The organism is Pedobacter glucosidilyticus DSM 23534 (assembly GCF_000425145.1).
Lineage (GTDB): Bacteria > Bacteroidota > Bacteroidia > Sphingobacteriales > Sphingobacteriaceae > Pseudopedobacter > Pseudopedobacter glucosidilyticus.
Genome location: NZ_AULF01000023.1, coordinates 1 through 57,671 on the forward strand (window position 1 = coordinate 1; position 57,671 = coordinate 57,671).

54 protein-coding genes and 1 tRNA gene (1 of these 55 running past the window's edge) are annotated in these 57,671 nt (G+C 33.4%); 31 read left to right on the plus strand and 24 right to left on the minus strand.

Going from position 1 to position 57,671, the window contains the following annotated elements; translation table 11 throughout:
- The 7 genes from H510_RS18560 to H510_RS0108935 form a co-directional block, all read left to right on the plus strand.
- A partial coding sequence (locus H510_RS18560) for a transposase (protein ID WP_036692408.1) occupies positions 1 to 451 on the plus strand: 451 nt, incomplete at its 5' end.
- 163 nt (positions 452 to 614) lie between these two features.
- Positions 615 to 1,694 carry a DUF6688 domain-containing protein gene (locus H510_RS0108905; RefSeq protein WP_051291127.1) on the plus strand — a complete coding sequence of 360 codons (1,080 nt, stop codon included), beginning with the start codon at positions 615 to 617 and terminating at the stop codon, positions 1,692 to 1,694.
- Positions 1,695 to 1,927: 233 nt separating this feature from the next.
- Positions 1,928 to 2,584, plus strand: a complete 657-nt coding sequence (locus H510_RS0108910) for a hypothetical protein (protein WP_026904008.1) — start codon at positions 1,928 to 1,930, stop codon at positions 2,582 to 2,584.
- Positions 2,585 to 2,889: 305 nt separating this feature from the next.
- The gene (locus H510_RS0108915; RefSeq protein ID WP_036692412.1) at positions 2,890 to 3,615 is read left to right on the plus strand and encodes a DUF6088 family protein; all 726 of its coding nucleotides are present in this window, start codon (positions 2,890 to 2,892) and stop codon (positions 3,613 to 3,615) included.
- Positions 3,616 to 3,671: 56 nt separating this feature from the next.
- A complete protein-coding gene (locus H510_RS0108920; protein ID WP_211226561.1) occupies positions 3,672 to 4,601 on the plus strand; it encodes a nucleotidyl transferase AbiEii/AbiGii toxin family protein in 930 nt (309 codons plus the stop codon).
- 398 nt (positions 4,602 to 4,999) lie between these two features.
- Positions 5,000 to 5,221: a hypothetical protein gene (locus H510_RS0108925; protein WP_026904011.1), complete on the plus strand. Its 222-nt coding sequence runs from the start codon at positions 5,000 to 5,002 to the stop codon at positions 5,219 to 5,221.
- A gap of 612 nt (positions 5,222 to 5,833) precedes the next feature.
- Positions 5,834 to 8,344 (plus strand): cation-translocating P-type ATPase, encoded by a 2,511-nt coding sequence (locus H510_RS0108935; protein ID WP_026904012.1) that lies wholly within the window; start codon positions 5,834 to 5,836, stop codon positions 8,342 to 8,344.
- Between the two features lie 231 nt (positions 8,345 to 8,575).
- Here H510_RS0108935 and H510_RS18570 read toward each other — a convergent pair whose 3' ends face one another.
- The 4 genes from H510_RS18570 to H510_RS20545 all read right to left on the minus strand — a co-directional run bounded on the left by H510_RS18570 (position 8,576) and on the right by H510_RS20545 (position 9,709).
- The gene (locus tag H510_RS18570; RefSeq protein WP_211226562.1) at positions 8,576 to 8,908 is read right to left on the minus strand and encodes a phosphoribosylpyrophosphate synthetase; all 333 of its coding nucleotides are present in this window, start codon (positions 8,906 to 8,908) and stop codon (positions 8,576 to 8,578) included.
- A gap of 17 nt (positions 8,909 to 8,925) precedes the next feature.
- The gene (locus tag H510_RS20315; RefSeq protein ID WP_168199417.1) at positions 8,926 to 9,084 is read right to left on the minus strand and encodes a DUF5670 family protein; all 159 of its coding nucleotides are present in this window, start codon (positions 9,082 to 9,084) and stop codon (positions 8,926 to 8,928) included.
- 325 nt (positions 9,085 to 9,409) lie between these two features.
- Positions 9,410 to 9,483: transfer RNA gene (locus tag H510_RS0108950), tRNA-Ala, on the minus strand.
- A 100-nt stretch (positions 9,484 to 9,583) separates the two neighbouring features.
- A complete protein-coding gene (locus tag H510_RS20545; protein ID WP_281168245.1) occupies positions 9,584 to 9,709 on the minus strand; it encodes a hypothetical protein in 126 nt (41 codons plus the stop codon).
- A 212-nt stretch (positions 9,710 to 9,921) separates the two neighbouring features.
- On the opposite strand from H510_RS20545, the gene H510_RS0108960 reads away from it, so the two are divergent.
- The 8 genes from H510_RS0108960 (at position 9,922) to H510_RS0109000 (ending at position 22,066) form a co-directional block, all read left to right on the plus strand.
- Positions 9,922 to 11,319 (plus strand): DUF4403 family protein, encoded by a 1,398-nt coding sequence (locus H510_RS0108960; protein WP_026904014.1) that lies wholly within the window; start codon positions 9,922 to 9,924, stop codon positions 11,317 to 11,319.
- Complete coding sequence (locus H510_RS0108965; protein WP_026904015.1) at positions 11,320 to 12,000, plus strand: TatD family hydrolase; 681 nt, start codon at positions 11,320 to 11,322, stop codon at positions 11,998 to 12,000.
- 8 nt (positions 12,001 to 12,008) lie between these two features.
- Positions 12,009 to 12,740, plus strand: coding sequence for a tRNA threonylcarbamoyladenosine dehydratase (locus tag H510_RS0108970; RefSeq protein ID WP_155977906.1), 732 nt, complete (start codon positions 12,009 to 12,011; stop codon positions 12,738 to 12,740).
- A gap of 166 nt (positions 12,741 to 12,906) precedes the next feature.
- Entirely contained in the window at positions 12,907 to 14,832 is a 1,926-nt protein-coding gene (locus H510_RS0108975; RefSeq protein ID WP_026904017.1) for a DNA topoisomerase IV subunit B, read from the plus strand.
- A complete protein-coding gene (locus H510_RS0108980; protein WP_026904018.1) occupies positions 14,832 to 15,323 on the plus strand; it encodes a cytidine deaminase in 492 nt (163 codons plus the stop codon). Before H510_RS0108975 ends, H510_RS0108980 begins: the two co-directional genes overlap by 1 nt.
- A gap of 477 nt (positions 15,324 to 15,800) precedes the next feature.
- Positions 15,801 to 16,184 (plus strand): GxxExxY protein, encoded by a 384-nt coding sequence (locus H510_RS0108985; RefSeq protein ID WP_026904019.1) that lies wholly within the window; start codon positions 15,801 to 15,803, stop codon positions 16,182 to 16,184.
- A gap of 54 nt (positions 16,185 to 16,238) precedes the next feature.
- Positions 16,239 to 18,947, plus strand: a complete 2,709-nt coding sequence (locus H510_RS0108990; protein ID WP_026904020.1) for a DNA gyrase/topoisomerase IV subunit A — start codon at positions 16,239 to 16,241, stop codon at positions 18,945 to 18,947.
- 590 nt (positions 18,948 to 19,537) lie between these two features.
- The gene (locus H510_RS0109000; RefSeq protein ID WP_026904021.1) at positions 19,538 to 22,066 is read left to right on the plus strand and encodes an ATP-binding response regulator; all 2,529 of its coding nucleotides are present in this window, start codon (positions 19,538 to 19,540) and stop codon (positions 22,064 to 22,066) included.
- Here H510_RS0109000 and H510_RS0109005 read toward each other — a convergent pair.
- From H510_RS0109005 to rpoN, 3 genes are all read right to left on the minus strand, one after another.
- Complete coding sequence (locus tag H510_RS0109005) at positions 22,063 to 23,526, minus strand: cellulose synthase family protein (protein WP_026904022.1); 1,464 nt, start codon at positions 23,524 to 23,526, stop codon at positions 22,063 to 22,065. The genes H510_RS0109000 and H510_RS0109005 overlap by 4 nt on opposite strands.
- 6 nt (positions 23,527 to 23,532) lie before the next feature.
- Positions 23,533 to 24,246 (minus strand): glycosyltransferase family 2 protein, encoded by a 714-nt coding sequence (locus H510_RS0109010; RefSeq protein WP_026904023.1) that lies wholly within the window; start codon positions 24,244 to 24,246, stop codon positions 23,533 to 23,535.
- A 294-nt stretch (positions 24,247 to 24,540) separates the two neighbouring features.
- Complete coding sequence (gene rpoN, locus H510_RS0109015) at positions 24,541 to 26,013, minus strand: RNA polymerase factor sigma-54 (protein ID WP_026904024.1); 1,473 nt, start codon at positions 26,011 to 26,013, stop codon at positions 24,541 to 24,543.
- 152 nt (positions 26,014 to 26,165) lie between these two features.
- Here rpoN and mscL point away from each other — a divergent pair, with 152 nt between their 5' ends.
- The 5 genes from mscL (at position 26,166) to tsaB (ending at position 28,211) form a co-directional block, all read left to right on the plus strand.
- Positions 26,166 to 26,555, plus strand: a complete 390-nt coding sequence (mscL, locus tag H510_RS0109020; RefSeq protein ID WP_026904025.1) for a large-conductance mechanosensitive channel protein MscL — start codon at positions 26,166 to 26,168, stop codon at positions 26,553 to 26,555.
- 106 nt (positions 26,556 to 26,661) lie between these two features.
- On the plus strand, positions 26,662 to 26,820 hold the full coding sequence (gene rpmH / locus H510_RS0109025) for a 50S ribosomal protein L34 (RefSeq protein ID WP_017258626.1): 159 nt from the start codon (positions 26,662 to 26,664) through the stop codon (positions 26,818 to 26,820).
- A gap of 76 nt (positions 26,821 to 26,896) precedes the next feature.
- Positions 26,897 to 27,286 carry a ribonuclease P protein component gene (locus H510_RS0109030; RefSeq protein ID WP_026904026.1) on the plus strand — a complete coding sequence of 130 codons (390 nt, stop codon included), beginning with the start codon at positions 26,897 to 26,899 and terminating at the stop codon, positions 27,284 to 27,286.
- Entirely contained in the window at positions 27,286 to 27,516 is a 231-nt protein-coding gene (gene yidD / locus H510_RS0109035) for a membrane protein insertion efficiency factor YidD (protein WP_026904027.1), read from the plus strand. Before H510_RS0109030 ends, yidD begins: the two co-directional genes overlap by 1 nt.
- 5 nt (positions 27,517 to 27,521) lie before the next feature.
- Positions 27,522 to 28,211, plus strand: coding sequence for a tRNA (adenosine(37)-N6)-threonylcarbamoyltransferase complex dimerization subunit type 1 TsaB (gene tsaB, locus H510_RS0109040; protein WP_026904028.1), 690 nt, complete (start codon positions 27,522 to 27,524; stop codon positions 28,209 to 28,211).
- On the opposite strand, the gene H510_RS0109045 is transcribed toward tsaB, so the two are convergent.
- Together H510_RS0109045 and H510_RS0109050 are read right to left on the minus strand one after the other, a co-directional pair.
- The gene (locus tag H510_RS0109045) at positions 28,208 to 29,656 is read right to left on the minus strand and encodes a DUF5723 family protein (protein ID WP_026904029.1); all 1,449 of its coding nucleotides are present in this window, start codon (positions 29,654 to 29,656) and stop codon (positions 28,208 to 28,210) included. The two genes, tsaB and H510_RS0109045, sit on opposite strands and share 4 nt — an antisense overlap.
- Positions 29,657 to 29,692: 36 nt before the next feature.
- Positions 29,693 to 31,309, minus strand: a complete 1,617-nt coding sequence (locus H510_RS0109050) for a hypothetical protein (RefSeq protein ID WP_026904030.1) — start codon at positions 31,307 to 31,309, stop codon at positions 29,693 to 29,695.
- A 93-nt stretch (positions 31,310 to 31,402) separates the two neighbouring features.
- Between H510_RS0109050 and H510_RS0109055 the strand changes: the two genes are divergently transcribed.
- Positions 31,403 to 31,789 carry a DUF423 domain-containing protein gene (locus H510_RS0109055; protein WP_026904031.1) on the plus strand — a complete coding sequence of 129 codons (387 nt, stop codon included), beginning with the start codon at positions 31,403 to 31,405 and terminating at the stop codon, positions 31,787 to 31,789.
- On the plus strand, positions 31,786 to 34,266 hold the full coding sequence (gene priA / locus H510_RS0109060; protein WP_026904032.1) for a replication restart helicase PriA: 2,481 nt from the start codon (positions 31,786 to 31,788) through the stop codon (positions 34,264 to 34,266). The genes H510_RS0109055 and priA overlap by 4 nt, the downstream gene beginning before the upstream one ends.
- Here the strand turns inward: priA and H510_RS18580 are convergent.
- On the minus strand, positions 34,260 to 34,943 hold the full coding sequence (locus H510_RS18580; protein WP_155977909.1) for a hypothetical protein: 684 nt from the start codon (positions 34,941 to 34,943) through the stop codon (positions 34,260 to 34,262). The two genes, priA and H510_RS18580, sit on opposite strands and share 7 nt — an antisense overlap.
- Positions 34,944 to 34,977: 34 nt before the next feature.
- A complete protein-coding gene (locus H510_RS18585; RefSeq protein ID WP_081659242.1) occupies positions 34,978 to 36,348 on the minus strand; it encodes an exopolysaccharide biosynthesis polyprenyl glycosylphosphotransferase in 1,371 nt (456 codons plus the stop codon).
- Between the two features lie 66 nt (positions 36,349 to 36,414).
- On the opposite strand from H510_RS18585, the gene H510_RS0109075 reads away from it, so the two are divergent.
- Positions 36,415 to 37,071: a protein-L-isoaspartate(D-aspartate) O-methyltransferase gene (locus H510_RS0109075; protein ID WP_026904033.1), complete on the plus strand. Its 657-nt coding sequence runs from the start codon at positions 36,415 to 36,417 to the stop codon at positions 37,069 to 37,071.
- Between the two features lie 85 nt (positions 37,072 to 37,156).
- Here H510_RS0109075 and smpB read toward each other — a convergent pair whose 3' ends face one another.
- The 5 genes from smpB to H510_RS0109100 are packed head-to-tail and all read right to left on the minus strand — an operon-like array spanning position 37,157 to position 43,006.
- A complete protein-coding gene (smpB, locus tag H510_RS0109080) occupies positions 37,157 to 37,624 on the minus strand; it encodes an SsrA-binding protein SmpB (RefSeq protein ID WP_036692420.1) in 468 nt (155 codons plus the stop codon).
- 53 nt (positions 37,625 to 37,677) lie between these two features.
- Positions 37,678 to 38,127, minus strand: a complete 450-nt coding sequence (locus H510_RS0109085) for a thioredoxin fold domain-containing protein (RefSeq protein ID WP_026904035.1) — start codon at positions 38,125 to 38,127, stop codon at positions 37,678 to 37,680.
- Between the two features lies 1 nt (position 38,128).
- A complete protein-coding gene (locus H510_RS0109090; protein ID WP_026904036.1) occupies positions 38,129 to 40,477 on the minus strand; it encodes a TonB-dependent receptor in 2,349 nt (782 codons plus the stop codon).
- A gap of 1 nt (position 40,478) precedes the next feature.
- Positions 40,479 to 42,353 carry an Nramp family divalent metal transporter gene (locus H510_RS0109095; protein ID WP_026904037.1) on the minus strand — a complete coding sequence of 625 codons (1,875 nt, stop codon included), beginning with the start codon at positions 42,351 to 42,353 and terminating at the stop codon, positions 40,479 to 40,481.
- Positions 42,350 to 43,006: a metal-dependent transcriptional regulator gene (locus H510_RS0109100; protein ID WP_342662623.1), complete on the minus strand. Its 657-nt coding sequence runs from the start codon at positions 43,004 to 43,006 to the stop codon at positions 42,350 to 42,352. The genes H510_RS0109095 and H510_RS0109100 overlap by 4 nt, the downstream gene beginning before the upstream one ends.
- A 151-nt stretch (positions 43,007 to 43,157) precedes the next feature.
- Here H510_RS0109100 and H510_RS0109105 point away from each other — a divergent pair, with 151 nt between their 5' ends.
- The gene (locus H510_RS0109105; protein WP_026904039.1) at positions 43,158 to 43,622 is read left to right on the plus strand and encodes an Lrp/AsnC family transcriptional regulator; all 465 of its coding nucleotides are present in this window, start codon (positions 43,158 to 43,160) and stop codon (positions 43,620 to 43,622) included.
- Here H510_RS0109105 and H510_RS18590 read toward each other — a convergent pair.
- Together H510_RS18590 and ung are read right to left on the minus strand one after the other, a co-directional pair.
- Positions 43,603 to 45,489: a sensor histidine kinase gene (locus H510_RS18590; protein WP_051291131.1), complete on the minus strand. Its 1,887-nt coding sequence runs from the start codon at positions 45,487 to 45,489 to the stop codon at positions 43,603 to 43,605. The two genes, H510_RS0109105 and H510_RS18590, sit on opposite strands and share 20 nt — an antisense overlap.
- A gap of 77 nt (positions 45,490 to 45,566) precedes the next feature.
- On the minus strand, positions 45,567 to 46,244 hold the full coding sequence (gene ung, locus H510_RS0109115) for a uracil-DNA glycosylase (RefSeq protein ID WP_026904040.1): 678 nt from the start codon (positions 46,242 to 46,244) through the stop codon (positions 45,567 to 45,569).
- 78 nt (positions 46,245 to 46,322) lie between these two features.
- Here ung and H510_RS0109120 point away from each other — a divergent pair, with 78 nt between their 5' ends.
- Entirely contained in the window at positions 46,323 to 46,889 is a 567-nt protein-coding gene (locus tag H510_RS0109120) for a membrane protein (RefSeq protein ID WP_026904041.1), read from the plus strand.
- A 50-nt stretch (positions 46,890 to 46,939) separates the two neighbouring features.
- Here H510_RS0109120 and H510_RS0109125 read toward each other — a convergent pair whose 3' ends face one another.
- The 5 genes from H510_RS0109125 to H510_RS0109145 all read right to left on the minus strand — a co-directional run bounded on the left by H510_RS0109125 (position 46,940) and on the right by H510_RS0109145 (position 51,067).
- Positions 46,940 to 47,443, minus strand: coding sequence for a GtrA family protein (locus H510_RS0109125; RefSeq protein WP_026904042.1), 504 nt, complete (start codon positions 47,441 to 47,443; stop codon positions 46,940 to 46,942).
- A gap of 20 nt (positions 47,444 to 47,463) precedes the next feature.
- Positions 47,464 to 48,684 (minus strand): TCR/Tet family MFS transporter, encoded by a 1,221-nt coding sequence (locus H510_RS0109130; protein ID WP_026904043.1) that lies wholly within the window; start codon positions 48,682 to 48,684, stop codon positions 47,464 to 47,466.
- A gap of 77 nt (positions 48,685 to 48,761) precedes the next feature.
- Positions 48,762 to 49,397 (minus strand): uridine kinase family protein, encoded by a 636-nt coding sequence (locus H510_RS0109135; RefSeq protein ID WP_026904044.1) that lies wholly within the window; start codon positions 49,395 to 49,397, stop codon positions 48,762 to 48,764.
- Entirely contained in the window at positions 49,387 to 50,292 is a 906-nt protein-coding gene (locus H510_RS0109140) for a DPBB and LysM peptidoglycan-binding domain-containing protein (protein ID WP_026904045.1), read from the minus strand. Before H510_RS0109140 ends, H510_RS0109135 begins: the two co-directional genes overlap by 11 nt.
- Before the next feature lie 31 nt (positions 50,293 to 50,323).
- Positions 50,324 to 51,067, minus strand: a complete 744-nt coding sequence (locus H510_RS0109145) for a DUF4905 domain-containing protein (RefSeq protein WP_036692424.1) — start codon at positions 51,065 to 51,067, stop codon at positions 50,324 to 50,326.
- Between the two features lie 26 nt (positions 51,068 to 51,093).
- On the opposite strand from H510_RS0109145, the gene H510_RS0109150 reads away from it, so the two are divergent.
- The 6 genes from H510_RS0109150 (at position 51,094) to H510_RS0109175 (ending at position 57,349) form a co-directional block, all read left to right on the plus strand.
- On the plus strand, positions 51,094 to 52,425 hold the full coding sequence (locus tag H510_RS0109150) for an NfeD family protein (protein ID WP_036692426.1): 1,332 nt from the start codon (positions 51,094 to 51,096) through the stop codon (positions 52,423 to 52,425).
- 28 nt (positions 52,426 to 52,453) lie between these two features.
- Positions 52,454 to 52,936, plus strand: coding sequence for a Dps family protein (locus tag H510_RS0109155; RefSeq protein ID WP_026904048.1), 483 nt, complete (start codon positions 52,454 to 52,456; stop codon positions 52,934 to 52,936).
- Positions 52,937 to 53,216: 280 nt separating this feature from the next.
- Positions 53,217 to 55,739 carry a fibronectin type III domain-containing protein gene (locus H510_RS19590; protein WP_051291132.1) on the plus strand — a complete coding sequence of 841 codons (2,523 nt, stop codon included), beginning with the start codon at positions 53,217 to 53,219 and terminating at the stop codon, positions 55,737 to 55,739.
- An 18-nt stretch (positions 55,740 to 55,757) separates the two neighbouring features.
- The gene (locus H510_RS0109165; RefSeq protein WP_026904049.1) at positions 55,758 to 56,732 is read left to right on the plus strand and encodes a hypothetical protein; all 975 of its coding nucleotides are present in this window, start codon (positions 55,758 to 55,760) and stop codon (positions 56,730 to 56,732) included.
- A 120-nt stretch (positions 56,733 to 56,852) separates the two neighbouring features.
- Entirely contained in the window at positions 56,853 to 57,077 is a 225-nt protein-coding gene (locus tag H510_RS18600) for a DUF2683 family protein (RefSeq protein ID WP_036692429.1), read from the plus strand.
- Complete coding sequence (locus tag H510_RS0109175; protein ID WP_026904050.1) at positions 57,074 to 57,349, plus strand: Txe/YoeB family addiction module toxin; 276 nt, start codon at positions 57,074 to 57,076, stop codon at positions 57,347 to 57,349. The genes H510_RS18600 and H510_RS0109175 overlap by 4 nt, the downstream gene beginning before the upstream one ends.
- Before the next feature lie 108 nt (positions 57,350 to 57,457).
- Here the strand turns inward: H510_RS0109175 and H510_RS0109180 are convergent, their stop codons facing one another.
- Positions 57,458 to 57,671: the 3' portion of an OmpP1/FadL family transporter gene (locus H510_RS0109180; protein ID WP_026904051.1), read on the minus strand. 1,256 nt of this gene lie beyond the right edge of the window; only the last 214 of its 1,470 coding nucleotides appear in the window; its start codon lies off the right edge, out of view; it ends in the stop codon at positions 57,458 to 57,460.

Genomic DNA, 57,671 nt, shown 5'->3' on the forward strand with positions numbered 1-57,671 from the left:
GAGCTGCACCAAGAACAAAGCAGGCAGATTGATAGAGCGAACTGAACATGCAGAGGTCATTGAAGCCAATAAACAACGAATCGAGCTTAACAAAGAAATTTACCGGAAGCGGCAGGCAATAGTAGAGCATCCCTTCGGGATCATCAAAAGGCAGTGGGATTTCTATTATATCATGACAAAGAAAACCATTAACCACGCATCAGCTGATGTAGGGCTTATCTTTACCGCCTTTAACCTGCGAAGGATATTCAATATTATTGATAAAAACCTACTGAAAGAGTACCTCAAAGTACTTGCCTTGATTTTGCTGCTACAGAAGGCTTATTTTAAGCACTTATCAGCAACAATTATTTCTTATAGCATGAAAGCAAAAGTGAAAACTACAGATTTTTTAATGCGCTATAATCGCTTATATTTAACTCCTGATAAGCTCGACTTTAACCTATTTTAGGTTTTTAGACGGACTGATGTTATAAGCCATTTAATCAGAATGAAGGATAATCAAAAATCAGCCTGAGTTCTCTATTTTCTCACTCCAATATGTTTATTTGGTTAAATCAAACAAATTAATCAACAATGGTGGAACAGGACGATATGTCTAAATAGATATTTATATGATTCTTAGCATTTTAATTTTTATTGGAATAATTTTAAAACTTTTGAATGGAAAGGCAACCTTTATAGAAATCTTACTAATTATTATTTATATAGTTAGCTCCCTTATATTTTATATTGATTTGACGACCACTCATCATTATCAGTATAATTCACCTATTGTTTATGGAGGAATTAACGGAACAGGTTGTTATAGTCCATTTGCTGAACAACATAGCTTAACATTAACTTGGTTTTTATATGCCTCTTACGCTAGTATGTTGGTGGTATGGGCTTGCAAGAGATTTATTTCCCCTATTTTATTAACATTGTCGTTAATCTTTATATTAATTGGAATATTAATTAATATTTTCATTTTCTTACAGCTATCACAGCATGATATAGGGATTTTGAGTTTTTATAATAAAGATCATATCGGTTTATCTCCTATAGATTCACTTTTTGCCATTATAATAGGTCTATTACTTATCTATAAATCAATTACGCAAGAAGTTAACAAAACTTTTAATCGGCGATATAATAATAAGTTTCTAAATTATCTAAATACTTTTTTGGCTAAAAGAGGAAGAAATCCTATATGGTTACTTATATTCAGTGTGCCAGTTTTTTTCATTGTTACACTTATCTTAATTTTATTTGGACAGGAAACAAATTCTATAGTCAAAGTATTTACTGAAACGGCAACTTGGAGATTTTCACAACATTCTTTTCCGCATCCAATTCCTGATAATAGCAGTGGGGGACATTACTTATGTACTGTTGCAATAGCGGGAGACCCTAAACTTGTAAAGCCATTAAGATTGGGAAAGCGACACGGTAAAATCATTGTGGTTAATAGACAATTATTAATTGCAAATGCTTTTGAAGAATTAATACAGGATTTTTCACCCAAACTTCATTTTATCATTCGAAAAAACTATGATAAATATGGTTTTAATATTTCAAAAAAGATAAATTCCGTATTTTGGTCAAATACTGTTTATCTCTTAATGAAGCCTTTAGAATGGATTTTTCTAATAACCTTATATTTATTTTGTACTAAACCAGAAGAAAAAATTAATGCTCAATATGCTTTATGAAAGGGCTAATAAAAATGAAGAGCGGAATGAAGTTATCGGACTAGGAAAATGGAAAAAATAAACGGCTTATAACCACAAATTTGTATTATAATGGTTGAACTACTTTACTTTATTTCATCGCAATTAACTAAGTTTATACGGGCAGACAAGTTTTTGCTTTCTAAGCCATTACAACACAAATTCGCCAATCGTTAAGCGATAGCAAAACGCAGACTCAAACATCTAAACCAATTATGAGAGAAAAACTAATTTTATTGACAATCATCGGACTATTATTTTCATGCAATCAAAATGAAAATAAAAGCGTGACTGACCAAGAAGGAGTTAATTCAAAACAACTGAATAACAAAATAATAAGTAAAACTGAACGACAAATAATAATAGAAGAACTACAACGTCTTCAATCAATTATTGCGTCCAACAACAAGGAAAAAATTTCTGATGTTTTTAGATTCCCTATTAATAACGAGACCATCGGTATTTATGTTGACAACAAAGACTTTAATGAACAGCTGGACAAAAACGGTGACAAAGTAACCAAAAACATGTTCATTAGTTTTTATAACGATATTTCTGAGAGTATCCAGACTGAACAAATAAACCAACTATTTAAAAAACTAGATATCAACAAACTTTTAAATAAGGACAACTTAGAATATACTGAAAGAATTAAAACAGAGCCCTGCCATCATTTTTATGGTGTGAAAATAGAAAATAAACTTGTAACTCTTACCATAGGGACAAACTCAAATGTGGACTATAAAAGTAAATCGACTTCTGAAGACGAAATACAAGAAAATGACAGTTCAATGTGTGAGCATGTAATGTGGTGGGTGTTTACTTTTGACGGAAAGAAACTACTATTTAAAGAAATTACAGGTGCGGGATAAAATTTGCCATCGCTTAACACGGGTAACTGTTGCACAACTCACTAAATAGTTATATAAAATCATTTTATTAAGTAAAGAAGCGTTATTTAAAGCTGATATAAGCGAGGCTCATTTTTTTTGGTGTTTTATTGTTTGTAAAAAAAGCGAGTCTTTAAAAGGCTTATTTTAGTTCAGCTATAAAGGGTTTAAGAAATTAAGTTTGATATGCTGATTTAGCTTTAGTATACTTTATCAAATTTTAAAATGTCCAGTTTTTTTGCTAATAAACTGGACAAATCAATTATCTTTGTACTACAATAGAGAGAATGAAAATAGCTGAATACATAGCATTTACCATAGACAGGCTGTCCAAAGGCTATGTGTTCACCTATGCCGATTTTACTACAGAGGTGAGCCAAAAAGAAGCGGTGATAAAAGCCCTGAACCGTATGGTAGCTTCGGGCAAAATTGCCAAACTATCCAAAGGCAAATACTACAAACCCGAAAACACCCCTTTTGGTAATCTTCAACCCAATCAGGCACAAGTAGTAAAAGATTTATTGGAAGAAAACGGAAAAATAACAGGTTATCTCACGGGTTATAGCACTTACAATCAGTTGGGCTTAACCACACAAGTAAGCAATACCATACAAATCGGGAAAAATCAAATTCGCCCCAATTTTAAAAGAGAACGCTATACGATTGCTTTTGTAAAGCAAAAAAATACCATCACCAAAGAGAATATTCCTTTGTTGCAGCTATTGGATGCCATCCGATACATCAAAAAAATACCTGATGCCAGTATAGAAGCATCCTGCAAACGGTTTTTAGCCATAATAAAAAACTTTACAGACAAAGAAACAAATACCTTGGCCCGCTTGGCATTAAAATATCCACCTGCTACAAGAGCTTTACTAGGTGCGTTGCTAGAACAATTACAACAGGGCAAAACGGCTGAACCACTTTTTAAATCATTGAATCCCATTAGTAAGTATAAACTAACAGGTGCAGCGAAAGCAATATCCAATACTGAAAAATGGAATATTGTATGAACCTACACGAGAATACAACCTTATTCAGACAAGCTGTTCAGTTTACGGCTGACCAAATGAAAATACCTACTATTTATGTAGAAAAAGACTATTGGGTTACCTATGCTTTGTTTACAATTTTCAATAATGATATTGGCAAAGACACTGTGTTTAAGGGCGGAACAGCACTATCCAAGTGTTACCATATGATTGAACGATTTTCGGAAGATATTGACTTGGTAATATTAAGGCGAGAAGGAGAAACAGACAGCAAGTTAAAATCAAAATTAAAAGCAGTAAGCACAGTTGTAGAAACCGTATTGCCCGAAGTAACTATTGAAGGTATTACCCATAAAATGGGAATGAACCGAAAAACGGCACACGCTTACAACAAAGAATTTAAAGGTGATTACGAACAAGTAAGAGATGTGATAGTATTGGAATCAACATGGTTGGGATACTACGAACCATATACTACCAAAAGCATTGTTTCATTTGTTGGTCAAATGATGTTGGATAATAAGCAGTCTGATATTGCAAAAGTAAATGGGCTGCTTCCTTTTGAGCTATTGGCATTAGAACCCATAAGAACCATTTGTGAAAAGATAATGAGTTTGGTTCGCTTTTCTTATGGAGAAAATCCGATAGATGATTTAAGGAAAAAGATACGACACACCTACGACTTACACCAATTACTCAAACAAGAAGAATTTGTAAGTTTTTTCCATTCCAAAAACTTTGATGATATGTTGCTAAAGGTTGCAAATGATGATGTAGCAAGTTTTAGAAACAATAATAAATGGCTGAATCATCATCCTAATGAAGCTCTATTTTTTAAAAATCTAGAAGCAGTTTGGAATCAACTTAAATCAATTTATAGCGGTGATTTTAAAAATTTGGTGTATGGAGAATTACCAAAAGAAGAAGCTGTTTTGGAAACTTTAAAAATGATTGAAGAAAGATTGAAATCTGTTTCTTGGACAATAAAAATTGAAACCAAGGAATAAAATTTATCAAAGAAAAATTAGAAAAGGCATTTACTGAGTTGTTAAGACAAGAAGGATTTCGCAGGACAGCCAAGGCATTTAGCAGAATATTTACAATTTTTTGCCGAAACACAAAGCGAGTCTTTAAAAGGCTCATTTTAGTTCAGATATAAATGTATCAAAAAATTAAGTTTGATATGCTGATTTAGCTTTAATACATTCACACTTAGGGTGTGATATTTAATTTTAGGACGAGAGAATTTCATCAGTTTTTTCAGATTATAAGCCAAGCTTGTTGATAGTTTTTATACTCCGAAAACCCGCCCGAACGCAAAGCCCCAAACCGTTGTAAAGCATGGTGGGTACTAATTATCAAACTCTTAATTAAAATTCATAAATTTGTACAAAAGACTAGAATTATGAATATTCAGGCAGAGAAAATAGAGATAATGAAGTTGATTTTGGAAACTGATAATCCAGACATTCTGGAATCAATAAAAACACTTTTTAATCGAAATAAAACCTTGGATTTTTGGGGAACTCTTTCTCAAGACCAAAAGAATGATATCTTGCAAGGTATCGATGAAATAGAAAATGGTGAAATTGTAGATTACGAGGATTTTATGAAGAATCACCGATAATGAGGACTATAAAATTATCTAAGAGGGCTTCCAAAAATCTTGATAAGTTGCTTGAATATCTTGAAAACGAATGGTCCTTAAAGGTAAAATCAGATTTTTTAAAAAACTTGATAAATCACTAAAACAAATTCAAAAATATCCTGACAGTTGTCAACAAACGGATTTTGTTAAGGGACTTCACATGCTTGTAGTTACAAAACAAACTTCTTTATTTTATCGGTTTGATTCTAAGACAATTTCAGTTGTGACTATTTCTGACAATAGAATGAATCCAGAAAAACTAAAGGAAGAAACTAAATAAACCACGCTTTACAACACAGTATATAAAATATGCGTGATAGTAGTAAATTCAAGGGTTATAGCCCACTTCAAATTTGTAGTTGTTTGATAAGTTTGAAGCCCGCAACCGTCTACTTCGCATTTCCTCAGCGTTAAAAGGCTCATTTTAGTTCAATTATAAATGTATCAAAAAATTAAGTTTGATATGCTGATTTAGCTTTAATACATCCAAACTTAGGGTGTGATTTTGATTTTTTGTAACTAAAATGGATTTGCAATGACTATATTTAATCATCACAACCAAAACATTAGAGATACTCATATTCACCCCTCATGACTCCCAATAACCCTTTTCAAATCTCAGGTTTAAGTACAGCAGAGGTACTGCAATCAAGATTGAGCCATGGTGATAACAAGGTAGTTTACAAAAAGCAAAATAGTTTTGTATCCTCAATAGCCGGCTTGGTAAAAGAACCCATGGTGATTTTACTTTTTGCAGCTTCTCTTATTTACTTTATCAGTGGAGAGCCCGAGGACGCCTTATTTCTTGCCGTAGCTATCGTACTGGTTGCTACCATTTCTATTTATCAGGATTATAGAAGCAAAACGGCCTTAGAAAAACTTAAAGAATTTACACAGCCTGTTTGCAAAGTTATCAGAGATGGTGAAATTATCGCCATAAAAACCGAAGATTTGGTTGTTGGGGATTTTTTAATTGCCGAGGAAGGCACCACCATTACCGCAGATGGTATGATGGTGAAAGGGAATGATTTTTCTGTGAATGAAGCGGTGCTTACCGGAGAGTCTTTTGCCGTTTTTAAAAATCATAAAGACAATAACGAGGTTTATCAAGGTTCGCAAGTGGCAAGCGGTATGGCTTTAATACAAGTTACTGCCATTGGCAAAGCAACAAAATTGGGTAAAATAGGAAAAAGCCTTGGCGATATAGAAGAAGAAAAAACGCCTCTAGAAATACAGATTGGCTATTTTGTTAAGAGGATGGTGATGATAGGCGCCCTAGTATTTGTTATTGTTTGGGTTTTAAATTATCTGAAATCTTACAACCTGCCAGATAGCTTATTGAAAGCTTTAACCCTGGCCATGAGTATTTTGCCAGAAGAAATACCGGTAGCATTTGTGACTTTTATGGCTCTGGGTGCTTGGCGATTGATGAAAATGGGGATTGTGGTAAAGCAAATGAAAACCGTAGAAACTTTGGGTAGCGCAACGGTGATTTGTACAGATAAAACAGGTACACTTACCGAAAATAAAATGGCTTTAGCCCGATTATTTTTGTTGAGCGTTAATCAGGTAAGTACTTTTCAGGAGGATGTTATGCCTGAGGAAAAAAATCTGATAGAAATAGCGATGTGGGCTAGCGAGCCTCATCCCTTCGACCCGATGGAGATTGCCCTTCATCAAGCTTATCAAAAAGCGACGGATAGTGATAAACGACCCGATTTTCAGATGTATCATGAGTATCCGCTAGGGGGGAAGCCACCTATGATGACGCATATTTTTCAAAATCAACAAAAAGAAAGAATAATTGCTGCAAAAGGCGCTCCGGAAGCTATTATAGCTGTTTGTCGGCTTACCGAGGATGAAAAGAATAATATCCAGAAAGCTATAGCAGAAATGGCTTTTGAAGGTTTTAGGGTATTAGGTGTAGCAAAGTCTGATTTTACTGGCGATAATTTTCCTCAACAACAGCAAGACCTTCCTTTTCAGTTTATAGGTTTGGTTGCCTTTTATGATCCACCAAAAAACAATATCTCTGAAGTACTAAATGGTTTCTACCAGGCAGGTATAAAAGTGAAAATTGTAACTGGTGATAATGCTTTAACAACTAAAGCCATAGCCAAAGAAATTAATTTTAAAGGTTATGATAAAGGTATAAGTGGCGATGAATTGATGCAGTTAAACGACCAAGAACTCGCAAAAGCTGTACAAGAAAATGCAGTTTTTACCAGGATGTTTCCAGAGGCTAAACTCAAAATTATTAATGCATTAAAAAGTAATCAGGAAATTGTAGCCATGACAGGCGATGGCGTTAACGATGGTCCGGCTTTAAAAGCTTCGCATATTGGTATCGCCATGGGTAAAAAAGGAACTGAAATAGCTAAACAGGCCGCTTCTTTAATTTTAGTTGAAGATGATTTATCTAAAATGTTAGATGCCATAGCCATGGGCAGAAGAATTTATACCAATTTAAAAAAGGCTATTCAGTATATTATTTCCATACATATTCCTATCATATTAACAGTATTTATTCCTTTAGCTTTGGGATGGTTATACCCCAATATATTTTCTCCTATTCATGTTATTTTTCTTGAGCTCATTATGGGGCCAACTTGTTCTATCATTTATGAAAATGAACCTATAGAGCAAAACAGTATGCTGCAAGCACCAAGACCGTTCACAGTAAGTTTTTTTAGTGGTAAAGAGTTATTTACCAGTATAATACAAGGCTTGGCTATTACAGTCGGAACTTTGTTTGTTTATCAATACGCCATTTATCAACAATTATCAGAAGAGCTTTGTAGAACAATGGTTTTTACAACCCTTATATTTGCCAATATCTTCTTAACCTTAATTAATCGTTCTTTTTACTACAGCATCTTTACCACATTGTTTTATAAGAATTCATTAGTTACCATCATCATTCTTATAACCCTCATCATCTTGGCTTCTTTACTTTATATTCCTATTTGTACTAGCTTTTTTGAATTTGAGAGGCTTGATTCATTTCAATTAAGCTTAACCTTAGGAGTAGCTTTTTTGAGTGTAATTTGGTTTGAGCTGGTTAAATGGCAAAAAAGACTACATCCAAAAAAGACGATGTGATAAGTTATCTGTTATTTAAATTAGGCGGGTAGTATGAGATGAAATTCCTAAAGACTTATCATGGGATAACCCACCTTTAGAAGATCAGAAATTAAATAGATGATAGGAGTGATTAATGTTAAACAAGCTTTAAGTAATCATCCTCAGCATCTACCATTATGATAGTTGCTGAGGACAATTTCAAGTTTTGATTTGAAAAATCTTCAAGTACAAAAAATTCTTATTTTTGGTTTAATGCTGATGTTCGATTTCTAGTTTTTTGATGAGCTCAGAAGATGCATCGTCAGCATACACGCCGTAGGCATTAACCAATACGCCCTTAAAATCTCCTTCAATAGATTCTATAGCATACACTACCGCATTATCTGCTGGGTCTGTAATACCTTCAAAGCGGTATGATTCTACAACCTTGAAATTTTCAGGATATAAAATCAGTTGCTTTTCTGTTTCTTCTAAAAAATTGGCTCTAAGCTTCAAATTTCCAGAGTAACCTCTGCTATTTAAGTTATTTAAAGCTTCAACCATAGTATCAAAATCTTTTCGATGTTGGCTTACGTTTTCCATATAGATGTTTGTTTATTTTATCCTGTAGATTCTTCTTCGCTTAACAAATTAATAATCATGGTAAATACGCCTAATACTAATAAAATATGAATCAGTATACCGGCGGTAAAAACAAATACTCCTAAGCCCCATCCCAATACAAACAGCATTGCTAAAATATTCAATAATGTTTTCATAATATCAGGTCCATTTTCCCATAAGTTGTTTCGCAAACTATATGCCATTTATTACAAAGACGAAGTAGTGGTAAAGACAACGTACTGTTTTTGTTTTAAATATATAGGTAACTAACATAATTATAACAAGTAGCTAACACGTACATCACTCGTAAATTAACCTGTTATGACCCTGTTAATACCCTGTTACCACCCTGTTAGTACCCTGTTATGTACATATTTCCCCGTACTGAAAATAAGATATACCATAGCATGATTTTTAGAGGGAAACTTTAAAATGAAAAAATCCCCTTTAATTTTCTTAAAGAGGATTTTTTATATAGTGTGGAGATTACCGGATTCGAACCGGTCACCTCTTGCCTGCCAGGCAAGCGCTCTAGCCAAATGAGCTAAACCCCCGTTTTTTTAAGGTCAGCAAATATGTAAAAACTTAAGAGTATTTACAATAAAAGCAGTAACAATTATAAAAATTATTACAAACGGAAGCTTAATATGCTTATTAGGCAGTTTTTAGCTTTAAAGACTTGATATCTTCCATCAATAATGCTGCTAATTGCTGATCAAATTTTTTGATAAGATTTTTTACTTTAGAGCTTGTATTTTTAGTAGTTCTTGCAGTTTTCATATATGTTTAGTTTTTGATAATATAAATATGGTTTTAAAATACGTTACGAAAAACAATGCCAAAATGGTTTTTAAAATTCTAAATTTTTTATAATCATCTGATTATAAAGGTAATTAATTTTTCTTTTCTGGTGTTTTATTCTTAAAAAAATATGATTTAATCTTGTTTTTTTACACCAATTATGAATTATCTTTGTGAAATTTTTTAAAAACATGAAAACCATATTATCGATATGCTTTGCTACGGCTTTATTTGTGATAGCTGGCTGTAGCACCAGTAAACAAGTAACAGCCTTAAAACCCCTTCCAGACTATTCTTCAACCACAGTTGTGTATGATAAGCAGCTTTCGTTTATCAATATGCCGGTAGAAGTTAGCGTTGCCGATTTACAAAACCAAACCAATAAGTATTTGGTAGGTATCATTTATGATGATAAATCTTTAGATGGTGATAATGTGATGATGAAAGTTACTAAAGAAGCACCTATTACCATTAGAGAGCAAAACGGAAGGATTTATATAGACCTTCCATTACGTATCAACGGAAAAGTTAAGTATGGTTTCGAGAGTTTAGGTGTTTCTATGTACGATACTCGTGATTTTTATTTAAATGGCGTGGTAAAGCTAAACTCTTTAGTGGCTTTAAAAGATTGGAAAATTAATACCAATACAGTTATTCAGGAAATTGTTTGGAAAGAAAGTCCTAGCATAAGTATAGCAGGCAAAAATGTGCCTATTACCTATTTAATTAACCCTGCAATTAGCGTTTTTAAAGGTAGATTATCTAAAATGGTAGATGATGCCATAGCACAATCTTTAGATATTAAACCTTATGTATTAGATGCTTTGCAAGCTATAGCATCTCCTATACAAGTTGATGAGCAATACAATACTTGGTTTGCTATGCAGCCCGTAGAGATGTATGCTACTAAAGCTGTAGCGGCTAATAAAAAAATAACGGCTACTTTAGGCTTAAAGACTTATTTAGAAACTTCTGTAGGTAGAAAACCATCGCTTACTTTTAATAAAAATGCCATTGCTTTAAAAGCAGTAGATAAAATACCTAACGAGTTTAAAGTTAATGTGGCTGCTTTTGCACCTTATACTTATGCGTCAGAAATTATACAGAAAAATTTTGCTGGTCAGAAGTTCGAGTCTGGAAAGAAATCGGTAACGGTTAACAAAGTAGAACTTTGGGGTAAAGAAGGTAAAATGATTGTTGCTGTAAACATGAGTGGTGCTGTAAATGGAGATTTTTACCTTTCCGGAGTGCCTTTATATGATGCTGCTACCAAAGAAGTATATCTAGACCAAATAGATTATGTTTTAGATTCAAAAAGTAAACTCCTTAAAGCCGGAAGCTGGTTAGCTCATGGTATTATCCTCAATAAAATAAAACAAAACTGCCGCTTTTCTATAGCTGCGCAGTTAGCAGAGGGAGAAAAATCAATGAAAGGCTATTTAACCAATTATCAACCTGTTAAAGGTGTAAAGGTTAATGGTACTTTAAATCAGTTTACGCCAGATAAAATTATCTTAACGCCAAATGCTATTGTAGCCATGATGACTGCAAACGGAAAAGTTGCTGTAACCATAGATGGCTTAGAATAAATGATATTTCCTACAAAAGAGCATTTCATCAATATCCATACCCATAAAAAGGCATCTAGCCCGAAGGAGTGGATTTTGAGGAATGCTTTTTTTGTTTTACCACCTCAGACTTTGCATGATTTGGATTATGCTATTTCTGTTGGCTTACATCCTTGGTTTGCTACTGAGGCTCAAGATATATCCCAAAATTTAGCTGCTTATCTAGAACTAGAAAATGTATTGGCCATAGGTGAAATTGGCCTAGACCGAGTAAATGGACCTAATTTAGAACTGCAAAAGCAAGTTTTTCAAAAGCAATTAGCCATTGCAGAAGCCCATCAAAAGCCGGTTATTATTCATGCTGTTAAGGCTTACGCCGATGTAATACCTTATTTAAAGCAGTTTAAGATGCCGTTTATATTACATGGTTTTAATGGTAATTTGCAACAGTTAAAGCAGCTTATTAGCTATCCTCAAGTATATTTTTCTTTTGGGAAAGATTTATTAAAGCCAGATTGTAAAGCTTATCAAGCTTTTCAGGAAGTTCCGGCAAACCGTTTCTTTTTAGAAACAGATATAGCTCATTTGCAGATTGATGACCTTTATCAGCAAGCAGCAAAAATCAGAAAAATAGATATTGCACAATTAAAAAAGCAGGTTTTTTATAATTTTGAAGCCGTTTTTAAAAGATTAACTCCATAAATAATATCATGATTGAAATTCCTCATTGGATGTCTCGCACCAACTTATTGCTAGACAATCATCAAATGCAAAGATTAATGAATGCCAATGTATTGGTGGTAGGTTTGGGTGGTGTTGGTGGCATTTGTGCAGAAATGATTGCCAGAGCTGGAGTTGGTAAAATGACTATTGTAGATGCTGATGTGGTAGAAGCGAGTAATCGTAACAGGCAAATTCCTGCTTTAATATCTACCGATAATCAGCCTAAAGCAGAAGTCATGGCTCAGCGTTTACGCGATATTAATCCTGATATAGATTTAACCGTTATTAATGAATATATCAAAGACGAGCGTACTGAAGAAATTCTTAATGAAGGTAATTTTAATTATGCTGTTGATTGTATTGATACGCTTTCTCCTAAAGTATTTTTTATCCAAACCTGCTTAGAAAAAGGCATTCCTTTAGTGTCATCTATGGGTGCTGGCGGTAGGGTAGACCCCTCAAAAGTGAGAATTTCAGATATATCTGCCTCATATAATTGTACTTTAGCCCGCTATGTAAGAAAAAGGTTAAAGAAATTTGGTATTAGAAAAGGCTTGAAAGTGGTGTTCTCATCAGAACTTCCTGATGCAAGTAAAGTTATCTTAGCGCCAGAAGGCGGCCCTAAAAAGTCTTTAATTGGTACAGTTTCTTGGATGCCGGCCATATTTGGCTGTACGGTAGCCAGTGTAGTGATTAGAGATTTGTATAACAAAGCTTAATTTATTTGCTTAAGGATTCTTTAGATATTTTTAATTGCTCTTAAGGCAAAGAATCATAATGTCTAAATGTTAATAAATCATATTTGCCCCTTTTGCGTAAAATTTTAGCTTTGTACAAGGGAAAATATGATGTTTTCTCATTTTCCATATCAATCTATAAAAAGAAATGGCTGAATTACAAGTGAATTACAGTGAAGATAGCATACGTTCGCTCGATTGGAAAGAACATATCAGGCTCAGACCTGGTATGTACATCGGGAAACTAGGAGACGGTTCTGCTTTTGATGATGGTGTTTATGTTCTCCTGAAAGAGATTATGGACAACTCTATAGATGAGTTTGTGATGGGTGCAGGTAGAACCATAGATATTTCTGTTAGTGACCATAAAGTTTCTATCAGAGATTATGGTAGAGGCATCCCTTTAGGGAAAGTAATAGATTGCGTAAGTAAAATAAATACCGGTGGTAAGTACGATTCTAAAGCCTTCCAAAAATCTGTTGGCTTAAATGGGGTAGGTACCAAAGCCGTTAACGCTTTATCTGCATCTTTTACGGTTCAATCTTACCGAGATGGAAAAACAAAAAAAGCCGAATTTGAAAAGGGAGAATTAGTTAAAGATAATCCTGAAATAGAAACTACACAAAGAAATGGTACAGCAGTAGTTTTTATTCCTGATGAAAGCATTTTTAGGAATTTTAGATTTATACCAGAGTTTATTGAGAACATGATTTGGAATTATGTCTTCTTAAATGCTGGTTTAACCATCAATTTTAATAATCAAAAATACTTCTCAGAAAGAGGCTTACATGATTTATTGGTAAGAAATACCGATGCAGAAGCTAATAGATATCCAATTATCCATTTAAAAGGAGAAGATATTGAAATAGCCATGACGCATGGGCAACAATACGGCGAAGAGTATTATTCTTTTGTAAATGGGCAGCATACTACGCAAGGCGGTACACATCAGCAAGCTTTTAGAGAAGCTGTGGTACGTACCATCAGAGAATTTTATAAAAAAGAATTTGACGCCTCTGATGTTAGGGCTTCTATTGTAGCGGCAGTTTCTATCAGGGTTCAAGAACCTGTTTTTGAGTCGCAAACCAAAACTAAACTAGGTTCTTTAAATGTTGGTCCTGATGGTCCTACGGTTAGAACTTTTGTTAATGATTTTGTTAAGAAAGAACTAGACGACTATTTACACAAGCATCCGGAAACGGCAGATGGCTTATTAAAGCGTATCCTACAGTCAGAAAGAGAGCGTAAAGATATAGCAGGTATCAAAAAACTAGCTAATGAAAGAGCCAAAAAAGCTTCTTTGCATAATCGTAAGCTAAGAGATTGTAAATGGCACATGGATGATGAGAAGCTCTCTGAAGAAGACCGTAAAAAGACTACTTTATTTATAACTGAGGGAGATTCTGCTTCGGGTTCTATCACCAAAGCTAGAGAAGTAAAAACCCAAGCGGTTTTTAGCTTGAAAGGAAAGCCTTTAAATGCTTATGGTTTAACTAAAAAAGTAGTGTACGAGAATGAAGAATTTAACCTTTTGCAACACGCTTTAAATATTGAAGATGGTTTAGAAGGTTTACGCTATAATAATATTGTTATTGCAACAGATGCCGATGTGGATGGTATGCACATTCGTTTATTATTAATGACATTCTTCTTGCAATTTTTCCCTGATTTGGTAAAAACAGGTCACGTTTTTATTTTACAAACGCCATTATTTAGGGTAAGAAATAAAAAAGAAACCATTTATTGTTATAGTGATGAAGAACGTGTTTTAGCTATTGATAAATTGGGTAATAAGCCAGAAATCACCAGATTTAAAGGTTTGGGAGAAATCTCTCCGGATGAGTTTGAAAACTTTATTGGTGAAGATATTAGATTAGATCCTGTTATTTTATCAGGCGATATGAAAATCAAAAACTTACTGGAGTATTATATGGGAAAAAACACTCCAGATAGGCAAAAACATATTGTACAAAATTTAAGGATAGAGAAAGACGAAGCTGATATTATTGCTGATGCTAAAGCAGTACAAGATGCAGCAGATGCTTTATTGGCTAGTAAGGAAAACGCGGCTTAATGGAAGTTAAAAATATAACCATAGCTTACGAGGCTTACACAGGTATTGATAAACTTTCTGCCCAAGACAAGCAATTGTGCTTAGAAGCTGTTAAAGCCATGGAGACTTCTTATTCTCCTTATTCTAAATTTAGGGTGGGTGCTGCAGTTTTGTTAAGTAATCATGAGATTGTTAGAGGAAGCAATCAAGAAAATGCCGCTTATCCATCTGGTTTATGTGCAGAAAGGGTCGCACTTTTTGCTGCAGGAGCTAATTTTCCAAATGAAGAAATAGTTACGATAGCAGTTACAGCATCAACACAAGAGTTTCAATTATTAAGACCTGTTACTTCTTGTGGACCTTGTTTGCAGGTAATGGCCGAGTATGAGCAGAAGCAGAATAAACCCATAGAGGTTTTGCTTTATTGTATTGGCGGAGAAGTTTGGAAAGTTAAAGGTGTAAATAGCTTTTTACCGATGATGTTTTTTGAAAAAAGGTTGGGTAAAGGGTGATTTTTTGATTTTACTACAGAGTTTTTATTTGGGAACTCCGAGGTTTAATAAAAAAATAACCACGGAGTACACGAAGAGCACAGAGCTAGGTTGCTTTTGAGTAGATACAAAAGAGGTTGAAAATTTATAGGCCCAGCTAGGTAAAAATTTATAAAGGTAACTCTGTGAACTTTGAGCTCTCTGTGGTTAAATAAAAAAAAACTCAGGGTTATAGGGTTAAAAAATCAACCACGGAGTACACGGAAAGCACAGAGCTGGGTTGCTTTTGAGTAGAGATAAAAAGAGGTTTAAATTATACGCCCAGCTAGGTAAAAATTTATAAAGGTAACTCTGAGAACTTTGCGGCCTCTGTGGTTAAGTAAAAAAACGCAGGGGTTATAGGGTTAAAAAATCAACCACAGAGAACACGGAGAACACAGAGCTGGGTTGCTTTTTAACTGAGATAAAAAGAGAGGTTAAAAATAATAAGACCATAATATGCATATAGAAAACAAATTAGCCACCGAAGTAATTGGAGCCGCTATAAAGGTTCATAAATATTTAGGTCCTGGTTTGTTAGAATCTGCATATCAAGAATGTTTGTATTATGAGTTAAAGAAATCTGGTTTAAACGTTAAAAAAGAACAGAAATTACCTTTACTGTATGAAGATGTAGAATTAGATTGTGGTTATAAATTAGACATTCTGGTTGACAATAAACTTATTGTAGAAGTAAAAGCTGTAGCAGAAATAAATGATATACATTTAGCACAAATGTTAACTTATTTAAAGCTTTCGGAATGTAAGTTGGGTTTGCTTATTAATTTTAATGTTCTCTTATTAAAAAGCGGAATTAAAAGAGTAATTAACGATATAGAATAAAAGAGTAAACAAGAATGGGGATTAATAAATGTAATCTCTATAGTTTATAATAATATGGAAGAAAACAATTACGAAAACGAAGAAGTACTTCATAATGTAACGGCTATAAACGGCCTGTACGAGAACTGGTTCTTAGATTATGCTTCTTATGTAATTTTGGATAGGGCTGTACCTCATATTCATGATGGTTTGAAGCCTGTACAAAGACGTATTCTTCACTCTTTAAAAGAAATGGACGATGGTCGTTTTAACAAAGCGGCAAACGTGATTGGTAATACCATGAAATATCACCCTCATGGTGATGCTTCTATTGGCGATGCCATGGTCCAAATTGGTCAAAAAAATCTTTTAATTGATACCCAAGGAAACTGGGGAGACCCTATTACCGGAGATTCTGCAGCAGCTCCTCGTTACATAGAGGCCAGATTATCTAAGTTTGCCTTAGATGTTGTGTTTAATCCTGATACTACAGAATGGCAAGCTTCTTATGATGGTAGAAATAAAGAACCCGTTACGCTACCTGTAAAATTCCCGTTATTACTAGCGCAAGGCGCAGAGGGTATAGCAGTAGGTTTGGCTACCAAAGTTATGCCTCACAATTTTGTTGAGCTGATTGACGCTTCTATAGAGGTTTTAAAAGGAAACAGACCAGATATCCTTCCTGATTTTCAAACCGGTGGTATGGCAGATTTTTCTGCTTATAATGAAGGTCAACGCGGTGGTAAAATCAGGGTTCGAGCTAAAATTTCAGAGCTTGATAAAAAAACTTTAGTGATTACCGAAATCCCTTTCAGCACCACAACCATCGGCTTAATTGATAGTATTATCGCAGCTAATGATAAGGGAAAAATCAAAATCAAAAAAATAGAAGATAATACAGCTAAAGATGTAGAGATTTTGATTCATTTAGCGCCAGGTATCTCTCCAGATGTTACCATAGATGCTTTATACGCTTTTACAGCTTGTGAAACATCTATCTCGCCAAATACCTGTGTTATCAAAGGCGATAAGCCTCATTTTATGAGTGTAAATGATATTCTGATAGAGAGTACACATTACACCAAAAACCTATTAAAAAGGGAGTTAGAGATTAAATTGCATGATTTGCAAGAAAAGATTTTCTTTAGCTCGTTACTAAAAATATTCATTCAGGAGGGGATGTATAAACATCCTGAATATGAAAACTCATCAAATTTTGATGAAGTTGTAAAAGTATTACATCAACTTTTTGAACCATTTAAGTCATCTCTTTATAGAGAAATTTTAGCTGAAGATTTTAAAAGGTTAATTGATAAACCTATGAGTAGCATCACCCGCTTTGATGTTAAAAAAGCGGATGAGCAAATGGCGGCTTTAGAAAAAGACATCATCCAAATTAAAAAAAACTTAAAGCATCTTACAGATTTCGCTATTGATTATTTCCTAAAACTAAAAGAAAAGTACGGAAAAGATAGAGGTCGTAAAACAGAAATCAGAGCTTTTGACAAGGTAGAAGCCTCTCAAGTAGCTTTAGCAAATACCAAGTTTTATGTAAACCGTGAAGATGGTTTTGTAGGAACAGGCTTAAGAAAAGATGAATATGTATTTGATTGTTCTGATTTAGACGATATCATCGTTTTTAGAGAAGATGGTATCTGCTTGGTAACTAAAGTTCAAGATAAAACCTTCGTAGGGAAAGGTATTTTACACGTAGGTGTATTTAAAAAGAATGATGACCGTACCATTTATAACATGATTTATAAAGATGGTAAAACAGGCACATCTTACATGAAAAGATTTGCCGTTGGTGGCGTAACCAGAGATAAAGAGTATGATTTAACCAAAGGTAGCAAAGGTTCTAAGGTTTTATATTTTACGGCTAATCCTAACGGAGAGGCAGAAGTGGTCAATGTGGCTTTAAAGCCGATGTCTAAATTGCGTAAATTAAGTTTTGATTTAGATTTTGCCGAGACAGCCATTAAAGGAAGAGCCTCTCAAGGTAATATCGCAACCAAATATGCAGTAAAGAAAATCACTCTAAAATCTAAAGGAGTTTCTACCCTTGCCGGAAGAAGAATTTGGTTTGATGATGTAGTTAAACGTTTAAATGAAAATGGGCATGGACGTTTCTTAGGTGAGTTCCAAGCAGAAGATAAAATATTATGTGTTTTTGCTGATGGCAGCTACGAGCTTAGTAGTTTTGATTTAACTAACCATTTTGATGATAAAATGGTGAGGATGGAAAAGTTTAATCCAGAAGCTATCTATGCTGTTATCCATCAAGACGGAAAATCAAAAGTTTACTACATTAAACGCTTTAAATTTGAGGATATAGCCATAGGTAAAAGAATTGGTTTCATTAATGAAGAGCCTGGTTCTAAGATGATGATCATTACCAAAGCTCAACAACCCATAGTTAAAATAGAAGCTTTAAAAGGTAAAAGTCAGCTTTTTGATGAAAGCGAAGTTAATTTAGCAGAGCTGATAGATGTAAAAGGTATCAAAGCACAAGGCAATAAGTTAAGTCCGCATGATGTGCAAAAAGTTACTTTATTAACTGATGAGCTAGAAGAAGAAATAGAAGAAGAAAAGTCTGTAGCATCTTTAGAGGAAGATGAAACAGAAGGGTTAGAGCCTAATGCAACAGAAATAACTGATGAATCTGAAAAAGAAGAAAAGCAAGCCGAGCCATCAGAATCAAAACCTATTAAGAAAATAGATTTTGAAATTACCAATCCTGATGATATTGATATAGACGATAAAGGGCAGTTGGGATTGTTTTAACTATGTACATATACATATCTAAGAGGCTGTCTCAAAAATCATATTTGTCACATTGAGCGGACCTTTGTTGTCATCCTGAGGTCTAATATATTTCATATAAATCAATATTAAATGACGTGTTTAAGTAGTTCGATAGTCCTGCCCAAGCATTAACAACCGTTTACGCCCAATTCCGCCTTGGCGGTTGCGGCTTCTAGAGGATTAGCCTTAGTAGAACCTTTAGAAGCAAGCGGCGCAGCGGAGAGTTTATTCAATTAGCTTATTGTTTTTTAAAGGCTTTCATGTGTTCGCTACGCTCGGGTTTGGGTACTTTTTGCGGAAACATGCGAAGCATTCATGAAGGCCAAAATATAAAATCAATACTTTGAATAAAAGTACCTTGACATGGCCGGTCAAGAGGCCGGAAAGCCAGCGGGTGAATGCCTGATTTTTAAACATTTATAAAAAACGTCAATGGTAGCGGAGTCGAGTTGTCATCCTGAGCGGAGTCGAAGGAAAGAAAAAGGCTTCGACTCCGCTCAGCCTGACACAAAGTGATGATTTGAGACAGCCTTTTTTTGTTTGGATTAAATTTTGCTTAAAGCTTTTTAATGAACCAACAAACAAAAAGCTTTAGCCAATCTGTTCGGGGTAAAATTATCATAGCAGCATTTTTTGCTTGTATAGCTTTAGGTCTTGCATGGGCTACCAGTAAGTATGCGTTTAACAAAATGCTTAATTCTTTTGAAGATGTTGCCAAACCCGGCGAACGCTTAAGATTGGTAAATGAGCTTACTTTTAAAATCATTAGTTTAGACCAATTACAAAAAGCTCAAGCACTAAACAACCCGGGCGATTACAGTATTTTTTTAGAAGAAACCAAGCAATTAAGTTTAGGTATTGATAGCCTAAGCAAGCTTTATGTTAATGATTCTTTACAGCTTAGCCGTATCAAATCTATGAATGAGCTACTGAAAGAAAGAGACCGCTTATTCATCAATTACTTAAAAGTGAGAGAAGGGTTGCTTAATAACAACTCTTTTTCTAACCAAGTTGCAGAGTTAAACGCTTTGGTTAATGAATCATCCAAAGATCTGGATAGTTTAGTTTTACGTTCAGAAAAAAGAACACTAACCACTACCATAAAAGATGCTGATGGAAATAAGTCTACCGAAGAGCCTAAAACTTTCTTTGGTAAATTATTTGGCAAGAAAAAGACAGATAAAAGTAATCAGTCTTTCAATATCATGAATGAGGAACTTAATGTAAAAGTAGATACTTTAGCTTTATCACGTCAAGATAGTATTATCCAAAATGTGGAGAAAACCATTAGGCAATTAGAAGAAGTTCAACGCAAAAAAAGTGAAGTTTTTATTAATAGAGAAGCTATTTTAGCTAGTACCAGCGATTTACTCATCAATAAAATGTTAACCGTTTTACGTGAGGTAGAAAGCGAAGCTGTTAAGCAAATAGAAATCAACAATAAAGAAGCCCGTGAAGTGGTAAATGATAGCATCAAGCAAATCAGTATCATCATCATTGTTTTTTTCTTAGTCACGGTTATCTTACTTTATTTTATCCTTTCTGATATTGCAAAAAGCAACCAATACCGTAAAGATTTAGAGTTAGCTAAAGAAGAAGCCGAGTATCATAGTTTAGCAAAACAACGCTTTTTATCTAACATGAGCCATGAGATTAGAACACCTTTACAAGCTATTATTGGATATTCAGAGCTCATCAGAAAACAAGAAAATCCTCGTAAAAAGGATATTGAAGCTATATATCATTCATCAGAACATTTAATGCAAATTGTAAATGAGGTATTAGATTATAACCGTATTGTATCAGGAAAACTTACTTTCTCTCACGAAGTTTTTAATATGCAAAAACTTTTAACCGAGGTGCTTTCTGTGATGCACTTACAAGCGGAGAAAAAAGAACTTAAAATTGTTCAGGATTTTGATGTTAACGATGACTTATGGGTAGAAGGTGATGCTTTTAGGCTGAAACAAATTCTCTACAATTTGTTAAGCAATGCTATTAAATTTACTCATGCAGGCATGGTTAGCATTTCAGTATCTTATAAAAAGCAAGCTGATGATGTGCATTTTATGTTTGTTGTTGAAGATACCGGAATTGGAATGACTAAAGAAGAACTTAAGCTGATTTTTAACGAGTTCGAGCAAGCCAATAACCCCGAAAACAAGGAGATGAATAGGGCCGGTGCCGGGTTAGGACTAAGCATAGTTAAAGCCTTAGTGGAAAGTCAGGAAGGTAGAATACACGTGAAGAGCAGTCCTTCAAATGGAAGTTCATTTACTGTTTATTTAAAGTTTAAAGAGGTAAATAAGCCTCATGAGGGTAATATATTAGGGGTAAAAAACACTTTACTATCAACTGCTTTTAATGGCAAAATATGGGTGGTAGATGATGATCCATTCATTTTAGATCTATGTTCGCTAATTTTTGCTCATCATCAAATAGCATATCAATGTTTTTCATCGCCAGAAGAGGCTCTGGAAGCAAAAATTACTAATGATGTTAAGTTTATCTTTTTAGATATGCGTATGCCGGGTATGAACGGTATAACACTTTGTAAAAAATTAAAAGAAAAAATTCAACATCCAGAAGTATCGGTGTATGCTTTAACAGCTCAGGTTTTACCAGAAGAAAGAGCACAGGTTATAAATAGTGGTTTTGATGGCTTGCTGATGAAACCTTTTAAAGAAGAGCAATTGCTTTCCATTTTGTTAAATGGCAGCTTACCTACCGTTGATTTTGAAAATGAAAATCAGCCAGAATTTGATTTAACTGCTTTAGAGAAAATGACTTTTGGCGATTGGGAACAAACTGTAAATATCTTAAATCGGTTTGTTGAAGATTGTAGCCAAGATATAAAGATGCTAGAAAGTGATATTGAACAACAAAATTTAGAAGAAGCTAGTTTGGTAGCTCATCGTATTGCCGGACGTGTTGCACAAGTGGGTGCAAGGCCTTTAGCGGTATTGTTTAGAGAGCAAGAACTAGTTTTGCAACAAGCAGAAAAGTGGGATCACCAATTTAATGAAACTTTATTACATCTTATAAAGCAATTAAATTTATTGATAGACGAAATAGAGAAACTAAAAGCAAAAGCTTAATTTTTTAATCCCATAAAACTGTGTTTGATGGAATAAAAGTTTAACAAACAAAATCCACAAAATAGAAGCGTATGAAAGGGTAATAATCCAAAATCTCGATAAATAAAAGATAAGATCATCCCGCTCAGGAAATAAAAAGCTAAGAAAAATTCTACAAAAAATGATTTAGGTAAACTTTTCTTGATATAGATATTATCCATAAAGCCTTCTTTTTTATCGTTGATATTAAATTTTGGTGTTCTGATAAAATCAGATTTAAACCCGAAAATACCTTCTAAAACCGCTATAGCATTATGAAAACTCATGGCCATAGAGAATGATAAAAAAACAGGGAAAAGCTTTAAGAAGTTTAAAAAACTTGTTTTTTTAGAGAAATAAGATGTTGTGTAGAAAATAGCAACGATGATAAATCCGCCTACAAAAACAGTCATCAAATTAAAATATAAAATATCAATCAGATGCAAGTTCTTGATTACCAAAATAGGTAAGCTTAAAATACTTACTATAAATACCAATAAAAAGGCATAAGAGTTAAGCAAGTGTAAGGAGCCGAAAATTTTACGGGCAAGGCTTTCGTTGGATTGCCAAATTTGCGAAAGCATTTTTTTTGAGGTTTCTATAGCGCCTTTAGTCCAGCGATGCTGCTGAGATTTATAAGCGTTAAGTTCCATGGGTAGTTCTGCCGGAGTGCCAAACTCTTCTACATATTTAAACTTCCAGCCTTTTAGTTGTGCTCTATAACTTAAATCTAAATCTTCTGTTAAGGTATCATGTTGCCAGCCACCAGCTTCTACAATACAGGCTTTACGCCAAATACCAGCTGTACCATTAAAATTGATGAATAAATTCTGCTTATTTCTGCCTGTTTGTTCAACCGTAAAATGGCCATCTAAGCCAAAGCTTTGGATTTTTGTTAACAGAGAATAATCCTCATTTAAATGCTCCCACTTGCTTTGGACCATACCAAGCTCAGCCTCTTGAAAGTAAGGTACGAGCTTTTGTAAAAAGTCTTGTGGAGGAACAAAATCGGCATCAAAAATAGCTATTAATTCTCCAGAAGCTTGTTCTAAACCATATTGTAAAGCACCGGCTTTAAAACCAATATTTCTTGTTCTGGTAATATGTTTAATATTAAAACCAGCAGCTTGTTGTTCTTTGATAAGTTGAGCTGTTAAGGCCAAAGAATCGTCATTAGAATCATCCAACACTTGTATTTCTAATAGCGCTTTAGGATAATCTAACTCGCAAACACTTTTTATCAGTCGTTTTACAACATAAAGCTCATTAAACAAAGGTAATTGTATGGTTACTTTAGGTTGATGATGCCATGATGAAGCTTTAACCTCTTTTTTAGATGATTTGATATAATAATAAACCAGAAAAGCTTGACCTATACTAAATATAAAAATGGCTAATAAGCAAAAAGCATAAATGATTAAGATAGAATACTGTAGAAACATTTTGCTTTATAGATTTTTAAAAATCATCCAAATAATTTTATAACCAGCTAAAATAACACCTTTTACCGTTCCAGAAACCTTACTAACACCAATTCTTTTACGGTATTTAACTGGCACTTCAATACATCTTAAGCCTTGCTTAGCAGCTTTAATCTGCATCTCAACCGTCCAACCGTAGGTTTTGTCTTGCATGTTAATTTGTTGCAAATGTAACCATGTTATTGCTCTAAATGGTCCTAAGTCTGTAAATTTAACTCCATAAAACAGCCTGATTAATTTTGTAGCTAACCAATTGCCAAACTCTTGTGGAATAGTCATGGAGTTTTTTTCTTTTACGCCTAAAGCTCTGGAACCAATAACTAAGTCGGCTTGTTTTTTTAAAATCGGGTCAATAATAGCTGGAATTTCTTCGGGGTAGTCAGAAAAATCGCCGTCTAAAAAAACAACAATATCTTGTGGCTTAATATATTGGTTACTTAAGAAGTCTATACCTTTTAAACAAGCATATCCATAACCAGGACGGGGTTCATCAACAACCACAGCGCCAGCCATTTCTGCTTGTGTTTTTGTGTTATCTTTTGAGTTATTATTAGCCACAACAATAGTTTTAACAAATTCTTTAGGTATAGCTTGTATAACTTTAGCTATAGATTGTTCTTCATTATATGCCGGAATAATTACATATACATTAGTAGTTAGTGGAGACAATTCTTCTGGCATTGATATCTAAATAATTTTTTAATGATATTGAATAGCTAAGTCTTGAAAAAATCGTATTAAATATTTTAAAAAATATTTAACTTTAATTAGACTAATATTTACATTAGAATAAACTTAAACTTCCTCAAAATTACTAACAATTACGTTGGCAGGTGTAGAAAAGTTTTAGGGATGGTATGAAAAATACAAACTTTTAAAAAGCTTAAAATTATGGCTTGGTTCTGTTGTACCGTATCAAACGGTACACATGAAATTGTAATAGGCTTAAAGCTTTAAGCCTATTACGATGAATTTTTAAAGTTCTTTTCTTAATCGGGCAACAGGTATCCCCATTTGTTCACGATATTTTGCTACCGTTCTTCTAGCAATGTTATAACCTTTATCTTTTAAAATCTCAGTTAATTTTTCATCTGCTAAAGGCTTTCTTTTATTTTCATTACCAATACACTCTTCTAAAATTTTCTTTACTTCTTTATTAGATACCTCCTCGCCACTTTCTGTTTGTATCGCTTCTGAGAAGAAAGACTTTAGTAAATAAGTGCCAAATTCTGTTTGTACATATTTAGAATTAGCTACTCTAGACACCGTTGATATGTCCATACCTATTTTATCAGCAATATCTTTTAATATCATAGGTTTTAGGTAGCGCTCATCACCATCAGAAAGAAAATATTCATACTGGTAGTGCATAATAGCATTCATGGTTTTTAGCAAGGTTTGTTGTCTTTGCTTAATAGCATCAATGAACCATTTTGCCGAGTCTAACTTTTGCTTCACAAAATGAACAGCTTCCTTAAGCTTTTTATCTTTATCAGCAGTTTTTTCATAATGCTGAAACATTTCTTGGTAAGATTTGCTCACCCTCAGTTCTGGAGCGTTTTTAGAATTTAATGTAAGTGTAAGCACTCCATCATTCTTTGAAATATGAAAATCTGGGATAACCTGCATTTGCTTAAGGTTAGATACACCAGAATCTCCGGGTTTTGGGTTTAACTTCAAGATTTCGTTAATAACTTCTTTTAGTTCTTCAGAGGATAAGCCCAAAGATTTTTCTAATCTATCGTAATGTTTTTTGGTAAACTCGTCTAAATAATTTTCAACAATATTAATAGCTATTTCTATTGTTTTAGAAGAAGTGTCCTTTTTTCTGAGCTGTATGAGTAGACATTCTTGTAAATCTCTAGCACCTACACCCGGAGGATCAAAAGTTTGGATGACTTTTAGCATCTCCTCTGCTTCCTCATCTTCTGCCAAAACACTTTGTGAAAAAGCTAAATCATCAACCAAAGAAGGAATAGGTCTTCTTAAATATCCGTCATCATCCAAACTACCTATAATTTGTTGTGCAATTAGATATTCTTTATCCTCCAGCGGAATTAAATCGAGTTGGGCTTGTAAGTTTTCAAAAAAAGTGTTGTTTATAGCGATAGGAAGCTCTTTTTTATCTTCATCATCATCGTTACTATCATATCTACTTCCATAATCATTGATGTTATCATCTTGCAGATAATCATCAACATTAAATTCATCAAAATCATCATGAGCGTCGTCTGCTCTAAAATCTTCATCAGGGTCTTTATCCGGATATTCATCAATCGGCTCACTCATATCAGCTAAGCTAATATCCTCTAAAGCAGGGTTTTCTTCTAGTTCTTCTTTTATTCTGGTATCTAAAGCAACCGTAGGAACTTGTAACAGCTTGATAAACTGTATTTGCTGAGGAGATAATTTTTGTAATAATTTTTGTTGAAGATTTTGTTTAAGCATAATAATGTATCAGAAATGGCAAAGTTAAACAAAGCTGTCCGTAAAAACAGTACTAGTTTAATCATTATTTAAATGATAATTAAGTAGTTTTTTTTAGTTAATTGTTTTTTTTATAATTTCAATCATTATTAACAAAATTAAAACCAAAACTGATGGGAATAATAAAAGAATTTAAAGAATTTGCTGTTAAAGGTAACGTTATTGATTTGGCGGTTGGTGTGGTAATAGGTGCCGCTTTTGGGAAAATTGTAAGTTCATTAGTGGATGATGTGATTACACCTGCAATTTTAACACCTGCTTTAAGTGCTGCAAATTTAACGGAGCTTAGTCAATTAGTAATACCAGGTACGGCAATTAAATATGGTAACTTTTTATCGCAGGTTATAGCGTTTATTATTGTGGCCTTTGTACTTTTTATGATTATAAAAGGGGTTAATAAGATCAATAAAAAAGATAAGGAAGCAGCTCCGGCAGCACCTCCAGCACCAAGTAAAGAGGAAATATTATTAACAGAAATAAGAGATTTATTAAAATCAAAATAAGAGCTCATATATTTTAATTTATTTCTATTTAGGTTTTGATTTATAGAAAAACAAGTCTATATTTGCACTCTTATTTTATAGAGCGAAATTATTATTATATATAATCATGAAAAGAACATTCCAGCCTTCTCAAAGAAAAAGAAGAAACAAGCATGGTTTCAGAGAAAGAATGTCTACTGCAAATGGTAGAAGAGTATTAGCATCTAGAAGAGCTAAAGGCAGAAAAAGATTAACAGTTTCTGACGAGCGTCGTCATAAAGCATAATTTTAATTGCATTCATTACCTTTTTAAGGTGAATGTATAATCCGATGTCTCTATATTTACTAATCGGGTTTATGCAATGAAAAATTTTCAATTTACAAAAGAAGAACGATTGTGTAGTAAAAAACTCTTAGCAGAGCTTTTTGACAATGGTTCTTCTTTTTTGTTTTACCCTTTCCGGATAACTTGGCAAATTAATCAAGAGCCGCAAAAATATCCTGTACAAATTGTTATCTCTGTTCCTAAAAAGAGATTTAAGAAAAGTGTTGATAGAAATCTTATCAAGAGAAGAATCAAAGAGGCTTATAGATTACAAAAATCTGCTTCCTTGTATCCTTTTTTACAAACTCAGCAAAAGCAGCTTTTAGTGGCATTTCATTATGTTGGGAAAGAGCTACTAGATTACTCTTATATTTATCAGAAGCTGTCATTAGCTTTAATTAATCTAGAAAAGCAAATGGTTAAGTAATGGGATTTATCAGACAAATATTTTCATTGCTGTTTTTGTTGCTGATAAAACTTTATCAATATTTGCTGTCTCCTTTATTAGGTGCATCATGTAGGTTTACACCTACTTGCTCTCAGTATGGTATTGATGCAATTAAAAAATATGGTCCTTTTAAAGGGATGTGGTTAACTTTAAATAGAATTAGGAAGTGTCACCCTTGGGGGGGGCATGGGCATGATCCGGTACCTTAAACAATATGGCACTTATTTTACATATAGAAACAGCTACCAGCACTTGCTCTGTTGCTTTGGCAGAGGGCGGTGTTTTTTTGGATAAAATAGAACGTACTGAGGCTAATATACATGCAGCCTCTTTAACCGTTTTTATTGATGAGTTGTTAAAAAGGAATCAAAAAAGTTTTAAAGAGCTTAATGCTATAGCCGTTAGCATGGGGCCGGGTTCTTATACAGGTTTGAGGATAGGTGTATCTACCGCTAAAGGCTTATGTTTTGCTTTGGATATTCCGTTAATTGCTATCAATACTTTAACAGCAATGGCTAATGGATTTATTAAAAAATGCTATTCTGTAAACGGAAATACTATTTTTTGCCCCATGATAGATGCCAGAAGGATGGAGGTATATACGGCTTTTTATAATAAAGACGTAGAGGTTTTAAAAGATACAGAAGCTGTAATTGTAGATGAAAATTCTTTTAAGGCTATTTTAGATACTTATATTGTTTACTTTTTTGGTGATGGAGCACCTAAATGCGATGAGGTTTTAGGTAAATATACAAATGCCAGAATAATGGATGATTTTTCCAATTCTGCCGAAGATTTAATAGAACCAGCTTATGAGAAATTTAAAGAAAGCGCTTTTGAAGATGTAGCCTATTTTGAACCTTACTATCTAAAGGATTACGTAGCTGGAAAGAAAAAAGCTTAATTTCTTCTTTTACCTGCTTTTTTACTGTTTCTTGCTGCTTCTTTTCTTACAGCTCTTCTTTCTTTATTGCTTAATCGATATACAAAGCCCGTTTCTTCGTCATTTAAGCCATCAACAAAATCTGCCATTCCATCACTTTGAACTTTTCTGCCAAACTTGATATTAAGGCCCATAAAAATATTCATTTGTGTGGGGCTTTTACCAATATTACCATCTTTACTTATCATACCTTTGGTGAAATAGTAGCTAGGAAGAAGTTTTTCGGAGCCTAAATAAAACTCGGTACTTATAGATTGTAACATCAATAAACCACCAATTTGTAAACCATCAGGTTTTTCATAAGTGGTATTGATAGCAATATTAAAAGCACCTTTTTTAAAATTGTTAAGTAAAGCTAGCTGGGTACTCCGGCCATCAATATATTGCGTAGCCACAAAAACAGGTCTGTAAAAACCAAAATTTCTGGAAGCTGCAATTTGTAAATGAGCAGGTAAAAAGCTATTAAATTTCTCTAAACTGGCATTTCTCACAATCATCTCGGTAAGTTCTGTCCTGATATTACCATTAGGTTTAATTTCCCCTATTTTGGTTGGTACCAAAGTATCACTAAAAGTAGAATAAACAGCATTTTTATGCCATCTGATAAAGCCTAAATCTTTTAAATGCGCTGTAACATAAATACCATTTTTAAAAGTATAAGAACTACCAAGGGTAAGGGCTAATCCCGGATTTTTGAAATTAGGTAGCAGGTTTTTTATCTTTATAGTATCTGCACCTAAATTAGAACGATAAGTACCATTAAAATAAGCTTCATAACCATCATCTAAAGGGGTAATAGCCGATTCTTGAATATTAATTTTATGATAAGTTGTGCCACTTAAAAAGCTTAATTTAGCACCAAAAGCAAGTTTTTTATTATAATTTTCTCGGTAAGTTAAACCAAATTGCCAGAAAGATTGGTTTAATGTATTGCTATTGAAAACACCTGGAAAGGGATCATTGAAATTTTCGTAGCTATCTAAAAATGCAAATAAAGCATTGGGTAATTGGGTCTGACCAATATTTCTAAATTGTATAGATGCCCCAATCTCTCTTTGATATGTTAGACTTTTAAATAATTTAAACATAGCCAGGTAAGCATTGATATTACCTGATAATTGATTTTGATTGTTGGCTGCTAATAATGGACCGCCCTTGATACTGTCTCTATTAAAAATATAAGATTTTAAACTGGTTTCTATATCTCCTTTAAAACGTAGTTGCGCACCAAAGGTGGGGAACAAAAAGCTTACTGCGTATTTGCTACTAAGTTCTGGAGTAAAAGCGGTATTTACAGGGTTTTCAAAAGAATCAAATACAGTTTTAGAATGTATAAGCGATGTTTCCTGAGCTTTAGCTGCTAAACAAGTTAATGATATAAAGCTTATAAACACCCAGATTCTCATGATTAAATTTATCTAAAAATATGGGTTAAATAAAGTTTATTTTAACAAGGAGTCTAAAAGTAAAGAGTCTGCCTGTGTATTTGTATCTTCTAGCTCAGGAATTTTACTCATATAAAGGTTTGTAAAAAATTTATCCTTATCGGCACTAAATTGTACCGATATACCGTAAATATTTTTCCATCCAAAATTATCACTCTTAAATTGTTGATTTACTTTACTGTTTAAATAAGATTTTATAACAGCTTTAGCATTACTATTATGTAAAAAATAAAAAATATTTCCTTGGTTTGATAAATATTGCTGAAACTGCAAATTTCTATCTGTTCTGCTTAAGAAATTTTGCTCCTCATAGTTTTGAAGAAAACCATGAAGTGCCTGCATGCTGTTAGAAACCAGCAAATGATTTTCAATTATAGCATAATAAGGTCTTCTAAAGCCTTTAAAAGGATCACCTAAATGGTAGTAGAGGATATCAGAATCATCAAATCTTGATATTTTTGAATTGATAGGTGTACTAATGGTTGATAAAATAAAAGATAGTCTCCCGGTATTATTAGTTTTAATGATACCAATTTTATTTCCAGATGCTACTTGTATACATCCAAACTCTTTACCTAACACCAGCGGAAATTCTTTCTCTATATTGATAGAGTGTCTTTGAGAGATATTTTGGAGTTGGCTATTCTTTTTGTTACGCTCTTTTCTTTTCTCAAATAAGGCGTTTAAATCCTGTTGAAAAGTTTGCTGATTTGAAACCAAGTAAAAGAGGTAAGAAGCTGCATCAAAAGGAACTAAATCTAAAAGTGTACATTTTCCTGATTGTTGGTTTAAAAATAAAGCTGGATAGCTACCTTTTTGTTCTAGCTCTGTTATTCCGCTAAACATAAAAGCATTTTTTTGGTAATTGATGTTTAAGCTAGAAAATGCTGGAAACGTTTTTAAATTCTCTGTTTCTGCGGGTTTGTCTTTTTTAGAAAATCCAGCTAAAAAAGGAGCTAAGTTTGGGTAATTGATATATAAGTTGGCAATAGCATTCTTATTTCTTACCGAGCTAAAACTCTCGCCTTTAAAGAATTTTTGTTTTTTATTTGAGCTTTCTAAAAGAGCTTTTTGAACAAGATTTTCGTTAAAACTACCTATCCAAACATTTTTTGCCAATGTAAAGTAGAATTTGCTTTGGTTATTAAATGTGAGGGTATAACTTGTAGTTTTGTTTAGAACTTTTTCTTCTATTTTAAACTTTTGCTTTAAATTCTGGATACTTTCTTGGCTACTTTCTAGTTGTTTATTATTTAAAGGAGCAATAATTAATACATCGGCTTGGTTTTTAGCTGTTTGGTGTACAGAAAAGTAAAGTTCTGATGTAGATAAAGCATCGTTAAAACTTGTATTATCAATAAAAGTATTTTTAAGTGCTGTTAAGTGTTTACTGATATTCTGTCCTAAAACAGCTTCAAAAAGTGTGAAATCTTTAAAAATATCATAAAAAGAAGTTTCATTCTTATATTCAAAAATTAGAGAAGCATCTGCGGGTATCGTGTTAAAAGCTTTTTCTGTAGTACTTTCAGACGAAGAAATATTATTAAAATACAGCCATGCAGTAGCAAAAGCGGCAATTATAAGCAAGCTAATCGTGATTATTATTTTTCTCATTTTATATTTCCTCTCAACAAAAATAGATTTTTGTATTGAAGCACCGAAAATTGATTGCATCTTTATTAAATTAGCAATTTACACTGCGGGTTTATGAACAAAAGAATTATCATCACAGCAGCTTTTTTTGGAGCTTTAGCCGTAATTTTAGGTGCCTTTGGTGCTCATGCGTTAAAAAAAATATTATCTGTAGATAGCCTTGATGTCTGGCATACTGCTGTTCAGTATCATTTCTATCATACGTTTGCATTATTATTTTTAAGTACTTTTGCCAGGTATAAAAATGCTCTTATAAATTTTTCTTCATACTGTTTTACCGGGGGTATTTTACTATTTAGTGGCTCTTTATACATCTTATCTTTAAAAGATTATATGGGCTGGGATGGCGCTTCTTTTCTTGGTCCGGTTACACCCATTGGCGGCTTATTGTTTATTTTGGGTTGGTTAAGTTTATTATTAGCAGCCTTCAGAGATAAATGATAGATTTTGATCATCACACCTCCAGAAAAACCTTATTTGCTGAGGTAATTTTACCTTTGGCAATATCTAAGTTTTATACTTACCGAGTTCCGTTTGAATTAAATGATGAACTAGCTATAGGGAAGAGGGCTGTAGTGCAGTTTGGAAAGAGTAAGATTTATACCGCTATTGTTGCTTCTATTACAGATAAAGCGCCAGTGGCTTATGAAGCCAAATACCTGATTGATATTATTGATGACCAGCCCATCATCACCCAAAAACAATTAAAACTATGGGATTGGATTGCCGAATACTATTTATGTTTTACTGGCGAGGTTATGGCTGCTGCTTTGCCTTCTGCACTAAAATTAGCCAGCGAAACAAAAATTATTCTGAGTCATGAAGAAAACATAGATAAAAGCAACCTTAATGATAAGGAATACATTGTTGTGGATGCTCTTGAAATCCAAAACGAGCTTAGCCTACAAGAAATTGCTAAAATACTAGGTCAGAAAACTATATTTCCCATCATAAAAAGCTTGCTAGATAAGCGAATTGTTTTTATCTCAGAAGAAATAAACGAAAAATTTAAACCTAAAACGGTTAAGCATCTTCGTTTAAATAGTTTTTATGATGACAAAGAACATCTGAAGGCATTGTTTGAAATTCTTGAAAAATCGCCAAAGCAATTAGATGCTTTATTAGCTTATTTGAAACTTCAAAAAGAGCAATTAAAAATCACTAGAGCTACACTTACAGAAGCTAGTGGAGCTAGCTCAGCTGTGATAAAAGCTTTAATAGATAAAGGAATTTTTGAGGTTAAAGAAGAAACTGTCAGTCGTTTTAGTTTTGATGATGAAGAAAATACCAATGATTTTATTTTAAGTGAACCTCAGCAAAAAGCTTTTGATGAAATCAGGCAATCTTTTAAAGAAAGGCCTGTTACACTTTTGCATGGTATTACCTCTTCTGGTAAGACTCAACTGTATATCCGTTTAATGGAAGAGTACTTAGCCTTAGGTAAACAAGTGCTTTATTTGCTTCCAGAAATAGCTTTAACAGCGCAAATAGTAGAACGCTTAAAGTTTCATTTTGGAAATCAGATTGTGGTTTACCATAGTAAATTTAATGATAATGAAAGAGCTGAAATTTGGCAAAAAGTTTTAAAAAATGAAGCTAAAATCATTTTAGGAGCTCGCTCTTCCTTATTTCTTCCTTTTACAGATTTAGGTTTCATCATTGTGGATGAAGAGCATGAGGCCAGTTATAAACAGTACGACCCAGCACCACGCTACCATGCCAGAGATGTTGCTATTGTTTTGGCTAATATTTATCAAGCTAAAGTTTTGTTAGGCTCTGCTACACCATCTTTAGAAAGTTATTTTAATGCAACTACTCAACAAAAATATGGTTTGGTTAGGTTAGATGTTCGCTACAGTGGAGTTAACTTACCTGAAATTGAAGTGGTAAGTATCACGGAAGAAAAGGCTCGTAAAACCATAAAAGAGAATTTTACAAGCGTACTTTTAGATCGTATACAAGAAGCTATAAAAGTTAAAGAGCAAGTTATTTTGTTTCAAAACCGTAGAGGTTATGTACCTATTTTAATTTGCAAAACTTGTGGTAATACACCCAAGTGCATCAATTGCGATGTCAGCTTAACCTATCATAAAGCATCGGGCAAATTACATTGCCATTATTGTGGTTATAGAGAAGATAATATTACCGAGTGTCCGGCTTGTGGTTCTAAGCATATCGAGTATAAAGGCTTAGGTACTGAAAAAGTAGAGGATGATTTACAAGTATTACTTCCTGATTTAAAAATTGGTCGTTTAGACTACGATACTACGAGAAATAAAAATGCCCATCAACATATCATCAATGATTTTGAAGAGAAGCGTTTGGATGTTCTGGTTGGTACACAAATGGTTGCAAAAGGTTTGGATTTTGATAATGTAACCACTATAGGCGTTATCAATGCCGATAGTATGCTACAGTTTCCTGATTTTAGGGCTTATGAGCGTAGTTTTCAAATGTTATCACAAGTTGCAGGTAGAGCCGGAAGAAGAGAAAAGCAAGGTAAAGTAATTATTCAAACTTATGATACCAAAAACCGGGTGATACAGCAAATTGTGAATAATGATTATGAAGCCATGTACAGGCATGAGATTTTAGAAAGAAAGCAGTTTAAATATCCTCCTTTTTACCGTTTAATTCATATCGATATTAAACATAAAGATTTTTCTAAAAACCAACAAATTGCAGAAGGTTTTGCCAGAGAATTAAAGAAAACTTTGGGCGATTTGGTTATTGGTCCTCAAACACCGCTTATTGGGCGTATCCGCAACTACTATATCCAAACTATTATTTTAAAGATAGATTTACAACATCAATCTATACCTAAAATAAAAGAGTATTTGAGAAAGGAAATTAGCAATTTTGATGCTAATAAACTCAATAAGGGAAGCTATCTGGTGGTTAATGTAGACCCTTATTGATGTCCAAAATTATATTGCAAACTTAGCATACTTAAAGGTAGGTTATTAAAACCCCATCTTCTAAAATTAGCAATGGAAGTTGTTCTATTACCGTCGTTTAAAGTTTTAGTTTCTCTATCATTAGAGTAAAGTATATCTAAACCAGCTTCTGCACTAATGGTAAATTTTGATTTTAATAAATTTACTTTTACACCAATTAAGGGATGAATAAGCGCTCCATTTTTTTCAACAATAACATCATATAAAAGTGCATTGTTACTAACATTGTTGGCAATACCATCAAAATAAATTCTTCTATATCCTAAATCTAAGCCATAAAAAGGTTGGAAAACACCATAAATAAGGCTACGTTCAAAACCAGCTTTTAAAGTAAAATCAGAAAAATTACCGTTTACGGTTTCACAATCTTGACAAACATTTTTAAAGCTATAATCATTGTTAGTATACTTAGAACCTATAAACCTATAGCTGATTTGGTTATCATTAAATTTAAATACAATACCATTTAAATAGGATGGTGTAAAGCTTTCAGCGCTTCTTACTTCATTCATTAATTTAGGGAAATCACCAAAACTAGCGGCTTTGATACCCACACTATAGCTATAATTGTTCTGTGACTGAGAAAATGCTTGAAAGTAAAATATAATACCTACAGTTAAGAGTAATATTTTTTTCATTTTGTTGGCTGAAAAATTTTTACAAGTATAAAACTTATTTTCCTCTTCCTTGCATAACAATTAGAATTGTGTAGCATAAAATCTTAAAGTCTAACGCCAGAGATCTATTTTCTACATAAATAATATCGAAAGTAAGCCTTTTAATCATTTGCTCTACATTTTCTGCATAGCCAAACTTCACTTGTCCCCATGAGGTTATACCAGGTAAAACTTTATGCAAGTAATGGTAATGAGGTGCTTTTTTTTCTATTTGTTTAATGTAAAAAGCTCGTTCAGGACGTGGTCCAACCAAAGACATTTCTCCTTTTAAAATGTTAAAAAACTGAGGTAATTCGTCTAATCTCGTTTTTCTCAAAATTTTACCTACTCTGGTAACTCGTGGGTCGTTAGATTTTGATAAAGAAGGTCCTTTTTCTTCCGCATCTATAAACATGCTTCTAAACTTGTATATGTTAAATGGTTTCCCATCTTTTCCAATTCTTTCTTGATGATAAATACCAGGACCTTCACTATCTAGTTTAATCATGATATAAATGATGATAAACAAAGGAGCTAAGAAAAACAGTACTGTTATAGCGATTGTATAATCTAATATTTTTTTAAAGCTTCTTTGCCAAAAAGGCATGTGGTCTGGATGTAAAGTAATTAAAGGGATAGAAAAAAGATAATTTAGCTTTACAAAGCCCGACAGGATTTCATAAATATCAGGTATGATATTGATAATAACTGCTGTTTGTTCTAATTGATTTAAAATATCTTTAAGTTGATGATGCTGATTGGTTTCTATAGCAATAATAACTTCCTCTATCTGATAGTTTTCGATGATAACTTTAATGTCATCAAAAGAGCCTAGTTTTGGTAGCTTTACCATTGTGGTATTTTCCTCATCTCGTAAACCAACATAACCTAAAATATGAAACCCTAAATTTTTAGGCTGAGATTTAATATCTGCCAAAATCTGTCTAGCTTTTTTATTATTACCAATTAAAATGGTATTAAAGCTTATTTTTCCTTTACGTATTTGTCTTTTTATCCAGGTATGAAATAGCAATCTGCCAAAGCCCATGATAAAAAAATGTGTCAATCCAAAGTTTAAAGCTGCTTGAATGTTGTTACTATTATTTTTAAATAATAGAATATATAACAGAGTGATGATGATAGATTGATTAAATGTCCTGATAACTTCTTTAAATCTGGATTTTCTAGTGAATTGGGCATAAGTACCCGTAAAAGCATAAATTGAAAGAAGTATAAATAAGGAAATAAATACTATCAAGTTGTTTTTAATCAACAAACTTTCTGTAAAAAAGATAAAAATGAGAGCAAGAAGAGCATCAAGAAAGATAAAAAGTAAAAGTTTTTTTTGTTTAAGCATTGATGTTCTGCTACTTGTGTATTTTATCATTAAAAGTGAAGAAGTAAAGCTAATAAAATTGCTTTAAATTCGTTTCAGATTCTATTTTTGTAGCAAATGGGATATAAATTTGTAGATAATTATCGCGAAAAGGGCGCAAGGAAGAAACTAGTAGAAGAACTAAGAAAAAAAGGTATTTCTGATGAGCAAGTATTAAAAGCCATTGGTACTGTAAAAAGACATTATTTCTTTGATGAAACTTTCTGGAACCAAGCTTATTTAGATAAAGCATTTCCTATTGGTGAAGGGCAAACTATTTCTAACCCCTATACGGTAGCTTACCAAAGCGAATTATTACATATTAAAAAAGGAGATAAAGTTTTAGAGATTGGTACAGGTTGCGGTTATCAAACCTGTGTCTTGTTAGAGTTGGGTGCTAAAGTTTATACCATAGAGAGACAAGAAAAACTATTTGAAAGAACCAGACAAGTATTGCCTCACATTGGTTATCAGGCCGAGTTTTTTCTTGGCGATGGGTCTAAAGGTATTGCAGAGCATGCCCCTTACGATAAAATTATTGTAACAGCAGGTGCTCCTTTAGTTCCACAAATTTTATTAAAGCAATTAAAGATAGGAGGTATTTTGGTAATACCCGTAGGGGATGAAAAAAGCCAAAAAATGGTAACTGTACTACGCGTTTCTGAAAATGACTTTGATAAAATTGTATTAGATACTTTCAGATTTGTACCCTTATTAGGAGACCAAGCATGGTAAATAGAGCTGTTTGATGTTTAACTAACTAATAACTAACTCCCAAGCTATCGGGACTAACAACCTAACCAACTAACAATCTAAGCACCTACACAAACTTCTTCTTCACCATATCTAACTCTCTCTTTACGTCTCTTTCTTTGATAGCATCACGTTTATCAAAAGCTTTTTTACCTTGGGCCAAGGCTATTTCCATTTTAGCAAAGCCTCTTTCGTTAATGAAAATGCGTAAAGGAATAATGGTAAGACCTTTATCTTCGCCTTTAACTAATAACTTTTTGATTTCCTTTTTATTGAGTAAAAGTTTTCGGTCTCTTTTAGCTTCGTGGTTGTAAAAAGAACCATGAGAATATTCGGCTATATCCATATTTCTCACATACAGCTCGTTATTGATGAAAGAACAAAAAGAATCGCCAATATTTGCTTTTCCTTGTCTGATAGATTTAATCTCGGTACCTAAAAGTTTAATGCCAGCAACAAATTTTTCAAGAATGCTATATTCAAAAGTGGCTTTCTTGTTTCTGATGTTTACACTGGATGTTATTTTATTAGACATACTGCGAATATCGTGAAAAAATTGAGTAATTGAAGTTTTAACAGGGTTACTTCCTAGTTAGTTTTTAAAATTTGAAGGAGTTTATCGCGACTTAAATATTCAAACCACCGACTTTTAACAGCGAAATGACTATCTAAAATAAGTGTTACCGGCGGTATAAATTGTTTTTCTTTAGCGCCAAGCAATAGGGCCAGCTCATGAAATTGAGATTTTTTATGAAAGGTTTTTCCATCAAAATGGACCGGTGTTTTAGTTTCTGCATCAAACTTAACTGCATAATAATGTTGGCTTATTTCTTTAATGATAGCCACTTTTGAATAAACTTCTTTATCCATTTTTTTGCAGTAAACACACCAATCAGTATAAAAACTAATGATAACAGGTTTAGGTTTAATTTTTAAGGAATCATCTAATTGCTCAAAACTTAGCCATGTAATTTCCTGAGCCACTCCAGACTTTATCATCCCTAAGCAAAAAAATACCACGAGCAAAAACCTCAGCATATTACAAACTCCTAAATTTCAAGCCTAAATAAAATGTTCTTGGTCTGGCTGGTCCGTAAACATAATCAGAGTCTCTGGTAGGCCCTGTATCAAAATCTTTTTGGAAACTATTAAATATATTTTGAACGCCTAAACTGCAATCTATCATCAAGTTTTTTAGCTTAAACTGATAGGTGTTTTTTAAATTTAATTCTAAAAAACTAGGGGTTTTAACCAATAGAGGTAATCCATCAGCATTGATAACTCTGGCAGCGCTCATATTTCCGGTATAAACAGCACTGATATCAAAACTTAATTTTTGGGTAGCCTTGTAATTACTATTAAAGTAGCCATAGCTACGTGGTGTTCTTAAAAACTCGGTAATACTAACCTTTGTATTTGCTAGATCATTAGGATTATCGTAAATAACCTGAGCATTGTTGTAAGCAGTTTTTTGCCAAGTTCCACCAGCTTGTAGGTTAAACTTAGCAGAAGGCACAATATTAAGCTCGAAATTTGCACCACTAACATAAGCACCTTCGCCATTACTTACTTCTTCTAAAATAGTTCCGTTCCCTAAAGAAGCACCTGTATTGATGGTTACAAACTGGTTTTTTAAAGTGGTGTAAAAACCTTCTGTTAAGAAACTTACTTGGGTATTGCCCCAAGTACAAGCATAACTTAAAGAGGCCGTAAAGGCATCAGAAAATTCGGTTTTTAAGTTTTCTGATAGTATCACAAACCTTTGCTCGCCAGCTACAGATGATATGTGCATATCTTCATTAAAAGCCTGCGGAGCTCTAAAACCTCGGGCATAGCCACCTCTGAACTGCCAATCTTCATTAAATTTATACAAAAGCGTAAAACGCGGACTCAATACACCTTTTCTAAGGTTTGAGTTGCGGAATATATTTTGTAAAGTATAATTCCCATTTACATGTGTGATATCGTACCTGCTACCTAACAAAGCGGTTAGTTTCTCGTTTGGCTTCCATTCGTACTGGGCATATAAACCAAAAGTGGTTAAAGATTGATCTATAATTCTGTTGTAGCCAGCAATTTCATCATCTACTTGGTTATGTTGTAGTTCTGCACCCATTACAAAAACAGATGTATTTTCTAGATTTTTGGTAAACTGTAAGCCTCCAACAAAAGAAATATCATCTGTAAAACCATAGGCATTATTAGCTCTGGTGCTATCTGCCGCGGTATAACTACCGCCTAAACCACCATAATAGCTGTTTCTTTTTCCTTTTTGTGTTGATATATAAGCAGAGTATTTATTCTTTAGATTTTTACTGTACTGGTCAAAAGTTAAACCTCCTAATAAAATGTTATGGTCTAGCTGCTCCGTAATATCTGTAAATTGTGGTGCCAGATGAAGGCGGTCTCCACCTCTTCTAAATTCTTTTATAGCGCTAAAATCTAGCGTAAGCCTACTTCTATCGCTAGGTTTTAAAAAAGCTTTTCCTCCAAAGGTATTATTCTCCATCCGGGTGATTTCTGTAAAACCATCTGAATTGGCGTCAAATGGAGAGCGATCTCTAAACATCCCATAAAATGTAGCGCCACTTTTTAAATCTTCTGCGGCAATGCTACCATTAAAATTTATTACATGGTCTGGCTCTCTGCTATTGATTAAAGCTATGTTAGAACCTATTTCCCACGAGTTTAAAATGGGGTCTTTGGTAATGATATTAATGGTGCCAGCAATGGCATTAGACCCAAAAAGTGCCGAGCCACCGCTTCTTACCACTTCCACACGCTCTATCATACTGGTGGGTATTTGGTCCAATCCGTAAACACTACTTAAAGCGCTAAAAATTGGTCGGCTATTGATTAAAACTTGTGAATATGCGCCTTCTAAGCCATTTAATCTTACTTGGGTAAACCCGCAATTTTGACAATTATTTTCTAATCTTACACCGGGCTGGTAATTTAAACCTTCTGATAAACTTAAAGATTGCGTAGCGTTAAAAAGTTTAGCACCAATAACATTTACCACAACTGGAGCCTCTTTTCTAGATACACCATATCGGGTAGCACTTACCACCACTTCATTTAAGCCTAAATCATCGTTATTAAGCTGTATTTCTAACGATATATTTTCATCCGGTTTAACCGAAATAGATTTTTTATAATTTTTATAACCCAATAAGCTTACGCTGATGTGATGCTCGCCTGGAGTAACATCTTTAAAATGAAATACACCTAAGCTATCGGTTATTTGATAATTTAAATTCTTATCTAACTTAACAATAGCTTGTTTTACAGGCATACCCGAAGCAAAAACCCTCCCATAAATATTGGCTTTTTGAGCTAAAAGCGCTATCGGAGATAGTAAAAATATTAGAATGAATAGATTTTTCATGTTATTTCCTTACCACTAAAACAGGTATGTTTACCTGATGCCTTACCGCATCTACAGTAGAACCAAATAGTAAATCGCTAAAACCTTTATGACCATGCGCCCCCATTACTAAAAAGTCTATTTCGCTTTTATTTACAATTTTTGCGATAGCACCAGAGGTAGAGCCATAGCCAATTTTATAGGTGCTGTTAAAACCCAAATCTTTTAAGTTTTGCTGATATTTTTTGAGGTTTTCTTCATCGCTGATGGTTTCCATATCCATCACATTTTGTTGATGATAACGGGCCCCAGCTGTTTCAACAATATGGATAAGCGTATAATTGGCTAGTTGACCACCTTGTAAAATAGCATGTCTGATGACGTTTTTATCGTTTGCAGAAAAGTCTATACTGATACCAATATTTTGATAAACAGGAGTTTTTAAATCTGCTAAGCTTAAAGCGCTACCATGTGGCACAGCTATTTGTTTGTCTTGCGTAGGGAAAAACGGCTTGATGATAATGTACAATAACAGCAGACCAACGGCAATAGCTAAAGGAATTACAGTTATATATAACCAAAAAGCATTTTCGCCAGCACTTATTATCCATCCGCTAATTTCATCAACAACTAGTTTTACGTTTAAACTGATGATGATAACCGCACTTAGCCAAGCCAGAATTTTAACCCATGTCTTGATGGTAAATTCTTTCATCAGTTTAGCATCTGAATTAAAATGGATAAGCGGAATAATAGCAAAACCTAATTGTAAGCTTAATACCACCTGACTTAGAATAAGCAGTGCACCCAAAGATTCCTCTCCAAAATAAATGATGGTAAAAAATGCTGGAGTGATAGCCAGCAGACGAGTAATTAACCTTCTTAGCCATGGCGCAATACGTAAATTTAAATGTCCTTCCATAACAATTTGCCCAGCTAGCGTACCTGTTATGGTAGAACTTTGCCCCGATGCGATAAGCGCAATAGCAAAAAGTGCGGGTGCTGCCTCACCAAATATGTTTCCTAGTAATTTATGTGCATCTTGTATCTCAGCAACTTCATTAAAGCCATTGGTGAAAAAAGCCGCTGCTGCTAGTATTAAAATAGCCGCATTAACTAAAAAAGCCAGATTAAGCGCAATAGTAGTATCAATTAAATTAAATTTTAAAGCTTCTTTAATGCCTTTGCTACTGCGCTCTATCTTACGTGTTTGTACTAAAGAAGAGTGTAAGTATAAATTATGTGGCATTACCGTAGCGCCGATAATACCAATGGCGATGTAGAGAGCACTACCATCTAAAGAGCTAGGGATAAATCCTTTTACAACATCATTTAACTGGGGTTGCACAATAATCATCTCCATTAAAAAGGAAACACCAACAATAAAAACCATAGAAACTATAAAAGCTTCCATGCTGCGCATACCTTTTTTTAATAAAAAGAGTAAAAGAATGGTATCTAAAACAGTAATGCTGATGCCCCAAATTAGCGGGATACCAAAAAGGAGGTTTAGACCTATGGCCATCCCGATGATTTCGGCCAAATCACAAGCTATTATAGCTATTTGAGCCAAAATATACAGCGGAATATTTGCCCAATTAGGGTAAGCTTTTTTAGAAGCTTGGGCTAAATCTAAACCTCTTACTATGCCTAAACGGGCACTTAATGATTGTAATAAAAGAGCAATCAGGTTAGACATGAGCAAAACCCATATCAGTTTATAACCAAACTGAGAGCCTCCAGCTATATCTGTTGCCCAATTTCCAGGATCCATATAGCCAACACTAACCAAATAAGCTGGCCCAAGAAAGGCGAAAATCTTTCTCCAACCTGTTTTTTTCTCGGTTTTAACACTGCTATGTACCTCACTTAAAGATTCTGTATGTTTTCTGTTCATATAGCTATCAATAAATTTTTTGCCACTTCTCTGCTAATCATAATGTCGTTTTCTTTGATAGAAATGATAAAAGAGCCATCAAACTCTATTTGCTCTTTAATGGTAATTTCTTGGCCTAAGACCAGTCCGGTTTTTTCAAGATATTTTAAAAATAGGGGCGAGTGTTCTCTTACACCGCTAATAATTCCTAAAGTTTCATTCTTAAGTCTTGATATAGGTATGAGTTCCGGAACGTTAAATTTGCCGTTCTTATCCGGAATAGGGTCGCCATGAGGGTCTGTTTTAGGGAACTCTAAAAATTCATCTAAACGATTGATCAATAAATCAGAATGGATGTGTTCTAATTCTTCTGCTAAATCATGTACTTCATCCCATTTAAAATTAAGCTTCTCTACCAAAAAAACTTCCCATAAACGATGCTTACGAATGATGTTTAAAGCTCTCTCTCTGCCCAAAGGTGTTAAAGTAACACCTTGATATTTGATGTAATTTATGAATTCTTTATCGGCAAGTTTCTTCAACATATCTGTAACAGATGCTGCTTTGGTATTTAAAGATTCTGCAATAGCATTGGTATTTACAGCAGTACCTTCATCTGGAGATAGGTGATATATAGATTTTAAATAATTCTCTTCTGTAAATGAAGTAATCATGATGCTAAAATATTATTAATGCAAATCTAATTATATTTTTAGATTAATCTAAAAATTATTTTTGCCAATTAATATCTTGATATAAGCAGTTTTATAAAATTTTATTTGGTTTAAAGGATTAAAAACTAACTTTGTATAAAAATTTAAGGTTATGGAACTGGATAAGATAGATTTGAATATTCTTAAAATTATGCAAGAAAATGGTAGGATTACCAATTTGCAGCTCTCCCAGATGATTGGTTTATCACCAGCACCAACTTTAGAAAGGGTAAGAAAACTAGAGCACTCTGGTTATATCAAAAGTTACCATGCCTTGGTTGATGAGGAAAAGTTAGGTTTAGGAATTAAAACGTTTATACAAGTTTCTTTAGATTTTCATCAAAACGATACCATTACAATTTTTTTAGAAGAGGTTAACGCCATAAAGGAAATTACAGAGTGCCACCACGTAACTGGTCAATGTGATTTTATTTTAAAAGCTTACGTAAAAGACATAAAGGCTTATGAACAGTTGATTATGCAAAAGATAAGCAGAATATCTGTAGTGAAGACTTTCCAAACAATGATGATTATGTCTACTAGCAAAAAGGAGCCTATTATCCCGCTAGAATATTAGGTTGAGCAGCAACATAACCGGGTAGGGTAAAGTAAAAAGTTGTTCCTTTATTAATTTCGCTTTCTACCCAAATTTGTCCTTGGTGTAATTCTACAAATTCTTTAGCTAGTATCAATCCTAAACCTGTTCCTTTTTCATCGGCAGTACCGGGTTTAGAATACCTGTTTTCTATCTTAAAGATTTCATCAACATACCCTTTTTCTATCCCGATGCCGTTATCGGTGATACTAAATAAAACTTCTTGCTTTTTTACATCTAGTTTAAGCTCTATTTTACCATTTGGGTGTGTAAACTTAATGGCATTGGTTATTAAGTTACGTAAAATGGTATTCAGCATTTGCCTATCTGCATTTACGTAAATAAGTTCTCTATAATTTAAGTTGATGGTAATATTTTTAGCATCGGCGGAAGCCAAAAATAATTGATGTGTTTCTGTTAATATATCTACCGCAGATAAGATTTGTATTTTTGGTGCTAGGTTACCAGTTTGTATTCTAGACCAGCTTAGTAAATTTTCTAACAAGTTAAACACTTGTTTGGCACTACTATTCATTCTAAATGCGAGTTGTTGTATACGCTCTGTACTATACTTATCCGCGTTTTTATAAATCAACTCGCTAAAGCCTATTAAGGCGTTAAAAGGGTTTTTTAAATCATGAGCAATGATAGAAAAGAATTTATCTTTTGTTGCATTAATTTCTTGTAAATGATTTTCGGTATTTTTTAATTGCGTAATATCATAACAAATAATCAGATAAGTTTCTATTTGGTTGTCTGATATATATTCTGGAACAATTTGTATAGCAAAAAAATATTTTTTATGCTCTAATAAAATATCTAGTTTGGTTTCTTTTATAGATTTATCTTTTTGGGCACTTAATAAAATTTCTATCAAAGCTTTTTCTAAATAATCAGGCAAGCCCATAGCAAATAATGCTTTACCTAAAAAATGCTGGCTGTTTAGCTTTGTGAATTTACTTAATGCGTTGTTGGTATAAATACATCTAAAATTTTTATCTAAACGGATAATAAGCTCGGGAAGGTTTTCTGCTAAAGTTCTGTAGCTTTCTTCTTTGTCTTTTAGGTCTTTAAATAAAATACCTGTTGGGTTAAGAAAACTGGTTTCTACATTGGCTTTATAAATCAGAAAGAAAGATATGAGTTTACCATAATGTCCAATTTGGTTTATAAATCCATCGTTAGTGGTATATAAGGTGAAACAAAACTCGCTTAAGATAGAAAAAGTTAAAGAGGCAAAAAGCAAATAGAAAACTTTGTCATCAAAGTACTTTTTTCTTCTCACTAAAGTTAAACATGCTATACTTAAAATGATGATAACGATATACTCTGAATAAATTTTAAAATCTGTTTGACCAATACCTTCTACATAGCAAACAGGAAAATTTTTCCAATAAAGGATAGATAAAATAAGTAAGCCACTAATAAATAGGTAGATAAGGAAAATATAATCTGCATTAAGTCTTTGTTTACGTTTTAAAAACCAGAAACCTACTAACAAAGTAATACTTTCTAAAAAGCGGGTGGCTATCCAAAATTGGTTGGCATAAAATGCTGTACCATTTAGGATGTTCATGCCTTTATAGGTAAGGGCATGTAAAATATCTAGTATCCCGATGAATAAATAGGCTATACCAACCAAGAATAAATAATTGTTATCAAGAATTTTTCTGGAGTTCCAGGTAACAATAAAAACAGCAAAAGCAACCGTTACAGAAAATAACTCAACCAGCGTATGAAAAAGCAGATAACTTTCTTTTAAACTTAGAAACAAAACCAGCAACAGCAAGCTAGATGCAAACAAAGTGCGGTAGTTTTTTTTGATAAGATGGCTTATGGGTAGATTCAAGCTGATTATTTATAAGTGCAAAAATAATTTTAATTTTATTATTTTACGCTTAATTAAAGACAGTAGTTTGTTTTGACCTAAAAAAAATGCCAATTGATAGCTTTTTTACCTTGCTGTACTAAATAATGATTGGTTTTACTAAAAGGCTTTGAACCAAAAAAGCCACTATAGGCAGAGAATGGCGATGGGTGTGCAGATTTAATAATGAAATGCTTACCTGTGTCTATCAAAGCTATTTTTTGTTGTGCAAATTTACCCCATAGTATAAAAACAAGTTTCTCTTTATGTAGCGATAAGGCTTTAATTGCTGCATCAGTAAAAACTTCCCAACCTTGGTTTTGGTGCGAACCGGCTTTTCCAGCTTCTACTGTTAAAGTAGCATTTAAAAGTAATACGCCTTGTTTAGCCCAACTGCTTAAGTTTCCATGTAATGGAATTTTAAAGCCCGGGATATCATCACTTAATTCTTTATAAATATTTTGAAGAGAAGGTGGTAATTTTACGTTTTCTTTAACGGAAAAAGATAAACCATGTGCCTGCCCAGCACCATGGTAAGGGTCTTGACCTAGTATCACAACCTTAACATCATCAAAAGGAGTTAAATTAAAAGCGTTAAATATTTCTGCTCCGGGTGGGTATATGGTTTTGCCTTTTTTCTTTTCTTCTTGCAAAAATTGCTTTAGTTGAAGCATGTAATCTTTTTCAAATTCTTCTCCTAAAACAGCCAACCAAGATGATTCTAATTGTACAGACATATTTCTTTATCTTTTTATTGATTAAAAGCTCAAATAAACGATATTTGCAGCCACTAAAGTATATTAAATACATTTGACATGCCAAATTTCATTAGAATTATATTAGGAGCCTTAATTCTTGGAGCTGCTATTACCTTAATTGTTTTTTCTTATTGGGGATGGGGAATTCTTTTAATTTTCATATCCATCTTAGTTTTTGTTACCTATATCTTTAACGAGAAAATGCTGATAGCGCAATGGTTTTTGAGAAAAGAAAATATGGAAAAAGCAGAAGCTTGGTTAGCTAGTATCAAAAACTACGAAAAAGAGTTGTTTAAAGGCCAGTGGGGATATTACCATTTGTTATTAGGTTTAATAGAATCTAGAAAATCCCCAATGAAATCAGAAAAGTTCTTTAAAAAGGCTTTATCTTTTGGTTTAACGATGGATCATAACATCGCCTTAGCAAATTTAAGTTTAGCTGGTGTAGAGATGGGAAAAAGAAATAAGCGTGAAGCACAAAGATTATTAAAAGAAGCAGAGAAAGCCGATAAGAATAAGCTTTTAGCTGAGCAAATTAAAATGATGAAAGGCCAGATGAGTATGCTAGATAAAACCCAAATGGTACGTGGTGGCAGAGGCGGAAGCGGATTTAGGCAGTTTTAATAGTATAGAAATTTTATAAAATCAGAGGCTCGAAAAATTTCGGGCCTTTTTTATTTTTCTTTCCTAACCCTAAAAGAGAAATACCTTTGCGATAAATAGCTAAAACCGATGATGATTACCGTAGTTAAAATTGCAGATGGTGTAGGGTACCAGCCAAACTGCTCTACAAATAGTTTTAAAAACAGATAATTTAAAACTACACAAGCCATTACTACTATGATATACCTTACAAATTGTATTCTTCTGCGTAGGTAAGAGCCTTTAAAAACCACAAACATATTTAAGTAAAAACCTATCGGCATGGTTATAAAAAAGGCTATTAAGAATGCTGCAATATGTGGGCTTATGGCTATAAAGGGTAAATGAACAATTTGCTTTTTTAAGACGAAGTTATAAGAAACAAAGTAGATCAAAATGTTTAAGGCCGTGTTTGAACCTCCACAAGCGGCATAACGGTAAGTTTGTAGCGGCATAAATCTTCTGAAGATTGGATAGAAAAAATCAACAGTTTTAAGTATGGTTTCTTTAATGAAATAGTGAAGGCTTAAAAGCATAAACAAGAATACAAAAATCTTTAACTTTTTGGTGCATGTCTTCTCATGCTTTTTGCAGCAGTAAAAACACTTATTAGAACCAAAATAGAACAAACAAAAAATGGTGCCCCAGGAAAAATGAATGGTGCTTTATCTCCTGTAAAGAAAGCAAAAAGGTTAGTCATTACTGGTGGTGCTACAATGGTTGTAGCGCTCATTAAGCTTGTTAAAGCACCTTGAAGCTCTCCTTGCTCATTTGTTGGGGCATAACCGCTAATAATACTTTGAAGTGCTGGTCCGGCTATGCCTCCTAAAGAATAGGGGATGATAAAGGCAAACATCATCCATCCTTCAGCAGCAAAAGCAAATAATAGTAGGCCTAGGCTGTAAAAAGCTAAGCCAATGTATAAGCTTTTCTCCTGTCCGAACTTAGGAATTACCCACCTGATGATACCTACTTGTACAATACCTATCATTAAGCCTATAAAGCCTAAAGAATAGCCCACCCAAGCTTCGTTCCACTTAAATTTTTCCATCCCATAAAAAGACCAAGTACTTTGCAAACCGTTATTGGCAATATACATGAGGATAAGGGTTAATACTAAACCATATACAGCTGGATATTTTTTCAATTGATATAATGAGCCTAGTGGATTTGCTCTTTTAATATCAAAAGGACGTCTTTTTTCTACCGGTAAAGATTCTGGTAACACAAAGTATCCGTAAATAACATTTAAAAAACTTAGACCTGCGGCAGCAAAAAATGGTATTCTGGAACCAAATTGACCTAAAACACCACCTAGTACTGGTCCTAGAATAAAACCTAAACCAAAGGCAGCGCCAATTAAACCAAAATTTTGAGCTCTTTTTTCTGGTGTGCTAACATCAGCAATATAGGCCGATGCTGTTGTAAAGCTTGCTCCGGTAAACCCAGCAATGATACGTCCTACAAATAACCATCCTATGGTAGGAGCAAAAGCTAGTAGTAAATAATCAATCCCGAAACCTAATAAAGAAAATAGTAAAACAGGTCTTCTACCGTATCTATCACTTAAATTTCCTAACAATGGGGCACAAATAAATTGCACAAAAGCATAAGCAAAAGTTAACCAGCCGCCAATACTTGCTGCTTCACTAATATTTCCGTGGATGAGTTCTGAAATAAGAGTAGGCAGTACCGGAATGATGATACCTAAACCAGTAACATCTATCAATAAAGTAATAAAGATAAACCCGAGTGCTGTATTTTTAGGCTCTTTCATTATATAGAGATGATATTTTTATTAAGACATCTGGCTTTTCTCATGAAATAAATCTCTTTAAACTCAGCTCTAAAGAGTTATATATTTAGTTTTAAACGTAATTCTCGGGAAATTTCATCGGTTAAATCTAAAATGTTTCTAAGTTCATTGGTAGAGTTATCTGCAATTTTATCGCAACGGTTACGATGAGGTAATAGAAATTCTTCATAAGCAGGCATCACATGGTTTTCCCATTTATACATCACATCTTCTTCCGAATATCCTCTTTCTATTAAATCTCGATTCAAACGCCTTTCCAGTGCTATTTCTGTTGCAGCATCAATGAAAATACGGTAGTTAAAAAGCGGGTCTACGCTTGGGTAATGATAAATAAATAATCCCTCGATAATTAAAATAGGAGCAGGCTTAATTTCTAAGATTTTAGGAACCGCATTGCTATTGTTAAAAGTATATTCTTTTTTATAAACGGTTTGGTAATTTAATAAGCTGGTGATATCTCTTTCAAAAGCCTCAATATCAATACATGAAGGTAAGTCAAAGTTATAAAGCTTATTTTCTTCAGCAGATAAATCACCTACCGGGATATAATAATCATCCTGAGAAACTAAACAAACCTCCTCTGGTGTAAAATGATTTAAAAAACAGTTTAAAAAAAACGTTTTACCCGAGCCACTGCCTCCAGCAACCCCTATCACAAAAGGCTTATTGTTCATTTGGAAGTCCGTATGTAATGTTTACTAAAAACCTTTTATCTAGCGCACCTAAAGCATCAGAAGCTGCTTTGGTAATCACAATAATAACATCTTTGGTGGTTTCGTTCTCGGTATATTTACCTACAACTTTCGCAAAAACGCTTCTATTGGTCATAGGGTTGGTAATTTTTACAATAGTACCTACAGGGGCAAGCTTGTGTAAAGCGTAGCTTTTGGTGGCGTCTAGGTTTTCGTCGTTTATCCAAACGGCAATGCCTTTTTCATTTTTCTCAGTAATACCATATCTATTTCTTGGTATTTCTATACCTGAGTTAGAGTCTGTTGAGTCTATGTATTTAATTTTAACTTCAGGCTTTGTAATTTGTTCTTTAACTACTTCTGGTTTACCTGTTTGGGTATTTTTAACCACTTCTGGTTTTAGGCTAACTTCATCATTAACTAAAACTTTTAATGTTTGGCCAATACTTAAGCCTGTAGTTTTAAGGTTGTTGAGGAGCTTTAAATCATCCACACGCATATTGTATTTACTGGCAATACTGTAAAGTGTTTCTTTAGCTTGCACAACGTGTATTGATTCTCTTTTACCGTTGTTTTGCGCAGTGTTTGATGAAGAATTAAAACTTACAGGTTTTTGCTCTGCAAAAGGTCTATCGGTTGGTATTTTTATAACCTGACCAATGCTAAGCGCAACATTATTATTGAAATCCATAATTGCTTTTGGCGAAACATTATATTTTCTGCCTAACGCATAATAGTTTTCTTTTGGTTCTATTTTATGTAGGATAACTTTTTTTCCGGCAGAATTTTCTATACCTACAGAGTCTACTAAGGTAGTTGCAGAGGCAGAAAATGATAGTATAGAAAAGGTTATTAATAAGATTGTTTTAAGCTTCATGTATTAAGGTCTTCTCTGAAAAACTTTGCAATTATAGTAAATAACTCACAATTTCTGATTTGTTTCTGATGTATACCAGCTTGCCGAGCCACACAAAGAACGTATCTTCTGCTAGTTTTTGTATGTTGTCATTTAAAATATCAGAAAGTAAAATATTGTTTTCTTTATTATAAACTTCAATTATTTGGGTGTAGCTGTCTTTATTTTTAAGATATAAGCTTCTTATGAAAAGGTCTTTGTAAATTAATTGTTGCGCTGTTTCCCAAATATTTTCAGCTAGTTGATGTTCTGGTAAGATAATTTGATTTTGAAGCTGTTGTAGGTTTTTATCTGCTTTAAGTAAACCTAAAGACTTTCCCGTATTTAAATCTAACAACTCTAGTTTACGAGGCATTATTTTGGCATTATAAGCTAAAATACCTTCTTTGTAAATGGCTTGTGCAGTATGACTATAATTTTGCCAAACGATATTTTTATCAACTAAATTAAAGACCAATATGTTTTTTTGTGTAGGCGCAAATTCGTTCTCAAAACCATGTAATATCAATTTATGTTGATACAGAGCTAATAATCCTAATTGCCACTTTTCTTCAAAAGAATAGTTAAGGATAAGAAAGCATTTTTGGTTAAAATCATAAACAGAAAATAACACCTGTTTTGTTAAAGTTCTGCTTTCTATAGCCATGCAATTTAGCTCGTCATCTAAAACTATTTTCCAGATAATTCCCTCTATTTGCTGTTTTAATAAGGGCTTTAATGTATCTTTATTTAACATCTTATTCAAAAATAGAAATTAATATCATGAAGCATATCTTTTATCTCTTTATAAGCTTGTTTTTAAGCAATCATCTAGTGATAGCGCAGCCAAAAGTTTATCAGTTTAATTTAAAACAAGAAATAAATCCAGCTGCTTGGCGCACTACCAGAATTGCTATAGAAAATGCCAAACAACAAAAGGCTGATGTTTTATTAATACACATGAATACCTTTGGCGGAATGCTAGACTATGCAGACTCCATACGCTCTGCTATTTTGACTGTACCTATGGAAACTATTGTTTTTATTGACAATAATGCAGCATCAGCAGGTGCTTTAATTGCTATAGCTTGTGATAAAATATATATGCACAAAGGAGCAAGCATTGGCGCTGCAAGTGTTGTAAATGCAGAAGGAGAGGTGCTGCCAGAAAAATATCAATCCTACATGCGTGGCTTAATGCGTACCACAGCAGAGAGTAAAGGTAGAAATCCCAAAATAGCAGAAGGTTTTGTTGACCCTGATTTAGATATACCCAATATTAAACCAAAGGGTAAAGTGCTTACTTTTACCACTGCAGAAGCTATTGCTAATGGTTTTTGCAATGCAGAGGCCAGCTCTGTAAAAGAACTATTAGCTAAAGAAGGCTTAAAGTCTTACGATTTAGAAGTTTATCAGCCAACTTTAATAGACAATATTATAGGCTTTTTAATAAACCCGGCTGTAAGTGGTGTTTTAATTTTATTGATTATTGGGGGGATTTATTTCGAGTTGCAAGCACCCGGAATTGGTTTTGCCTTACTTGTATCAGTAGTTGCGGCCTTACTTTTCTTTGCTCCTTTATATTTAGAAGGTTTAGCCGATAATTGGGAGATTTTATTATTTATTGTTGGGATAGCTTTACTCGTGTTAGAAATATTTTTCATTCCTGGGTTTGGTATTTTTGGTATTTTAGGCATTGTAATGATGATTAGCGGATTGGCTTTTAGCCTTATTTTAAACGATTTTTTTGATTTTAATGTTACTAGCGGAGAGCGTTTAACCAATTCTTTCTTACTGGTTCTCCTCTCTATGATTGGGGCTATTGTGGTAGGTGCTTTCTTTGGGGGCAATGTGCTAAAATCTAAAATGTTTAAAAGGTTAGTTTTGGAAGATGAGCAGCAAGCTACACAAGGGTATCAGGTAAGAAAACCAGATACCACTTTTATTGGTAAAATTGGTTTTGCTAAAACCGATTTACGCCCATCAGGTAAAATAGAAATAGATGGTAATTGGTACGATGCTGTATCTAACGATGGATTTATTGAGAACGGAACGAATATTGTTGTAAGTAAAATTGAAAATTATAATCTCGTAGTTAGAAAATCAAATAGCTAATTACCCTTTAATTTAAATTATACTTATTATGGCAACAAACAAAATAGGATTAAACGACAAAAAAGTAGTAGCGCTAGTGGACCAACTGAATGATTTATTAGCTAATTATCAAGTACATTATCAAAAACTTAGAGGCTGCCATTGGAATGTAAGAGGAAACGACTTTTTTACCCTCCATGTAAAGTTTGAAGAACTGTATAACAATGCACAACTTACCATTGATGAACTTGCCGAACGTGTGTTAACCTTAGGCAAATCTCCATACAGCACTTTTAAAAGCTATACAGAAGTTGCAAAAATTAAAGAGATAGAAACAGAAGGAATGGCTCCGGCAAAAATGGTTGATGCTATATTGGAAGACTATAAAACCCTTATTGATCTGGAAAGAGAAATCATTGAGAACGCATCAGAAAATGCAAATGATGAAGGTACAGCCGATATGATTACAGGCTTTATGAAGTTCCAAGAAAAAACCAGTTGGATGTTGAGAGCCTACAACGGTAATAAATAATTTTAATCATGATGATTTAAAAAGGTGTCTACTTTTAGTAGATGCCTTTTTTTATGCCTAAAAAAATGCTCTACAACGCTTTTTAAACGCTAATTTGAATGATGAATCTGCCAATTCAAGTTAGTTTTTCATTCTTTTTAATCTTGATATTTGAAATAGCTCATAGTGGCAAACCAATTATTTCATGTAAATCTATTTTAATTATCATAATCAGGTTTTAAAAACGCTGTTATGAGTTCTTAATAGTTTTATGATTTCTCATTTTTTAAACTCAATAACTATGAAATTAAAACTACTACGCTCTTTTAAGACTTTAATAACTTTATTACTTACTTCACAATTTCTTTTTGCCCAAGAAGGCACAGGTTGGAATGATATTACAACTGTTCAAGAACAAGCACAACGTGTGCATTTACAAAATTATGAAGGAAGTTTAATTACCAGAGCGTGGAATAATGGTGATGCAAATTACATGGATACAAACGGTGCTACTTCAAGTAATTTCAATACAACTAATTCTACAAGTGGTTATTCTTTTATTGAAAATGGAGTTAATAGAACCCATACTTTTTCGCTTTTTAAATTTCCAGGAAATCGCTCTGAGATAAGAATACATGATGACTATGTTGACGGAACAAGACAATTTGAAGGTTTTGTTACTATAAATGACAATGTTTTTTCTGATAATGCAGTATTTCAAATATTTGGAGGTATTATAGAAAACGGCGTACAAAGAGCCACTTTACTACAAATTAGAGGAGACGCTTTTTCAAATGGAGGAACTTTAAGGGTTGTTTCTAATGGAACATTTGATATGATCGGGAATACAACCATTGCAACAAATATCCTCAATCAAGAAGTCAAAATTAACGTTATTCACGAACAACAAACAGCTACAAAAGCAGGCAAGATTTACTTCTTTGTTAATGGTGTTTTAAGACTCACTTTGTCAGAAAATTTCACTCCTAACAATGTGGATGGAAATTATTTTAAATATGGATGTTACGGGCGTGAAGATGAGCCAAGTACAAATAGCATTGTAAATTCTCAAGTACAATGGAGAAATGTAAGGCTTTGGGAAGGAGGAACTTATGCGCCTAGTAATACGCCTAATCCTGCTGTGCCTACAGGTTTATCAGCTTCAATTGTTAGTCCAACTGCTGTTAACCTTTCTTGGACAGATGTAAGTCATGATACTGGTTATACCTTACAAGTATCAACTACAAGTGCAACTACCGGTTTCTCAGATTTAACAACTACAAATTTTAATGTTAAAACGTTTCAAGCAACAGGTTTAACAGCCGGCATTGACTATTGGTTTAGAGTAAGAGCTAATGGTGTTAGTAACTCTGCCTTTTCTAATGCTATATTCGTTAATACAACTAATATGCCTTTTGCTAATGCTTCTAACGCTATTTGGCAGTATAATTTTGGTACACAAGCAGCAACATTTACAGTAGGGGCAGCAACATATACCACAGGTGGTACTGCTAGTGGCGGTTCAAATCCTTTAACTTCTCCAGGAGAAGGCCAAAGTGCAACTATTAGAGTTAATAGTAACGCAAATGGAGGTTTTAGGTTAGTTACATCCGGTACAAATTTTACTAATGGAAGTAATGGTGCAAGACTAGCCGTATACCCTGCAACAGGAGGAAGTGTTAATAAATTTTACATTACAAATATTGGAACTACGGCTCAAGCACCAAGAATAGCAACCAATTTATTTAGTTTGAGTATGAATGTGAAGTTTGTATTTGGAACTAATGGTACCTATCAATTACTAGTGGGAGATGGAGGTGCTACTACTGCAGGTTCAAGCGGATCAAATTTACAGAATACAGACCCTGTATTTGCGGTAATTAGATGGCAACCACAATCAAATGGTAACTATAATTTTGCGACAAGAGTAGGGGCTACAAGTACTTACACCAATATTTCTGGAGTTACTTTGAGTAACGGTACAGAATTTAATATGAGAATGTTTTGTAATAATTCGGCACAGCCATTAGACTATACTATCGGTACTCAAAGCTATACTGTAACAGCAGGCTCTTACCATATTTGGATTAATAACACACGCTTAACTACAACAGGAAGTAATCATAATTTTAGCGCTGCGGGCTTATCAGCCGATGCTAAATTAGATTTTATTTCTCTTATTGTTAATAACAATTCTAATGCAGATGGAGAGATTATCTTGGATGATCTCAGATATGCAAATTTTTTAGCAGATTTAAATGACCCTACGGTTTTACCAGTTTCTTTAATAGGTTTTGATGCCAGAAGAGTTTTCAATAGCGTAAGTCTAAATTGGAGTACCGCGTCAGAGTCTGATAACGCTAGGTTTGAGATAGAAAGAGCTAATGATGATGGGATTTTTGTTAAAATAGGCGAGAAAGAAGGAGCTGACAATAGTAATAGCACTTTAGATTATCATTTTATTGATAATAATCCCTTTAACGGAAATAATTACTACCGTTTAAAGCAAATAGATTTTAATGGCAAATATGAATATTTTGGGCCTAGAGTAGTTAATTATAGTTTAGAAAATCTAAACACAAGCTATATATATAAATTATCTGCTAATGAGTATCATGTGGTTATTCACGCTATAAGTCAACATCAGGGTACTTTAAGTATAAGTAATTTAAATGGTCAAAAAGTATACGAGCAAAAAATTATAATTAAAGAAGGTGAAAATACCTATCCAATTTCTTTAGCAGGGGTAGCAGATGGTATTTACTTATTAAACCTATCATCTAAAGAACTTGCTAACACCATAAAATTTGTAAAACAGCCTTAAATTATAAATATTTTAATCATGAAAAAAATCACCTTAACTACGATTTTGTTGGCGGTATCTATACAACTAATTGCCCAAATCCCCGTAAGTCAAATTAATTGGGAAAACTATAATCCTAAAAAGAAAATACACCTCTGTAACGAGGTTGGTAAACACATGATGTACGATTGGACAGCGCATCAAGAGTTACATACTTCGGTGGGTAAAAATGCTAGTTATACCTACAACGCAAAAGATAAAACTGAAACATTTCAGTTATATGATAAGAAATCTAACCGAGCAGAAATTAGGTTGATAAACGAGTATGAATACGGAGCCCGTCAGTTTGAAGGTTATGTAACCATTTTTAAACCCTTAGATGATGAATGTTTAATGCAAATTTGGGGGAGCCACGAAGGCGCAACTCAATTTATGTTGAGAGGTTTTCATGAAGATAATGGAAGCTTAACCATTAATTGTGGATCTTCTTCCAGAATTAAAGTGATGGATAATATTTACGGGAAAGAAATAAAAGTTAATGTAATACACTTACAAGAAGATGTAGGTAATAAATTTATGGTTTATTTAAATGATAAGAAGGTTTTTGAGCTGCCAGATAACGAAAAAGCTATCAACAATTTCAACGGAAATTATCATAAATATGGTGTTTATGGTACAGTAAGAGATGGTCATGAAAGCCCTAAGGTAATATGGCGTAACGTTCAACATTTTAAAGATAAAGGTGGTAAAATGTATGATAAACAGGAACAAAAAATTAATTATCCGCCCTTAGCAGTTAAAAAAGTAGGAGATGCTGATTTTGATGCAGGAGCAAGTTCTAGCGCAAAATTGCCTTTAATTTACAGAAGCTCTGACTTAACAGTTGCAACCATTACACCAGAAGGTAAAGTGCATATTGTAGGTCCAGGCAAGACACTTATTCTGGCTTTTCATGAAGGTAATCATCAATATCATCCAAATAGCGAGTTAAGAGAACTTGTGGTGGAGAAATAGTTGCCTTTTAGGATAAATTTTAGATAGCTAATCTCATTTAAGGAATTATATGTTATAATTCCTAATAGTGTAATATTTAATACTTCTATTAATTTTGTATATCATCTTAAAACTTTAAAAATGGACAGCATTACCATATATCCTAAAAATGATAAGCAAAAATCTTTGCTTCAATCCTTATTGGAGGAAATGAAAGTTCGTTTTGAAATAGTAAAATCTGATGATGAGGCTTTATTTAGTAAAGATGAATATTTTGCAAAGATAGATAATTCTATTAAGCAAGCGGACTCCGGAAAAGTAAAAAGGCTATCTAAAGAAGAGCAAAAGAAGTTTTTAGGTTTATGAGTTATGCTTTAGAACTAACTGATGAAGCTGTTTTAGATATTGAAAAACATAAAAAAGCAGGCGACAAGAAAGTTCTAATAAAAATAGATAAGCTTTTAAATGAATTACGAGAAAATCCTACAAAAGGAACAGGCAAGCCTGAGAAACTAAAATATTTTAAGGCTGTAGTTTGGTCGCATAGAATTACAGATAAACATCGTTTAGTTTATCAGATTATGGATGATAAATTAATTATTTTAGTTCTGGCTTTTTGGGGACACTATGAAGATTAATAGAAATAACTTTTTAGCCTTATTAACTGTTTAATAATTATCTCACTGATAAAAAAAGCCTTAAATACAGTACGTATTTAAGGCTTTTTTTATGATGTTTAACTTGTGTTAAAATCTAGCTCCAAAAGTGATACTAACAGCCGTTACGTTAGTTTTAGTATCTGCAAACGGCGTAACTTGTGGATTATCAAAAGTATAAAAAGAGGTAGATAAGACACTATTTTGTTGATGCTGAACCGCTAAATCTAGCGTATAAGAACCAAAGCGATAACCAATTCCTCCGGTATATCTATTAGCTTTATAATCTAAATCTTGATAAGGG

Bases quoted from the DNA above. Each gene is read 5' to 3' on its own strand.
- H510_RS0108935 (WP_026904012.1), top strand. From the start codon at position 5,834: ATGACTCCCAATAACCCTTTTCAAATCTCAGGTTTAAGTACAGCAGAG.
- H510_RS0109140 (WP_026904045.1), bottom strand. From the start codon at position 50,292: ATGAAGCTTAAAACAATCTTATTAATAACCTTTTCTATACTATCATTT.
- H510_RS0109090 (WP_026904036.1), bottom strand. From the start codon at position 40,477: ATGAAAAATCTATTCATTCTAATATTTTTACTATCTCCGATAGCGCTT.
- H510_RS0109030 (WP_026904026.1), top strand. From the start codon at position 26,897: ATGAAAAATTTTCAATTTACAAAAGAAGAACGATTGTGTAGTAAAAAA.
- H510_RS0108920 (WP_211226561.1), top strand. From the start codon at position 3,672: ATGAAAATACCTACTATTTATGTAGAAAAAGACTATTGGGTTACCTAT.
- H510_RS0108965 (WP_026904015.1), top strand. From the start codon at position 11,320: ATGATATTTCCTACAAAAGAGCATTTCATCAATATCCATACCCATAAA.
- H510_RS0109055 (WP_026904031.1), top strand. From the start codon at position 31,403: ATGAACAAAAGAATTATCATCACAGCAGCTTTTTTTGGAGCTTTAGCC.
- H510_RS0108990 (WP_026904020.1), top strand. From the start codon at position 16,239: ATGGAAGAAAACAATTACGAAAACGAAGAAGTACTTCATAATGTAACG.
- H510_RS0109005 (WP_026904022.1), bottom strand. From the start codon at position 23,526: ATGTTTCTACAGTATTCTATCTTAATCATTTATGCTTTTTGCTTATTA.
- H510_RS0109085 (WP_026904035.1), bottom strand. From the start codon at position 38,127: ATGCTGAGGTTTTTGCTCGTGGTATTTTTTTGCTTAGGGATGATAAAG.
- H510_RS0108910 (WP_026904008.1), top strand. From the start codon at position 1,928: ATGAGAGAAAAACTAATTTTATTGACAATCATCGGACTATTATTTTCA.
- H510_RS0109150 (WP_036692426.1), top strand. From the start codon at position 51,094: ATGAAGCATATCTTTTATCTCTTTATAAGCTTGTTTTTAAGCAATCAT.
- rpmH (WP_017258626.1), top strand. From the start codon at position 26,662: ATGAAAAGAACATTCCAGCCTTCTCAAAGAAAAAGAAGAAACAAGCAT.
- H510_RS0109130 (WP_026904043.1), bottom strand. From the start codon at position 48,684: ATGAAAGAGCCTAAAAATACAGCACTCGGGTTTATCTTTATTACTTTA.
- H510_RS0109145 (WP_036692424.1), bottom strand. From the start codon at position 51,067: ATGTTAAATAAAGATACATTAAAGCCCTTATTAAAACAGCAAATAGAG.
- rpoN (WP_026904024.1), bottom strand. From the start codon at position 26,013: ATGCTTAAACAAAATCTTCAACAAAAATTATTACAAAAATTATCTCCT.
- H510_RS0108905 (WP_051291127.1), top strand. From the start codon at position 615: ATGATTCTTAGCATTTTAATTTTTATTGGAATAATTTTAAAACTTTTG.
- H510_RS0108970 (WP_155977906.1), top strand. From the start codon at position 12,009: ATGATTGAAATTCCTCATTGGATGTCTCGCACCAACTTATTGCTAGAC.
- H510_RS0109075 (WP_026904033.1), top strand. From the start codon at position 36,415: ATGGGATATAAATTTGTAGATAATTATCGCGAAAAGGGCGCAAGGAAG.
- H510_RS0109000 (WP_026904021.1), top strand. From the start codon at position 19,538: ATGAACCAACAAACAAAAAGCTTTAGCCAATCTGTTCGGGGTAAAATT.
- H510_RS0108985 (WP_026904019.1), top strand. From the start codon at position 15,801: ATGCATATAGAAAACAAATTAGCCACCGAAGTAATTGGAGCCGCTATA.
- H510_RS18580 (WP_155977909.1), bottom strand. From the start codon at position 34,943: ATGAAAAAAATATTACTCTTAACTGTAGGTATTATATTTTACTTTCAA.
- H510_RS0109100 (WP_342662623.1), bottom strand. From the start codon at position 43,006: ATGATTACTTCATTTACAGAAGAGAATTATTTAAAATCTATATATCAC.
- H510_RS20545 (WP_281168245.1), bottom strand. From the start codon at position 9,709: ATGAAAACTGCAAGAACTACTAAAAATACAAGCTCTAAAGTAAAAAAT.
- tsaB (WP_026904028.1), top strand. From the start codon at position 27,522: ATGGCACTTATTTTACATATAGAAACAGCTACCAGCACTTGCTCTGTT.
- H510_RS0109135 (WP_026904044.1), bottom strand. From the start codon at position 49,397: ATGAACAATAAGCCTTTTGTGATAGGGGTTGCTGGAGGCAGTGGCTCG.
- H510_RS0108915 (WP_036692412.1), top strand. From the start codon at position 2,890: ATGAAAATAGCTGAATACATAGCATTTACCATAGACAGGCTGTCCAAA.
- H510_RS0109120 (WP_026904041.1), top strand. From the start codon at position 46,323: ATGCCAAATTTCATTAGAATTATATTAGGAGCCTTAATTCTTGGAGCT.
- mscL (WP_026904025.1), top strand. From the start codon at position 26,166: ATGGGAATAATAAAAGAATTTAAAGAATTTGCTGTTAAAGGTAACGTT.
- H510_RS0109165 (WP_026904049.1), top strand. From the start codon at position 55,758: ATGAAAAAAATCACCTTAACTACGATTTTGTTGGCGGTATCTATACAA.
- H510_RS0109050 (WP_026904030.1), bottom strand. From the start codon at position 31,309: ATGAGAAAAATAATAATCACGATTAGCTTGCTTATAATTGCCGCTTTT.
- H510_RS0108980 (WP_026904018.1), top strand. From the start codon at position 14,832: ATGGAAGTTAAAAATATAACCATAGCTTACGAGGCTTACACAGGTATT.
- H510_RS19590 (WP_051291132.1), top strand. From the start codon at position 53,217: ATGAAATTAAAACTACTACGCTCTTTTAAGACTTTAATAACTTTATTA.
- H510_RS18600 (WP_036692429.1), top strand. From the start codon at position 56,853: ATGGACAGCATTACCATATATCCTAAAAATGATAAGCAAAAATCTTTG.
- H510_RS0108925 (WP_026904011.1), top strand. From the start codon at position 5,000: ATGAATATTCAGGCAGAGAAAATAGAGATAATGAAGTTGATTTTGGAA.
- ung (WP_026904040.1), bottom strand. From the start codon at position 46,244: ATGTCTGTACAATTAGAATCATCTTGGTTGGCTGTTTTAGGAGAAGAA.
- priA (WP_026904032.1), top strand. From the start codon at position 31,786: ATGATAGATTTTGATCATCACACCTCCAGAAAAACCTTATTTGCTGAG.
- H510_RS18570 (WP_211226562.1), bottom strand. From the start codon at position 8,908: ATGGAAAACGTAAGCCAACATCGAAAAGATTTTGATACTATGGTTGAA.
- H510_RS0109105 (WP_026904039.1), top strand. From the start codon at position 43,158: ATGGAACTGGATAAGATAGATTTGAATATTCTTAAAATTATGCAAGAA.
- H510_RS0108960 (WP_026904014.1), top strand. From the start codon at position 9,922: ATGAAAACCATATTATCGATATGCTTTGCTACGGCTTTATTTGTGATA.
- H510_RS18585 (WP_081659242.1), bottom strand. From the start codon at position 36,348: ATGATAAAATACACAAGTAGCAGAACATCAATGCTTAAACAAAAAAAA.
- yidD (WP_026904027.1), top strand. From the start codon at position 27,286: ATGGGATTTATCAGACAAATATTTTCATTGCTGTTTTTGTTGCTGATA.
- H510_RS0109095 (WP_026904037.1), bottom strand. From the start codon at position 42,353: ATGAACAGAAAACATACAGAATCTTTAAGTGAGGTACATAGCAGTGTT.
- H510_RS0109010 (WP_026904023.1), bottom strand. From the start codon at position 24,246: ATGCCAGAAGAATTGTCTCCACTAACTACTAATGTATATGTAATTATT.
- H510_RS20315 (WP_168199417.1), bottom strand. From the start codon at position 9,084: ATGAAAACATTATTGAATATTTTAGCAATGCTGTTTGTATTGGGATGG.
- smpB (WP_036692420.1), bottom strand. From the start codon at position 37,624: ATGTCTAATAAAATAACATCCAGTGTAAACATCAGAAACAAGAAAGCC.
- H510_RS0109155 (WP_026904048.1), top strand. From the start codon at position 52,454: ATGGCAACAAACAAAATAGGATTAAACGACAAAAAAGTAGTAGCGCTA.
- H510_RS0109125 (WP_026904042.1), bottom strand. From the start codon at position 47,443: ATGCTTTTAAGCCTTCACTATTTCATTAAAGAAACCATACTTAAAACT.
- H510_RS0108975 (WP_026904017.1), top strand. From the start codon at position 12,907: ATGGCTGAATTACAAGTGAATTACAGTGAAGATAGCATACGTTCGCTC.
- H510_RS0109175 (WP_026904050.1), top strand. From the start codon at position 57,074: ATGAGTTATGCTTTAGAACTAACTGATGAAGCTGTTTTAGATATTGAA.
- H510_RS0109045 (WP_026904029.1), bottom strand. From the start codon at position 29,656: ATGAGAATCTGGGTGTTTATAAGCTTTATATCATTAACTTGTTTAGCA.